This is a genomic window from Gammaproteobacteria bacterium (genome assembly GCA_016199745.1).
In the GTDB taxonomy this organism is placed as follows: Bacteria; Pseudomonadota; Gammaproteobacteria; order Acidiferrobacterales; family Sulfurifustaceae; genus JACQFZ01.
The window spans coordinates 1-45,489 of the sequence record JACQFZ010000060.1; the positions used below are offsets into that span (position 1 = coordinate 1).

Below are 45,489 nucleotides of genomic sequence, written 5' to 3' on the forward strand. Positions count from 1 at the left end.
CTTGGCCCGGCAGTAAATCCTTGATTCGTTCCCACTGGTCGTCTCGCAATCCGTATCGTCTGGCCATCTTCCGCTGTGCTTGCTCGCAGTTGGAGAGAACAGAAGTATGACAAAGGGGATTAATTGATGACAGGCCCTAGCGCGTCCCATGCGGTCACCAATTTGCGACGCAAATACGGCTGAACGCTCGTTATGCGAAAGCCGGCGCGCGTGAGTTCGAACACCCAGCGGTCGAGCGGCCACAAATTGCGGTGTTCGTAGTGGTGGTTGCGCCACTGGCGATATGCCGGAAGTGGCAGCGCCAACCAGTTGCTGAAGGCCTCGGTCGGTGCGGTAAAGATTAGGCGGCCGCCGGGGCGAAGGAGTCGATGGGCTGCAGTCAGCGTTAGCCCGACGTTTGGCAAGTGTTCCAACACGGAGTTACTCAGGATGGTGCCCACGCTTGCCGCCGGAATGGTGGCGTCTTCGAGTCGCTGCTGTTTCAGTCGATCATACATCGACAACGCCGTCGCGCACGTGATCGCATGCGCGCTCGGATCGACGCCGATATCAACGCGCGGCAACACGAATGAGGTGACGATGCCGTCACCACAACCAAGGTCGAGTATCGGCCGTTCGTAGGTCTGCAGCCGCCGCGCGGCGATCTCGGCGGCGCGCCACAGCGTCAGCGACGGTCCGAGACGTTCGAGCAGAATGTGGAAATCGCTAGCGGCTAATCGCAGCGTCGGCCGAGGCGGTTCCATAGGTTCATTTAAACGCGTTAAGCGACATGAATACAAAGCGGGTTTCATCGACTCACACTTCTACCATCGCGACACGCGTCACTGGACGTCGGTCGGTGACACGCGTGGTTAAGCAGCGCAACGTTCAGCGGCTGATTTTTTGCCGGACCGATTGAGCTTGGAATCGTTGCGCGCCGCCGCGGCGGGCTGCACTGGTTGTGATCTCTATCGCAACGCGACGCAAACGGTCTTCGGCGAAGGGCGATCCGGCGCATCATTTCGATCAGCTCTACCCAAGCAATCGGTTCGATTCGAACGGTACGCCATTGCGCATCACGTAATAGGCCGCGCGCGAGAGTTTGTGAGCAAACGCCTTCGTTACGCGCGCTTACGCTGATAGAACCGATGCGCTGCCTTATGATGGCGATCGATGAGCCGCGGTAACCGAAAGAACCGCACTGAGTAATCCATGCGGCAGGCCGAATGGGCCAGCGCACACGCCAGAAAACTTTTACCGACACCCGCAGTCCCGGTGATCAGGACAGCGTTCACCGATCCACCCGAGATCGCGCACTTGCACGAGCGTAGCCACAGACAGACCCCGCACAGCAGCCAGGTCGAGATCTTCAATGACCGCCCCCTGCGGCAAGCGTGCCCAACGCAATCGTTGCGCGAGCCGGGCAGTGGCGCGCTCGGTCGCCTCGTGTTGGATCAATAAACCTAAACGTTCTTCAAACGACAGCGCCACACGATCGACATTCGCGTGCTGCTGTTCGAGAGCGGACGAATACGCTAGAACAACAGACTGCCGCTGCGTCGACGATGCCAGCCCTCTGGCGCTGCTTCGTCGCCGACAAGGGCGGCCAGCAACTGCGCGTTTGTGAACGGATCGTCGATGCCAACGGCAAGTCGTTTACCGACACCTCCGCCTGGTACTGGGCGGAGGTAACCGGCCAGTCGCACGGGCCGTGGCAGTCGACTACGAAAGCCGTGGCGTTGTAAGCACGTCGGCGCGTGATCGCGCATATCTCAACACGCTGTTCGAGCGGCGTACGCCGAAGCCGCTATCTGCCGTAAAAATGGGAAAATCCAGCCGCCGATTTATTTGCTCCCGGCTGGCACGCCCGCGGGGTGGCCGCGAAAAGACAGGGTCTTTGCCTATACTAAGCTAAGAGCTCGGCCGCCCCGGGAACGGCGCCTGGCCGAATAAATCGTGTGAAAAAGTTCGAACCTTATCCAGCTCAGTTCCGATTACCGAGAGTACTGTGACCGAAGCAACGATCGACATCCAGATCCCTGGTTACCAGATTCTGCGCGAGCTCGGCCGCGGCGGGATGGCGAGCGTTTATCTGGCGATCCAGGAAAGCATGGAGCGCGAAGTTGCGCTGAAGATCATGTTGCCGTCGCTGGCGGCGACCGATCCGTCGTTCAGCGAGCGCTTCATCCGCGAGGCGAAGATCATCGCCAAGCTGTCGCATCCGAACGTCAACGCCGTGTTCGATGTCGGCGTCGCCGGGCCGTACCACTACTTCTCCATGGAATACATCACCGGCGGCGGTTTGCCGCCGCGCATCCGCAACGGCATGTCGCCGAAAGACGCGCTCGCTATCACCCGGCAAATCGCCAGCGCGTTGGCGTTTGCGCATGCCAAGGGTTACGTGCATCGCGATGTGAAATCCGAGAACGTTTTATTCCGCGAGAACGGCACGGCGGTACTCACTGACTTCGGCATCGCCAAAGTCAACGACGGTGCCAGCCAGATGACGACCACCGGCACGGTCATGGGCACGCCGCACTTCATGAGCCCGGAACAGGCGATGGGCCGCGCGATCGACGGCCGCTCCGATATCTACAGCCTCGGCATCATGGTGTTCCACATGCTGACCGGCCGCGTGCCATACACCGGCGATTCGGCGGTGTCGATCGCGCTGAAGCACGTCACCGATCCGCTGCCGCAGCTGCCGCCGTTGTTGCTCATCTACCAGCCGCTGCTGGAAAAATTTCTCGCCAAGGATCCGGCGCATCGGTTCCAAACCGGCGAGCAAGCGATGGAAGCGATCGACGCGTTCGTCACCGGTCCGCATACGACGGTAGTGACCAAGCCGGCGGCGACGCAACGGACCGTGGTTCTCGGCGCCGGCGCTATCCCTGCACCGACGGTTGTTGCGCCGGCAAAGCGTCGCTCCGGCGTGCTTTGGGTGGGGGCGGTGCTGGTGCCGTTGTTGGCGGGTGCCGTGTATTTTGCCTGGCGGGCGCCGGCGGTACCGGTGCCGACGGTGCGCGCGCCCGCGCCGGCACCGGTCGCGACCACCCCGGTCTCGTCCGAGGCCGAGCTGGCGGCGCTGGACGTACAGATTAAGAAGGCGCTGGTAGCGGCCGACCGCGCTGCCCGCGCCGGGCAATATTTTGCGCCCGCCGACACCGCCGCTGTCTATAAATACCGGCGAGTATTGGAGTTGGTGCCGGACAACACCCACGCGCGCCGTGCGCTGAATGACATCGCCGGCCAGTTCATCGCCCACGCCGAGCGCGCTATCGAGAAGGGTAAGTTCGATCAAGCCGAAACGCTGCTGAAGCAGGCGGAAGAAGCGGATCCGAGCCATCCGATGTTGTTCTCGCGCCAGCTCGCGCTCACCGACTTGCGGCAGAAGCAGATGGCCAGTGTCGCCACAGTTCGCGTTCAACCGAAAGCGGAAGCGGCGCCGAAACCGCTATCGGTCGAGTCGACACCGGCGGCGCCGGTGTTGCCAGTGGCGAAGGAAGCGCCGAAGCCGATGGTCGCGAGCGTCGAGGACCTGCAGGCCAAAGAACGGCGTGAGCGCGAGTATCGGCTGCAGGGGCTTGTATCCCGGTTTCACGATTTGCTGACACCGAGCTCGCTCAGTGCCACTCGCGCCGGTCTCGCCCAAGAGTTGCTCGGCGAAGCCATGCGCATGGCGCCGAACGACGAGCGCGTGCGTGTGTTGACCGGGCAACTGGCCGATGCTTATCTCAAGCTCGCTATCGGCAAAGTCGAGCAGCGCGAGTATCCGGACGCGGAAACGCTCATCGGTCGCGGTCTTGAGCTCAGTCCGGACCACCGAGCGCTGAGCAAGTTACAAAAGGAAGTTAGCGAGCAGAAAAAGAAGTCGGCGAAACGGCAGACGTTCGGTTCCTTCTAGCGATCGAGCCGATCAGAAGTAATTGGCGATGCCGATAAAGAAGTTCGTGTACTTTTCGATAATCCCGACCGGTTCGGTCATTTCGTACTCGGTAATCTTGAAGCCCACGCGATAACCGAGCGAGCCGGTCAGCGGCCCAGTCCAGGTCAGGCCGTAACTCAGACCCGTACTGTCACCGTTCGCCCGAAAAAAGGATCCGCTCGGACGCGTAAAAATTTCCAGATTACCTTCCAGTTGTGCATAGGCGATCGACAGCACGAGGTTGCCGGTATCGCTGAACATTTTAGTGTAGGTCATGCCGCCGAACGGCCCGGTTTCGGTGTACTCGGTGGTGGCGACGATAAAAACGGAATCGAATGTGGTCTCGGTAAATTTACTGGTGCCGTCGGTGTAGCCGAAAAAGAAATTGAAGGGCGATAGTCGATAGCCGACGGTAAACGTCGAATCGACGCGGGCAAATTCGGTTGTGTTCGCGAGCGTGCGGTCGCCGCTTTGCGCGGTGCTGCTGCCGGTGTCGGCCGTTATCGATTTGTCGTACGACAAGCTGGTGTAAAACGATTTGTAGCCGAGCACCAGCGTCGGGTTGATCGTCACGAACGACGGGCTGTACGAGCTGAGGTTGCGGTTAATTTCCAAGCTGAAATCTTTGAAGCCGACATCCACTCCGCCAACGACCGTCACGTCGCCGTCGTCGGCCTGAACGACGCCGTTACCGGCGGCCACGAGTAGGAATGCCAGCAGTAGTCGACGCATTTGCCCTCCTTTGCAGAAAAGATGGATGCCGGTAGTCGGTCGTCTGAAGTACGAGCTAAAAAAGTATAGTACCTACGTCAACTGGGTAAGGAAGCGGTAAAAGTGCGACCACGAGGGCACTTAAGCAACTCGATCCATAACACGAAGGGCCCCCTCGCCTTGTGGGAGAGGGGTTGTGTATCGTAGGATCACCCCTCTACCCGGCGGTCTCCCACAAGGGGAGGGGAGTATCTGCTGATACTTTTATTAAATTTATTTTCTTAAGAATTGCCGCGTAATCCAACCTTCGATTTCGCCGCGTACCTCCACCGGCTTTTCCGTCAACGGCCAATGATAAGCGTCGATCGTTGCGCGCTCGATATGTGGTAGATCGGCGAGCAAGCGATCGGTGACGGCGGGATCGGTGTAAGTAACGCTGCGCGACAACAACACCAACATCGGCGCGCGGATGTGTGCCGGTTTCGGTAGCGGGCGCATCATTTCGATCAGCTCTTGTAGATAGTGGCCGATCGGCAGGTATTTGAAGTCGTTGAACGGCGAGGAATAGTGACGCACGAATTCTTCCGCCTTGCCGGTGGCGAGGAACTCGGTACGTACTTTTTCGTCCCACAGGCGCAGGTCGCGGCGCGGGAAATGACGGCGGTGTAGGCCGAGCGCGTTCAATACGCGGATGATGGCGACGATGACGCACAACAGCGGCCGCAGTCGTCGCAGCCACGGCCAGCTGCCGCGCAACGCTTGCGGAAACGCCGGGTCGATCAGCACCAGACCGCGTATGCGATTTGGAAAACGATCGGCAAACTGAAGTGCCAGGTGCGCGCCGAGGCTGTGGCCGATGACGATGGCGCGTTCGCAATTCTCCGCGTCCAGCAACTCGATTAAATCGTCGCTCCAGATTCTAGCGCTGATTTTTCCATGCATGATCGATTCGCCGTGACCGCGTAAGTCCAAGCGTAAGATGTCCCACTCTTGCTTGAGCGCGGTGTGCTCGACGAATTCCGACCAGCGCGTCAGGTTGCTGGCCATGCCGTGGAGCAGCACGATCAGCCCGCGCGACGTTCGCCCCGTCTGCCACAGGCGATAATGCACCGCCGTCCCGTCCGGCATTATGTGGGATTTCGTCAGTTCCATTGGCAGGTCGGCGCGTCTCGGCGAAGCGAGATCGCTTGGCTCATGGGGCATAGTCGGTATCGCCGCGCGCGGGCGCATCCTTGAGGTAACGATCGAGTTCCTTTTCGGGACCAGCGGGGAGAGCCGATAAACAGAAGATCTGCATTGCAGCGGTCGGTGTAAGTCTGTTGCTTATTCATAGTAGCGGCTGTCATCGAGGCTGGCCAGTTTCTGCCGTAAACCCGATCGATTGCAGGGGAAGGTTAGAGCGACGATGGCGTTTCGATTACACTCGCCGCCCCTATGCAAAATCTTCCGGTCCACGAATGTTTACCGGCGCTGCAAGCAGCGCTGACGGCGAATGTTGCCGTTGTGTTGCAGGCACCGCCGGGCGCGGGCAAGACGACGGTGGTACCGCCGGCGTTGCTCGCCGCCGACTGGCTCGGCAATCAGCGCATTCTCATGCTTGAGCCACGCCGGTTAGCGGCGCGGGCGGCGGCAGCGCGCATGGCCGACGGCTTCGGTGAAGCTATCGGCGGTACGGTCGGTTATCGCATTCGCTTCGAATCTAAAGTTTCGGCGCGCACGCGCATCGAAGTCGTCACCGAGGGGATGTTGACCCGACGGTTGCAAACCGATCAAGCACTCGACGGCGTCGGTCTCGTCATCTTCGATGAATTTCACGAGCGGCATTTACAAACCGATCTGGCATTAGCATTAACGCGGGATTGTCAGCGTTTGTTACGGCCCGATCTCAAGATTCTTATTATGTCGGCGACGCTCGACGGCGCCGGCATTGCCCAGTTTCTAGAAGCGCCGCTGATCAAGAGCGAGGGTCGATTGTTTCCGGTCGACGTGCGTTATGTCGCGCGCGAATCGGACGCGCCGCTGGCGGCGCGCGTGGCCGCCAGTGTGCGCCAGGCGCTGACTGAACAGGCCGGCGATGTGCTCGCGTTTCTTCCCGGTGGTGGTGAGATCCGACGCGCGCAAGCGCTGTTGGCCGATAGCACGAACGACATCGATATCCGGCCGCTCTACGGCGATTTGCCGTGGGAGCAGCAAGATCGTGCGCTACGTCCCGGCGATCGACGTAAAGTCGTTTTGGCGACGCCGATTGCCGAGACCAGTCTCACCATCGAAGGTGTACGCAGTGTCGTCGATAGCGGTTACGCGCGCGTACCGCAATTCGATCCGGCGAGCGGCTTGACGCGTCTCGCCACCGTGCGGGTTGCGCGCGCTTCTGCCGATCAACGCGCCGGCCGTGCCGGTCGTTTAGGTCCCGGCGTGTGTTATCGGTTATGGACCGAAAGCACCCATCGCGGTCTGCTCGCGCAACCGTTGCCTGAAATCAAAACCGCGGATTTGGCCGGTTTAGCGCTCGAGCTGGCGTTGTGGGGCGCAAACGATGTCGGTGCTCTTACTTGGCTCGATCCACCACCGCCAGCGGCGCTGGCGCAGGCGCGCGATTTGCTAACCGAGCTTGGCGCCATCAATGGCGACGGGCGCATTACCTCGCTCGGCCGAGCGATGGCGGCATTGCCGCTGCATCCACGGCTGGCACATCTGGTGCGCGCCGCTGAGGAATTCGCTGCTGCCGGTATCGCTTGCGACATCGCCGCCTTGTTGAGCGAGCGCGATATCTATTCGAATAACGCGCGCAAGACGGTCGACCTGAGCGAGCGTCTCGAAGCGTTGGCGGCGTTTCGTGCGCGCGGTCGCGCCGGTGCGCAGGCATATGATGCCGATCCGGGAGCATGCGCGCGCATCGAGCAGGCAGCGCGCCAATGGCGCGGTCTGGTGCGCACATCGGCACCGTCGTCGTCGACGACGGTCGACATCGGTGCGCTGTTGGCGCTGGCTTATCCCGATCGAGTGGCGGCGCAACGTGAGCCGAACGGCACGCGCTATCTGCTGGCCAGCGGTCGTGGTGCGCGTCTGCCGAATTACGAAGCGCGGTTGCGCTCGCCGTATCTCGTGGTAGCGCATGTCGATGCCGGAGAGAGCGAGGGCGTAATTCATTTAGCGGCGCCGGTCGATGCGAACGCGTTGCGCCACGCGCTGAAAGATCGCATCGTTACCGAAGATGTGGTGCGTTGGGATGATGCCAGCGCGTCGGTGTTGGCGCGGCGCGAGGAACGTTTGGGTAAGTTGTTGTTGCGCACCGAAGCGGCCGCGCGCGTCTCGTCCGACAAATTGATCGACGCCATGCTCGCAGGAATTGCTCGTCTGGGTATTGCCGCGTTGCCGTGGACCGAGGACGCCCGTGGCTGGCAGGCGCGCGTGTTGTCGTTACGTCATTGGTTGCCTGACCAAGACTGGCCCGATGTTTCGGACGCGGCACTGGCGGCGACGCTAGCCGAGTGGTTGGCGCCTTACTTGGACGGCGTCACTCGCCGCGACCACTTAACGCGCTTGCAGTTACTCGACATCTTGAAGACGCGCCTCGATTGGGATCAGCAAAAGCGGCTCGACGAAGGCGCGCCGACGCACGTGACGGTGCCGAGTGGTTCGCACATTCGCTTGGCGTACACGCCGGGCGAGTCAGCGGTGCTGGCGGTCAAGCTGCAAGAAATGTTTGGCCTAGCGGATACTCCGCGCGTGGCGTGGGGCAGGGTGCCGGTGACGTTACATCTGTTGTCGCCGGCACGACGACCGATACAGGTCACGCAAGATCTACGGGGTTTTTGGGAACGGACCTACGCCGAAGTAAAAAAAGAGTTGAAAGGGCGCTATCCAAAGCACCCGTGGCCGGACGATCCGTGGAGTGCGCCACCGACGCGCCGCGTCAGCCGACCAAAGCGCGGTCCGTAGCCGTCGTCACTAAATTCTTCACCATTAGCACGGCGCTCGCCGGACAGAGACTAGAGAACTCCGTCGTATCACGGATACCCGCCGGTGCCGCTGCGCGCGCCGATGGTTGATAACCTCTTCGTCGAAAAAATTTTTCGGCGGTCGTTGTTAGCAGGTACAGCGATTCGATGCCATTGGCCCGCGCATACTGTTCGGCATGCACGACTAGCCGAGAGCCTACGCCGCGACCGCGCTGCACCGCGGTAACGGCGAGGGAACGTAGTAATGCGGTGTTGCCGTGTAACTCGAAGCCGATCACACCATCGGGTGCCGACTTATCGCCATAGCCAAAGAAATGGGCCAGGAGCGTGTCGGTGATATCGGCAGTCGGTAAATTTTCTGCGGCCAATAAGTTTTTGACAGCAGCCATCGACGGCCGTGAGTAAATGGTCGTCATCGTTCGATACCTCCCTGCGCTTTAACCGAAAATGACTCACGACGATTCCAATCGTCGCCGCGAGCACGAGCCGATAATTGCGCCGCCGACGATCAGTGCCATCGCCACACCGGAGCTCGCGGTAAACGTGCCGCTGCCGCTGGCGATCAAGACCAGGGTGGAAAGCATCGGCGTGAGATAAGCCAGTGAACCGATAATGCGCGGATCGCCGTTCTTCAAAGCAGCGTCCCACAGGAAAAATGCGGCGCCCATCGGCCCGAGGCCGAGCAACAGCAGAATCGGTACATCGTTGGCGGCGAAGCTATAACTGTCTTCAAAGATGACATGCATCAACAACGACAGCAGGCCGGCGCATAGACAGAACAGGCCGATGGCGGCGTTGGGAAATGGCCGCACGCGTTTGGTCATGAGCGAATAGCTCGACCAAATAAAAGCGGAGATGCCGGCGAATAGATAGCCGAGCATATATTCCGAACGAAAATTGAATTGGCCGCCGGTAACGATCAGTGCGGCGCCGCTCAAACCGATAAGTGCGGCGATGATGTGATGCGCTTGTAATCGATAGCTCGGTAAAAACAGCGGCGACAATACGACGATTAGCAGTGGCCACAGATAGTTGATCAAATTCGCTTCGACCGGCGGCGCGTGACGTAGCGCCATGAACAGGCAGAAGTGGAAGCCGAATAGTCCGTAGATGCCGAGCAGTAATATTTTGTACGGCACGCGCCACTGAGAAATTTTATGAACGCTGCAGACGGCGCCGATGACGAGTGCCGCACCCACCAGCAAAAACGGCGGCATCCGTGCCAGTTGCAGTCCGAGATAGGCGAGTATGCTCCAGAGCAAAACGGCCAGTAGCGATTGGGCGAAGGCTTTGGCGTACATGGTGCTTGTTAGAGATTTTTGAGAAAGTGGCGTGGCCTATATTACCCCCGCCCTAGCCCTTCCCCGCAAAAGCGGGGGAGGGAATAAAGGAGCGGAGAAATGCCGGCACTCGTTCTTCCAGCCAATAATGCGGGCGCCAGGGCCAGCGGCCGGCGACAAAGCCGACGTGGCCGCCGCTACGGTGGATGTCGAGTGTCACGCAGTCGGCTAGCTCGTGCTGTTTCGGGACGACGTCGGGCACCATGAACGGGTCATCGAGCGCGTGGATTAGTAGCGTCGGTACGGCGATATGCTTCAAGTATTGGCGTGCACTTGAGACGCTGTAGTAATGCGCAGCGTCGCGGAAGCCGTGCAGCGGTGCGGTCACGCGATCGTCGAAATCGCGGATCGAGCGGAAGCGCAGTGGGGTGGTCAAGGTCAATGGCAGCACGACTTGTCGGCGTTTTTGTTCCAGCGCATTGCGCAGCGCGAACATAAGATCCCATTGGTAGAGGCGCGAGAAGCCGCTGTCGAGTTTATCGGCCGCGCGACTGAGCTCGTAGGGTACCGAGATAGCGACGGCGGCAACCACCGGGGCTCGGTCGCCGGTTTCGCCCAGCCACTTGAGTAGCACGTTGCCGCCGAGCGATACGCCGATGACGGCGATGGCAGTGGACGGCTCGCGCTGGTGGAGTAATTGCACGATCTGGTCGAGATCGCCGGTCTCGCCGGAATGATAGGCGCGCGGCAATCGATTCGGCTCGCCGCTGCAGCCACGGAAGTGCAGCAGCGCGCCGCGCCAGCCGGCGCGATCGACCGCACCGAGCACCGAGCGTGCGTAGCGTGAATTCGATGAGCCCTGCAGACCGTGCAACATGAGCACGATCGGTCCACGAGAGTTCGATGTCCAATCGAGGTCGACAAAATCGCCGTCGGCTAATTCAATGCGCTCGCGACGTAACGCGAGCGGCGGCCGCGGCCTTAGTCGATTGGCCCATAGCGTTTGCAAATGGGCGCCGGGGCACCACCAAGCGGGTTTGAATGTCATGGGTAAAACGGGCGGGCAACGGCCCGCGAGCGGGTAAACGGGGAAAGCGCCATATTGGCGCTATTGTTTCACAAGGCCGAGCTTTTCTCGAAGTTGAGACAGGATGGCGGCAAGATCGAGATCGAGTTGTTGATCGCAAGCGTCGAGCAGCGGCATAACTTGGCTGGCGAGATCGGGTAAATAGGGGACCAACTTTCCGGCCTCGCCGTTTTGCAACATTTGCAGCGCCGCTTCGAGCGTGGGTTCTTCGATGATCGCTTCTTCCGGCGGTGTGACTTCGTCGGCGTAGTTCATGCCTAGCTGGTTGCCGCCGGCTGCCTTGGCGAGCGTCAAGCGTTGTTCGGCGCGCGCGAGTAAATCGTCGATGGTGTCGACACGATCATCGTTGAGCGTGGCCAATCCTAAGCTAATGGTCGCCGGTACGATGGTCTCGCCGTTGTTGAAGGGCTGTGCCGCGACCGCCGATCGTAGGCGTTCGCACAACACCGTTGCGGCTCGGCGATCGGAGTTTGGCGCGAGAATGGCGAACTCGCCGCCGCGAATACGCGCCGGTGTGTCCTCGGTGCGAGTATTGCTGCGGATTATGTTGGCGAGCCAGACGAATAATTTGTCGCAGGCGTCGTCGCCCAACTGTTTGTAGATCGCGCGGAAGTTGTCGAAATCGACGCGAACGACGGCGAGGTCTTGGCCATGACGTTTGGCGAAGGATACGTCTTGCGCCGCTCGTTGCAGAAAGTAGCGTCGGCTGTGGAGCTCGGTTACTGGATCGACCGCCGTCTGATCTTCGAGCGACTTGGTGGTTTCCGTCAGTTTACGGGTGGTCTCGTCGAGGCGGGCGTGGGCCCGCGTGCGCGCCAGCAGCTGCAGGCTGTCGAGCGGTTTGGTGACGAAATCGGTTGCGCCGCAGGCATAAGCGCGTTCGCGCGTTTGTTCGTCTTGGGCGCCGGTGATGACGATCACCGGGACGTCGCGTACCCGCTGCGGCTCGGCGGCGCGGATGCGACAGATGAGCGAGTAGCCGTCGAGCTTCGGCATCTCCATGTCGGTGATGATGACCTGTACGCGCTCGTCCTCGACCAGGCGCTGCCAAGCGGCTTCGCCGTCTTCGGCCTCGATGAGATTGAATTCACCGGTCAGCGCTTTGGTGATGGCCCGGCGAATAACGCGCGAGTCATCGACCACGAGTACCCAGGGTTTATCTAGGTTCGGGGCGACTGATTCCGTGGTCGTTGCCGACGGCTGTTCTGCGGCCTGTTCGTGCATAAATTAGGGGGACGTTCCTCCGCCTCTCCAAAGGTAGTCCACGCTTATCGTCAAATCCAAAGTTTGCGAATTTAGGCCGTTCCCGGCCCTTCGCCAAAGGAATTGCACATAATATGCCAAGGTCGAAATACGGACGGCGTGGCTGAATCAGCCGCTTTCGTCGTTTTTCGGGTGATCGGGGAGGGTTGCCGGCTACCCTGGAAAGGCAAGCCGGCGGACGCGATGCTGGGCGAACCGGTAAAAATTACGTCGCCGACCAATCAACGATGGCCCAATACCAGGTGGCGGTCACCAATAGCCCGAAGCCAATGCGGTACCAGGCGAAGGCAGTGAAGTCATGCGAACTGATGTAGCGCAATAAGCCCCGTACCGCCCAAAAGGCGCTAATGAAGGCGGCAACGGCACCGACGGCGAATAGGCCGGCGTCATCGACGGTGAGGGTATGGCGCTCCTTATAGAGTTGATAGGCCGATGCCAGGAGCAGCGTAGGGATCGCCAGGAAGAAGGAGAACTCGGTCGCGGCGCGGCGCGATAGCCCAATCAGCAGGCCGCCGATGATGGTAGCCCCGGAACGCGATGTGCCTGGGATTAAGGCAAACGCCTGGGCGATACCGAGCTTGAGCGCATCTACCGGCGTTAAATCATCCACCGACTCAACGCGAACCCGGTGCTCGCGCCGTTCCGCCCACAGAATGATCAGGCCACCGACGATGAACGTCGTTGCGACCGTGGCCCAATTAAATAAATGGGCCTTGATCGCTTTGCCGAACAGCAGGCCTAAGATCGCCAACGGTAAAAACGCGATGGCGACGTTAAGGGCGAAGCGCCGGGCCTTACGATCGGTCGTTAGTCCGCCGATAACGCTGGTGATCTTGCGCCGGTATTCCCAGCACACGGCCAAGATGGCACCGGATTGAATGACGATCTCGAACAGCTTGCCTTTGTCGTCGTTAAAGTTCAGCAGATCGCCGACCAAGATCAAATGACCGGTGCTGGATATCGGCAGGAATTCGGTGAGTCCTTCGACAATTCCGAGAATGACGGCTTTCAAAAAAAGAATCAGATCCATGGTTTCTTATATCTCGGAAGCGATGTCGGGCGGTTGAGTCCGGCCGACGTTAATTGAATTTAAGTGCCGTGCCGTACACACCATCGCGGATACGGCCATGGTCGAAAACGACGCGGCCGTTGACGATCGTGTAAACCGACCAACCGGTAAGTTCACGCCCGTCGAACGGCGACCAGTGGACTTTGGTGAACATCTCGTCGTTGCGTACCGGTTTGTAGGTCGTAAGGTCCACGAGCGTGAGGTCGGCGTCCCAGCCTTCGATGATTTTTCCCTTATTAGCGATGCCGTACGCTTCCATCGCCCGCCAGCACATCCATTTCTGAACGTCGGCCAATGTGCAACGCCCGGCCTTCATGGCGGTGAGCATCGTCGGCAACGAGGTTTCGACGCCGGGCATGCCGGACGGCGATTGCGGATAGCCCTGCGCTTTTTCTTCCAGCGTGTGCGGCGCGTGGTCGGTAGCGATGAAATCGAGCACGCCGTCGCGCAGGCCTTGCCACAAGACGTCGTTGTCGTGCGGCGTGCGAATCGGCGGATTCATTTGTACCAACGTGCCGTGGGTGGCGTAGTCGGCGGTGTTTAGCACCAAATGATTCGGAATCACTTCCGCCGTTACCCAGGTCGGTTTGTCCCGTCGCAGCAGCTCGACTTCATCGGCAGTCGACAGATGCAGAATATGCAACCGCCGCCGGTATTTCTTGGACAACGACAGCGCTTTCTCGGTCGCGAGTCGGGCGCATTCGTTGTCGCGGATCTCCGAGTGAACGGCGATATCGGTACGATGGCCGAGCTTGGCTTTGCGTTCGTCGATGCGTGCTTCGTTTTCGGCATGGACCGCGATTAGGCGCGTGCCGTTGGCAAAGATACGTTCGAGGTCCTCGTCGCGGTTGACCAACAGGCTGCCGGTGCTGGAGCCCATAAAAATCTTGATGCCGCAGGCAGGTTCAGCGCGATTCAGCTCGTCGAGGTTGTTCGGCGTCGCGCCGATGAAAAAGCCGTAGTTCACGACACAGCGGCCGGCGGCGCGCGCCAACTTGTCGTTTAACGCCGCCTGGTTAGTGGTCGGCGGGTCGGTGTTCGGCATTTCCAGAAAGCTGGTGACACCGCCTTTGGCAGCGGCACGCGAACCGCTGGCGAGGTCTTCTTTGTATTCCTTGCCCGGCTCGCGGAAGTGCACTTGCGGATCGATTGCGCCGGGTAACAGCATTAAGCCGTTGGCGTCGATCGATTCGTCGGCACGGGTGCTGATGGAGCGGTCGATTTTTTCGATGCGGCCGTTATTGCAGTACACATCGCCGTCGATGGTCGTGCCGTCGGGGCGCGCGATGCGGGCGTTTTGGATGAGTAGGGTGGTCACGGGAGGAAGGGTGTCTTTGGACCGCCGTGGAAGCGAGTCGATTTCGGGAAGTTTGTCTCTGCCGTCCCTGGCGCGACGGTGTGACTTCGTTGAACCCCGGCCCGCACGTCCGTGTGCGGACATTCGCGACTGCCCCGGCTCACCCCATTTGTTTTTCGCGAATCTCGTCCAGCGTCTTGCAGTCGATGCAGAGATCGGCAGTTGGCCGAGCATCGAGCCGTTCCAGGCCGATTTCGACGCCGCAGACTTCGCAAAAACCGTAGTCGCCGGTGTCGATGCGGGTGAGCGCCTCGTCGATTTTCTTGATGAGCTTGCGTTCGCGATCGCGGCTACGCAGCTCGAGCGACATGTCGGTCTCTTGGCTCGCACGATCGTTCGGATCCGGCGGGTTGTCCGGTTCGTCGCGCATCTGGTGCACCGTGCGGGTGAGCTCTTCAAGCAGGTCGGTACGCCACGCCAGCAGTTTGGTGCGGAAATGATCGTGTTGCTTTTTGTTCATGTACTTCTCGCCCTTCTTAGCCACGTACGGTTTAATCGGCTCGGGGGCTTCCTTACGTTTTTTAATAACGGGCATTTAATAACTCCTGAATATTAGGGCTTTGTTGAAGCCCGGGCCCGAAAAAAAATGAGCGCGAATCTATACCAGAAAGGGTCAGGGGTCGCAACCGCAAGCGACCGGATAATCGGCCACTAAGACACATTATTGTGATCCCCCATGTGACAGTTTTTTGGTTATTCAAAAGACGAACGATGTCGTTAAGCTGCTGCGGCAAGTCGCGAGGCTCAACGGCGCCAAGCTCTTTGTCCAGGCTGGCGCTGACGAGTGCAGCCGTCAACGGCGTCAGCACCTCGCGCAGGGTCCCAAGAACGAGCGCCACCGCGATTAGCGACTAAAATCCATGTGGTATTCATCGTAATTTGGCCTCAGAAAAGGGGAAGTACTCTGCTTGGACGCAGTACCGGGCGAGGGCGTTCCAAGCGAATTAACCCCTATCCGTGGCATGGTCCTTGCTCCCTTTAGGGGTAGGACCGGCGGACCGCCGCCGATCAGAAGCTAAGGCGGTGTACCATGAACTCAAATGCTTTAAGTGATCTGTCGAAAGAACTGATTAACGAGGCGGAGAGCGCCTGCGCCGAGTCCGACCCGGAAATGCGCGAATCAGCAGGGATGGTACTGGTAGGAGATATCTACGCTGTCCTAGCCTCGCACCCCGAAGAGCACCTCGAAAAAATTCACGACGTTCGACCGCCGGAAACTGATACCGACAGTCTTGAGCCGTTCATTCGATAGGCGTATCCGGCAGGCTGCCCCATTCCGACCATGAGCCGGGGTAAGCTCGGACCCGCGGGTACCCCAACGTTTTAAGGACGAAGTACGTATGTGCTGACCGATGATGCGTCTGGCAATACGTCACGATCTCTTTATCAGGCGTTATACCGAGCCCTTCCAACGTACGTTTAATGTCTGCCGCATTCTTCAGGCGCGTTTGGCGCATGGCGTCCATGGCATCGGTCCATTGGAAATTTACTGCGCCGGGGATGTGCCCGGCACGAGCCGACCGTTTCACCTTTCCGCTGTATTCATCCGGCGAGCGCGCATCCAACAGTACGACATTGGGATCGCGCAGGTGCGCGAGGATGTATTCCTTGTCGGCAATTGCATTACGGCTGATTTGCACCGGATAGCTGGTTGCCGACACTGGCTTAACGCCACTCTCCACCGGTCGTTGCTCCGCCAGCCAAGCACGGATACCGCCGTTCAAAATCGACAGGCGCGCGTGGCCAATGACTTCCAGGGTCCATAAGAATCGCGCCGCGCGGCCATTGCCTTCGTCGTCGTAGGCGACCACCTGTTTGTCCGGTGTCAGCCCAATGCTGCCTAAGGCTTCCGCCAGCTGCTGTGGTTCCGGCAGCACCGCCGCTGCTGGCGGGCGCGGTGCAATGATGCGTGCGTAATCGAGGTGCACGGCGCCCGGCACATGACTGCGGGCGTGGAGTGCAGGTTGGCTGAGGTCGATAATGGCGAGCGCGGGATCGCCAAGGCGGGCCGCCAACTCGGCGGGTTCAACCAACAACGGTAGTAACGGTTGCGTCATTTCAAAGCGTCTCCCTGAGCAAGTGTCGTATTCTAATCTGTGCCGCGGCGCGGCGATAAGTTCCGTCGATGAGGTAAACTGGCGCCCGTGGAAATATACAAAGTCTTCATGATCGAAGCGGCGCATCGGCTGCCCAATGTACCCGAAGGCCACAAATGTCGCCGGCTTCATGGCCACTCGTTCGCGATCGAGGTCCGCGTGCGCGGACCGGTCGGAGCGGATACCGGTTGGGTGCTTGATTTCGCCGACATCGGCCGGGCGTTTGAGCCGCTGTTTCGCCAGCTCGATCATAATTATCTAAACGAAATTCCTGGCTTGGAAAATCCGACCAGCGAACACCTGGCAAAATGGATCTGGCAGCGCTTGCAGCCGACGTTGCCGTTGTTGTGCGAGGTCGCCGTGCGCGAGACGTGTACCGCCGGTTGTGTCTATCGCGGCAAAGGATAACGGCAGTGAGTGTTCGAAACGATCCCCCTATTGAATTACAAACCGCCGCTACTGTCTCCGCTTCCATCATCTGGTTGCACGGACTGGGCGCTGACGGTCACGACTTCCCGGGTATTGTTCCGGAGTTGCGATTGCCACCGACCTTGGGCGTGCGCTTCGTGTTTCCGCACGCACCGTATCGGCCGGTGACCCTTAATAATGGCTACGTCATGCGTGCGTGGTACGACATGGCGATGGCCGAGCACGGTTATCAACAAAATATTGACCATCTGACCGAATCGGTCCGGAGCATCCATTCCCTCATCGAACGCGAGCAGGGTAGGGGCGTAGCGCCGAACCGTATCATCGTCGCCGGCTTTTCCCAGGGCGGGGTCGTCGCGTTGCATAGCGCGCTACGCTTCCGCCCGCGCCTGGCCGGCGGCATTGTTCTTTCGGCCCCTGTGTTCTATATAAATGAGTTGTTAGACGAGACCGCCCCGGTAACCGAGTTGCCGCTGTTTCTCGGCTATGGGACCGATGACGGGATCGTGCCCTTCGTTTATGGCGAGCAACTGCGGTCGCAATTGCAGGCGGCCGGCTGGCCAATCGAGTGGCACGTTTATGACATGGAGCACAGCGTCTGCCTGGACGAAATTCTGGATATCGGCCGATTTATTGCGCGCACCCTCGGTTAAATGGCGTAAGAGGCGACTAGAGTCTTTAATTAGGACATCCAAAACTCTAACGAGCCGTTGGCGCCTCTGCCCGAACCGGGCGGCCGGCGCAGGTACTAAGGGGAACTATGGTACTGCTGCGTGAATCGCCGCTTGATTGGGCGCTGGTCGGTGTAGTTGCTCTGCTGGTCATCGGTGCCAATTTGCCAACGCCGCTGATCGAAGTCGTTAACTTCGATCGGCGCTACTTCGTGATTGGGCTGGCCCTGGTCGTCTGTGTCGCCCTCGTTCGTTATCTCAAATTCGCGTTACTGCTGCTGGTGTTCCTGCTGGCTGTCGGCGCCAACCTCCCAGAGGAATTGGCGAAGACATTCAATATCGATCCGCAGATCATGTTGCTGGCGCTGTTGGCGATGGTGGTCGTGTCGCTCAGCAATAAGATCTGGAAGCTGCCGACCGGCAACGACAAGAAAAGCCGTTCGCCCAGCCTCCATGGCGCTGCTGCGCTTTTTGGCGCCGTCCTGAAGGGCCGCATCGCCATCGTCCAAACGTTGTTGAAACAGGGCGTCAACGTGAACACCCGCACCGTCACCGGCAAGACGCCGCTGATGGCCGCCGCTTATAAAGGCTACAGCGATATCGTCCAGCTGCTGCTCGACAACGGCGCCGAGGCCAATGCACGCGATACGCGCGGCGACTCGGCGTTGAAGATGGCGGAACGAGGGGGTTACAGCCGAATCGTGCAGACACTGCGGGCGTCAGGAGCCGCAGACTAGAAGAAGAGGCGGGTAAATGGCGCTCCCTAGGGGATTCGAACCCCTGTTACCGGCGTGAGAGGCCAGCGTCCTAGGCCACTAGACGAAGGGAGCGTTGTAATGACTGACGAATAATGCCAGTGCCGCGGAAAGCGGCTATTATACGTGGCGCTTTGACTTACACAACCGTATCACGCTGAGATCCAAGGTAAAAAAGATTAAAGAACCTCTCATCATTCCGCGCGCCGAGCACTCGATCTCGCGCGCACTCGTCAGCGAAAACGCGCTCAAGGTCCTCAATCGATTGAAGGAAGCCGGCTACGCCAGTCTGCTGGTCGGCGGCTGTGTGCGCGATTTGTTGCTGGGCCGCGAACCGAAGGACTTCGACGTCGTTACCGATGCGAGCCCGGAAGACGTCAAAAAGGTCTTCCACAGCGCGCGCCTGATCGGTCGGCGGTTTCGCTTGGCGCATGTGCGGTTCGGCCGCGAAATCATCGAAGTCGCGACCTTCCGTGCGGCACCGCCGGTCGGCGTTGATCTCGAAGTGCACGATCACAACGTCTTCGGCACGCAGGAAGAAGACGCGCGCCGCCGCGATTTCACCGTCAACGCGTTGTACTACAACATTCGCGATTTCACCGTCATGGACTACGTCGGTGGAGTCGAGGATTTGCAGCGCGGGCTGTTACGCATCATCGGCGATCCCGTGATCCGGTTTCGCGAAGATCCGGTGCGCATGCTGCGCGCCGTACGTTTTGCCGCCAAGCTCGGTTTCCGGATCGACGACGCGACCGCCGCGCCGATTCATGAGCTCGGCGCGCAGTTGTTGACTGTTCCACCGGCGCGCATGTTCGAGGAAATCCTGAAATTGTTTCAGGGCGGTTATGCGCTTGCCACCTTCGAATTGCTGCGCAACTACGGACTGTTCCGCTATTTGTTCCCGATGACGGATAAGGCGCTGGAACGCGAACAGAACAATTTCCCACTGACACTATTACCGCAAGCACTCACTAATACCGACGCGCGTATCGCCGAAGACAAACCGGTAACGCCGGCGTTCTTGTTCGCCGCATTGTTGTGGGAACCGGTGCGGCAACGTGCTGCTGCGCGTGAAGCACAAGGCATGCGGTCGTCAGAAGCCCTCGAACGCGCTGCCGAAGAAATTCTGCACGAGCAGTTGAAGCACATCATGATCCCGAAGCGCTTTAGCGTGCCGATGCGCGAGATCTGGTCGATGCAATCGCGGCTCGAGCGCCGTTCCGGTCAGCAAGCGTTTCGCATGCTCGAGCACAAACGTTTTCGCGCCGCCTATGACTTTTTAGTGTTGCGCGCGCGCAGCGGCGAAGCTGACGCTACGCTTGCCGAATGGTGGACGCGGTTTCAGGAAGTTGCCGAGCCCGAGCGTCGTTCGATGGTGGAGGCGGTCGTTTCGCCGGCGACGCCCGGTAAAAAACGCCGTCGCCGCCGTCGTCGTAGCGGCTCGTCGCCATCGCCCACCGCGCCGCAATGACAAAAGTAGTACGGGCCTATGTTGCCCTCGGCAGCAATCTGGCCGATCCGATGGTGCAGGTGCGCGCCGGCATCGACGCCCTCGCGGCATTGCCGGAGACGACGGTCGTGCGCAACTCGTCGTTGTACCGCACGGCACCCGTTGGCGTCACCGCGCAACCCGACTTCATCAACGCTGTCAGCGCGATCGATACCTCCCTGACGCCTGAACGGTTAATGCAAGCGCTGCTTGCCACCGAACAGGCGCACGGGCGCGTACGGTCGATGCCCGGCGGTCCGCGTACGCTTGATCTCGATCTGTTGCTTTACGCCGATCTGCAATTACAGTCGACGTTAGTTACTGTGCCGCATCCAAGACTGCACGAACGCGCGTTCGTCCTGTATCCTCTGGCCGAGATCGCGCCGAACCTGCAGGTGCCCGGTCGCGGCGATATTGCCGAGCTGGTGCGCCGCTGTGCCGATCAGACGATCGAACGTTTGCCGGCATAAATTGCCGGCACCACCACGAAGCAATCAGCATGGCGATAGGAAATCCCGGATACATTGTTGTCGAAGGCCCGGTCGGCGTCGGCAAGACCAGCCTGGCACGGCGTCTGGCCGACGAGTTCGGCGCGCAAGCGTTACTCGAACGCCCGGAAGAAAACCCGTTCCTCGAGCGCTTTTATCATTCGCGTAAATATTACGCGCTGCCGACTCAGCTATTTTTTCTGTTCCAGCGTGCGCGTCAGATTCAAGAGCTGAAGCAGGGCGATATGTTCAGCACCGGCTTCGTCGCCGATTTTCTGATCGATAAAGATCGATTGTTCGCGCGCGCCAATCTTGACGACGACGAGCTGCGTTTGTACGAGCAGGTGTACGAACAGACCAGTTTCGATCTGCCGCAACCGAACCTCGTCATTTATTTGCAGGCGCCGGTGGACGTGCTGCTCGATCGCATTCGTCGCCGTGGCATCGCCTACGAAGGTCTAATCGATCGCCCGTATTTGCAATCGCTTGTCAGTGCTTATACGCAGTTCTTTCATCATTACGCCGCGTCGCCGCTGCTGGCGGTCAACGCTGCCGAGATCAACTTCGTCGATCGCGACGAAGATTTCCGGACGCTGCTCGATTACATCTCCAACATCCGCAGCGGCCGCCACTTTTTCAACCCGTTGGTGACGCCATGAACACGGTTACGCTCACGACGCTGCGCGACATGAAAGGCAAAGACGAGAAGATCGCTTGCCTGACGGCGTACGACTATAGCTTTGCGGCGCTGCTCGACCGCGCCGGCATGGATTTGATCATGATCGGCGATTCGCTCGGCATGGTGATGCAGGGACACGATTCGACCATTCCGGTAACCATGACCGACATGATGTACCACACGCGCTGTGTCGCTCGTGGCGTCGAGCGAGCGCTGCTAGTGGCCGATATGCCGTTCTTGAGTTACCAGCAGAATCGCGAACAGGCATTTATCAATGCCGGTTTGTTGATGCAGGCGGGTGGCCACGTCGTGAAGTTGGAAGGCGGCGAGCCGATGGCGGAGACGGTACGCTTTCTGGTCGAGCGCGGCGTGCCGGTCTGTGGCCATCTCGGTTTGATGCCGCAATCGGTCCATCAGCTCGGCGGTTACCGCGTGCAGGGCAAGACAGTCGACGCGGCGCAGCGTTTGCGGCATGACGCTAAAGTACTCGAGCAAGCCGGCGCCAGTTTGGTTGTTTTAGAAGCGGTGCCGGCGGCGTTGGCGAAGCAAGTGACGCAAGACTTGACGATTCCGACCATCGGCATCGGCGCGGGTGTCGACACGGACGGGCAAATCCTCGTGCTGCAAGACATGCTCGGTTTGTATCCGCGGCCGAGTCCGAAGTTCTCCAAGAATTTTATGAGCGGCGTCGATTCTATCGAGGCGGCCATCAAGTCGTATGGCAGCGCCGTAAAATCGCGCCGCTTTCCGGGTGCAGAGCATTCGTATTAGATGAAAACGGTTTCGACCATTGCCGACTTGCAACACGAAGTCGCGGCCGCGCGCCGTAACGGCAAGCGTATTGCGTTTGTGCCGACGATGGGCAACTTACATGCCGGACATATCAAACTAATTGACGTTGCCCGGCGCAATGCCGACTTCATCGCTGTCAGCATCTACGTCAACCCGTTGCAGTTCGGACCGAAGGAAGACTTCGCTGCCTATCCGCGCACGCCGGCCGAAGATGCAACGCTGCTCAAAAACAGCGGTGCCGATTTGCTGTTTACGCCGACCCAAGCCGATATCTATCCGCGTGGTATGGCGGTGCATACGCAGGTGGAAGTGCCGAAGTTCAGCGACATTTTGTGCGGCGCGTTTCGTCCCGGTCACTTTCGCGGCGTTACGACGGTGGTCGCGCGCTTGTTTCATCTGGTAAAACCCGACGTTGCCGTATTCGGCAAAAAAGATTACCAGCAGTTGTTATTGATCCGCCTGATGGTCGTTGACTTGGGGCTGGCGATCGACATCATTGGCGTCGATACCATACGCGATGCCGATGGCCTCGCCATGAGCTCGCGCAATACCTATCTACGGCCGGAAGAACGACGGATCGCACCACGGCTGTTTTCCATTCTGTGCGATACGCGCGATGAGATTGTGCGTGCGAAGGAGATTCCTGCGGACGCCGAGCGCGTCGCCGCCGAACGGTTGCAGCGCATCGGTTTTCGACCGGAATACGTCCGGATCGTCCGCCAGCAGGATCTGGCGGATCCGGCGGAGGGCGATCGAAAACTAGCGATTTTGGCGGCTGCTTGGCTTGGTCGGACTCGACTAATAGATAATATTGAAGCGGAAATTCCCTAGGCCGTTCGGCCGATTTGAATCGCCCCGCAAAATCCGGATAATGCGCGCCCATGCGCCGCATCATGCTGAAATCCAAGATCCACCGTGCCCGCGTGACCCACGCCGAGCTCGACTACGAAGGCTCCGTTGCTGTCGACGAGCGTTTGCTCGAGGCTGCCGGGGTCCGCGAATACGAACGTGTCGAGATTTACAACGTGCGTAACGGCGAGCGTTTCGCCACTTATGCCATTCGCGCCGAAGCCGGTTCCGGCATTATCTCGATCAACGGCGCTGCCGCGCACAAGGCGCAGCCGGGCGACATCGTTATTATCTGCACCTACGCCGAGTATGAAGAGAAGGAGCTCGTGGCTTTCAAGCCCCATCTGGTTTACGTCGACGAAAAAAACCGTATCACCCACACCCGTAACGCCATCCCGGTGCAGGCCGCTTAATCGGCGTTTTGTTAGCGCGGCGCTTCGGGCGGCCGCGCCACTACCAGCAGTAGTTCGCCGAACTGATTGAGCAGCGGTATCCGCTGTGCCGCGCGCGATAGCGCGACTACCGGCAAGCGCAAACGGTTGGCGAGCGGAATACCGATCTGTATCGGTTGACACCAAATCGTCTGAAAGTAGCGTTTCGTTTCTTTCAAGATCTCGCGCCGCCGGAACAAGTAACGGTAAATGCCGCCTTCGCGATAATGCCCGGACTGCGGTTCGCGCCGTAGCCGGTTGCCGAGTCCGTAGTAGTGCGTGCTGAAGACGAACTTGCCATTCGGTTTGAGCGCCTTGGCGGCGACTTCCATCATAGCGGCGCGATGCTGCGCGGTCGGCAGGTTCGATACTAACGTCGACATGACAATGTCGAAGCTGTGCGGTTGCACAGCGAACTGCGTGCAGTCGGCGTGAACCAGGCCGACGTTCCAATCCGATTGCAGGCGCGTCGCCAATTGCTGCAGCGACGCGAACGAGAAATCCACGGCGATCACCTGTGCCTGCTGTTCAGCCAGGCGCACGGTGTACCGACCGGTACCGGCGCCGAGCTCGAGCATCGTCGAGCCTTTCAGCGGTTTCAGCGCCGCCAGCGTCGGTACGATTTCCATTTGTTGCCAGGCGGACAATTCACCGTCGGCGTTATAGCGGGGTGCTCCTTGCTCGCGTAGCGTGCGCTCGTTATTACTTTCGCCGTCGAGTGACGTCGGATCGAGAAATCGGACAATGCCTTCCTCAATCGGATAACTGCGTCGGCAAGTGCCGCATCGTAGCGCCGCCTGGCGTACATAGGCCGAGGGTGTCGACGATTGATCTCGTACATCGAGCGTTCCGCTGTCATGCGGGCAGCGCAGGATGGAGAGTAAATTTGCTGGAAAGCCGCGGTACATATGCCTGGTCCCTGAGAGCTTATTTATAAGTTAATGGCGATGCCGGTGCCTTTTTTCGTTTTCGATGGAGCTATTTCACCAGCGTGCTGGGCGGTGCGAGCTTAGCAAGGATCGGTACACGTGCGGGTATTTTTTAGTTTTTATACCGACCCGAGTTCTCGTTTAACGGCGGTAATATCGAGTAGCGGTCACTTACGAAACATTGGCGCGTCGCGATCGGTCAACTATAGTTGTCGGTAACGGAGTTTCGACCCCTGCTTGCTGATGCTTACCGAAGAGCTCAACCCCACAGGTTTGCCGCAACTGCTTTTAGCCGAGGATTCGGAGACGTCGGCAGCGCTCATCCTGCGTTATCTCAGCGATCAATACCAAGTCCTGCATGCCCGCGATGGGCAACATGCCTGGGAGCTGTTGGCCGTCCAGCCGGGCGTTGAGCTGATTCTGACGGACATTCAAATGCCGCGCATGAGCGGTCAGGAGTTGCTGACCAAGATTCGCGCCAGCGATATGACAGTTATTAGCAATTTGCCGGTGATCGTAATGACGTCGGCGGACGACAACGCCGATCGGCATCTGGCGTTCGAGAACGGTGCCAACGATTTCGTTAACAAGCCGGTCGATCCCGTAGAGCTCAAGGCGCGCCTCAACGTACATCGCAAGTTAGCGCGCACCATCCGTGAGCTGGAAGAAAGCCGCAAGTTGCTGCAGGAGCAAGCAACCACCGATGTGCTAACGCAGATGAAAAATCGTCGCGCCTTTGGCGAGATCAGCCTGCATCATTTTATGTTGGCGCTACGGCATAACGCCGATATGTCGCTGCTAACGCTGGATATCGATCACTTCAAAAAAATTAACGATACCTACGGCCATCCGGGTGGCGACGAGGCTTTGGTACAAGTCTCTAAGATCATCAAATCGATGGTTCGCGCTTCCGACGTGCCGGCGCGCATGGGCGGCGAAGAATTCACGGTGTTACTGCCGAATACTAACCGTGTCGGCGCGGGTGTGTTGGCCGAGCGGATTCGTGTGGCAATTGAAAGTCACAAGTTTGCCATTACTGGTGTGTCGGTTTCGATAACCGTCAGTGTTGGTGTTTCGTCGTTCGGAAACGACGGCAACGACAGCCTCGATCAACTGCTAGAGATTGCCGACCGGCGACTTTATATTGCCAAGGAAAATGGTCGCAATCGGGTAATACTCCGCGGGTAATTCCCCTATTCCACGCTCGCTGAGCGTCGGTGAGCCTTTGTTGGCCAATTCCCTTCATCAAAACAGGCTTGTGATCCACTGATAGTTGTGGCGTTTTTTCTCGGCAGTGGTTGTGCTCTCATAGCGAGCCAGTCGACGGAGGGCGCCTTTGTATCTGCGCCCCGTTGTTTTGACATTGAAAATTAATGTATAAGCATGCGTAACAACCACAACTGTCGGCCAATACCCACCCTTCGTTCAAACAGTGCCCGAATAACGACCGTGCGCGGCGCTCCGCCGTTACGCGGACGGCGCTAGGTCATGTGCGGTATTTGCGCCATCGCCGGCGGTCATAGCGAACGCACATCGGCGGTAATCGAGGCGATGACGCGGTCGCTGCGCCACCGTGGTCCCGATACGCAGACCTACCGACAGCTCCCCGGCGTCGATCTTGGCCATACGCGCTTGAGCATCATCGACCTCGCCGGCGGCGAGCAGCCGATGGCGGACGAAAGCGGCCGGTTCTGGATCGTATTCAACGGTGAAATTTACAACTACGTCGAACTGCGTGCGGAGCTCGCGCGGGAAGGTGCGCGCTTTCACACGCGCTCCGATACGGAAGTCATTTTGGCGGCGTTCGCGCACTGGGGCGCGGCGGGCCTGCAGCGATTGCGCGGCATGTACGCCTTTGTGATTTGGGATACGCAGGCGCGGCGTTTGTTTGCCGCGCGTGATCTGTTCGGCGAGAAGCCGCTTTATTATGCGACTGCCGCGGACGGTGCGCTCGTGCTGGGTTCCGAGATAAAGGCGATCGTCCGCTCCGGCCTGGTACAGCCGCGGCTCGATCGCACGACGATCGATGCTTATTTGTGTCTCGGCTATGTGCCGCCGGACCGTACCGTTTATGAAAATGTACATACGCTTACGCCGGGCCATTATTTGGAGTGGGACGCCGATCGCGGCGTTCGTCTGACGCGTTACTGGAAGCCGGTGGCGGCAAAGCAGTCGTGGACGGTCGAAGACGCCGGCGAGCAGCTGCGCGCGTTGTTGCAGCAAGCCGTCCGCCGACAGATGGTGGCCGACGTACCGGTCGGTGCCTTCCTAAGCGGAGGGCACGACTCGAGCACCATCGTCGCGCTCATGCAGAGCGAATCGACGCGCCCGGTGCAGACCTTCTCGGTCGGATTCGGCGAATACATCGACGAGCGGCCGTACGCGCGCGCCGTCGCCGAGCGCTATGGAACCGACCATCATGAGATCGATCTCGGTGCGCCGCCGGTAGCAGAATTACTTGCACGCATGGTCGAAGTGTACGACGAGCCGTTCATGGACCCGTCGCATATTCCGACGTATTTGATCTGCGAATACGCGCGCCGGCATGTGAAGGTCGCGCTCTCCGGCGATGGCGCCGATGAGCTGTTCGGCGGCTACGCCTGGTATCCGCTGTTGGCGCAATCGGTCAAAGCCTCGGGTGCGTGGCCGGTTTGGTTACTGAGCCGCAGCTTGAGCCGTTTGTTGCGCGATCGTGTCACCACGCTTACACGCTACTCGCAGGCGCAAGCATTAGCACGGCGCTGGAGCGATCCATGGGACCGCTACGTGCACCATCGTTTTGGTGTCACCCGCGCCGAGCGTAAGGCATTGTGGGGCACCGATGCGGCGACGTATTTTCCACCGTCGTACCACGCCCCCGATAGCGACACGCATGGCATGGATCGCGTGTTGCATTTCGATCTATCATGTTTTTTACCGGGCGATATTCTGGTCAAGGTCGATCGTGCGGCAATGGCGCACGGGCTCGAAACGCGGGCGCCGTTTCTCGATCGCGATGTCGTCGAGTTCGCACTGTCGTTGCCGGCGGAGCTGAAAGTGAAGTCGGCGCACACGAAAGTGTTGTTCAAGACGGCATTGCAGCGCTACTGGCCGCCGGCGTTGCACAATCGCAAGAAGCAAGGCTTCGCCGCGCCGTACCGCGAATGGCTCGGTCGACCGGATATGCAAGCGCTGCAGGCCCGCATATTTGCCCCGGGATCGGCGTTACGGCAATTGTTGCCGCATATCCCCACATCGATCGTGTCGCAGCGTAATTATCTTGCCTGGAATTTATTAACGCTCGGTCTTTGGTTGGAGCGACACGCGAGCGCCGTCGCGATAGACCCACCGCGCGGCATCGGTGTGGCAGCCTAAGGGCAATGAGAAATGCGCAGTTTTTAACAGAAATACATCGCCGAACCCGCTAACAGCAAGCAACGATGATGGGAGACGCAAACAAAATGGTTAACGTACCCGCACGGCGTCTGCGGATCGCTTATCTTGTCGGTACCTTTCCGGCTCCTTCGGAAACCTTCATCGTCAATCAAATCGTCGGTGTCGCCGCACGCGGGCACGATGTCGATATCTACACCACCTGCATGCCGACAGACGATCCGATACCGGTCGCGGTTGCGCGTTCAGGATTGTTGCAGCGTCGGCAACGTCTGTGCGCGTCACCGAATCGGCTGGTCGGCTTACTGGAGACCGTCGGATTGGCGCTTGTGGTTGGCATGCGTGCGCCGCGTTATCTATTGCGGGTCTTGCGCCTTGTCATGAAAACAGGGCGTGCTGGATCGTTGCGGCTGCTCTACGCTGCGTTGCGGTTGCATCGGTTGGGATCGAAGCGATATGACGTGATTCACGCGCAGTTCGGCGTTTATGGATCGTTCGCGTCGCGCTTGATCGAGGTCGGTGCCATTAGCGGGGCACTAGTCACCTCGTTCCGCGGTTATGACGTTGGCAAGCGCGCATGGCAAGAGCATGCGGGATACCGCGAATTGTTTAATGCCGGCGCGCTTTTTTTTCCGGTGAGTGCGGCACTGGCGACGAGGTTAGTGAAGGCCGGCTGCGATCCGGCCAAGGTGCAGGTGCATCACTCCGGCATTCGTGTGCGTGACTTGCCTTACGCCGAGCGACGTTCGACCGCTAACGTCGTGCATGCGGTCACGGTCGCGCGGCTGGTCGAGAAGAAGGGGTTACTCTATGCCATCGAGGCGGTGGCGTTGGTGCGCGCCTCTGGGCGCGCGATCTCATATACCATTATTGGCGACGGCCCGCTGCGCGACGAGCTGACGCAATTGACGCAACGCTACGGAATAAAGGCGCATGTCCAATTGCGCGGATGGTTGCCGCACGAGCAGGCGTTGCAATGCCTGCAAACGGCGCATGTTCTGTTGGCGCCGAGTGTTACCGCGATCGACGGCGACGAGGAAGGTATTCCTAACGCCGTGAAAGAGGCAATGGCTTTTGGCGTACCGGTGATTAGCACGGTCCATGGTGGTATCCCGGAGTTGGTCGAAGACGGGGTCTCGGGTTTTCTGGTGCCCGAGCGCGATGTGATCCAGTTGAGCGAACGGTTGATTACCTTGATCGACCATCCCCAGCTGGGTGTGGTGATGGGCCGCGCTGCGCGCGCTCGAGTCGAGCGCGAATACGATAGCGAGCGGCTCAACGAAGAGTTGATCGCGCTGTACAGTGCTGTCGCCGCGAATAGTAGTGCGCTCGTGCCGGTATCTGCACCAACGACGGTGGTGACGGCAGACATCGCTGGGGCGACATGAGTTGATATGATTGAATGACGCTTCGCGATTGCGGCGAAGCCCGAGACGCACAAAAGCAAAAGGGCTGCATTACCGCAGCCCTTTTGCTATCTACTTGCTGCGCTTGTGGTCGTGTTGCCCCTAATCTCAATCTTCAGAAAAACCCAGAACGTCCAAAGTCGCGTGCGACAAATTTGCCGCACGTCGGAATGTTTCGCTAAACGTCGTGCCGTTTATCAGGTCCAGTGAATACTCGAAGCTTTTCGGTGGCTGCAGCTCAAGCTTGTAGGACGCGAGGTCGATTATGGGCTTCTGCGGTGTCTCCGGTTGCCTTCCGACGGGAGTCGAGAAAGATTGATCCAGATCAAGTCGCCATCCAACTAATGAGTGTAAATCTAAGTGAGACTGAGCATACTATTACAACGGATATAACACGTCCTGGAGTTCGCTGGCTAAATAGATGACCGCGACAATAGGTCGGTTGCTGAAGGGTAAGGCGAGTAGTCTGACAGATTCATAAGAAGAACAAAGGCGGCACAAAGGAGCGCAGCGAAAAGGAGATTGACATTGAACCGTATGTCTTTAGCCCCAACGGCTTCTATCAGCGCCATTTTTGGTGTCGTCGTTGCTGTACTCGGAGCCAGCACCCTGCTGGGCTGGTCGTTCGGTATTCCTGAACTCGTGCGTATTCGTCCGCAATGGACGGTTATGGTGCTCAGTACCGCGCTATGCCTGATCGTTGGCGGCAGTGCATTGATAGCCAGCGCGAAAGCGCCTTTGGCTCGGCGTCCGTTGATCCGCACGCTCTGTGGTTGTCTGCTAGCGCTGACGGCTGTTGCGGTTCTCGTCGAACTAACATCCGGTCTGTCGCTCGGTATCGATTTTCCCGAGCTACATCGGCGCTTTGATACCGGCTATCCACATCCTGGACGAATGGCATCGAACACCGCTGTTGCGTTGCTTTGCTTCGCGCTGGCACTCATTGCGATCGATCGCCTGCATGGAAGGCACAAAACCATCGTCCTGCGAGTACTGACCAGCGTTGTGATTGTCATCGGCGGATTTTCATTGGCCGGTTATGCGCTTCGCTTGGATTTTCTTTACAGCTGGGCGGGTGCTGGCCGAATGGCGGCGCATACGGCAGTGGCGATAATCGCATTAGGTGCAGGACTGTGGAATCTTCGATACCCGGGGCAGCGATACCTTTTCGAGAACGATGAGGTAAAGCAAATTCAGTTAATAGCTTCCATCATATTGAGCGTCGTCGTAGTAATTGCCGGTCTTGTCTGTTTTGCGTTCTTACAGCATCGCTTCGAACAATCTATTGCCGAGCAACTGTCGCGGACGTTGCGCGATCGGCGAGAATTTTTCGACAGTATGATTCAGCTGCGCACGGAAAGAGCCGTGCTCGCGAGTACGAACGTTAGTATTTCCGAGCATCTGGCAGCGCTGACAGAGAACCGGGGCAATGCTGCCGCCAGAACCGCGTTGGATGCGATTGGCAACCAACTGCTCGGAAACGGATTCTCGGTAGTGGTGTTCGAGAGCAACGAACACGTGACAGTACGCGACGGTTCGTTTCGCGGTCCACCCACACTCGAGGTGGCAGTGCGCAGCGCCTATTCCTACCCGGTCAAACTCGCATGGCGCGACGGCTATTACTTAATCGTTGAAGTATCCGTACGCGATCGGGCAAACCGAACGGTCGGACGTGTACTGACTGAACAACAGTTGCCGCGTTTGACGGCATTGGTGAAAGACATCGACAGTTGGGGTAAGACCGGCGACATGGCGGTATGTGCGAGTGAAGGTAACGGCGCCGCCTGCTTCCCGCAGCGTTCACGGCGTGAGGTCTTTCGGATGCCGTTGTCGATAAATGGGCAACCGCTTCCCATTTTTTACGCGCTGAACAACCAGGTGAGCGTACGGCAGGCAATCGATTTTCGCGGCACACGCGTATTAGTGGCGCATGCACCGATAGGAAATACCGGATTGGGCATGCTCATCAAAATGGATATGACCGAGCTATTCGCACCGATTCGTGAGCAGTTTCAGTTAGCGCTGCCGTTTTTGGGCCTACTCGTTATGATCGGCGCTTGGTTCGTGCGGTCGCGCCTTCGTCCACTTGCCGAAGCGTTAGTCAGTGCGCGCCGGCAGGCGCAAGCGAACGAAGCGCGTTTTGTGGCGGCGACCGAAAGCAATCTAGATGCGTTTTTCATCCTAGAAACTGTACGCAGTGCCGCTGGATCGGTGGTTGATTTTCGCCTGGCTTATCTAAACGGGCAGAGCGAAAGACTTTTGACCCGCGAGCGCGGGCAACTGTTAGGAAGAGGAATTAAGAGATTGGTCGGCGCGGAATTGCTGTCGCGTAATTTTGCTGAATATGTCCGGGTGATGAGTGCCGGTGCTCCGTTAGTGAACGAATTTTTCGTGACGATCGTCAACAAAGGCACTGTTTGGTATGCCCATCAAGTGGTGCACTTCGGTGATAATCTTGCGGTCACGATGCGCGATATTACCGACCGCCGACTTGCACAAGAACGTCTGCAACGGCTCGCCCAGTTCGATCCGTTAACAGAGCTACCCAATCGCGCGCTATTTTTCGATCGACTCAATAGCGCCATTAAATTAGCGGCACGCAACCGTACCGACGTCGCTCTCATGTATATCGACATCGATCGGTTCAAAAGTGTCAATGATAACTACGGCCACGCCGCCGGCGACATCCTTCTTCGCGAATTCGCCAAGCGCCTTCAGGTTTGCCTGCGTGCATCAGACACGGTTGGACGTCTGGCAGGCGACGAATTCGCTATCCTTCTCGGCACGGTGTACCAACGAAGCGATGCCGAAGTGATTGCACTGAAAATAACGTATGCCTTGCGTGATCCCATTGACATCGGCTCGACGTCGATCGTAATCAGCGCAAGCATTGGCATTGCCTATATGGAAGCGATGTTTGCGGTAACGGCGGAACGGTTATTGGGGTTGGCCGATAGCGCGCTCTACAGCGTCAAACGTCAAGGCCGCGGTAGCTACCGCTTAGTTGATAGCAGTCCTGGCCGGAGAATTTCCGGCGATCCTACCACCGACCGCTCTGATGAGCCCGCCGATATGTCGTCCAAAAATTTTTTTTCGTAAACCGGAACACCATCAAGGATTTTTGCGTCATGTACTGCGAATGTGAGCCGCTTACATGAGGCGAGCATGTGGGGTGGTAAATAGATGACGCCAAGCGGTTCTATAGCGGACACTTGTCACGAAGGCGGGCAGGCTACTTTGGCCTGCCCTGTTGTTACCCCTGCACCGCAACTGCTTACTGCAACGACGCCGGCGCGTCAGTTGAGAGTGTCGCGATCACGGCCTGATCATGCGCTAGCCAGAACTCAAGGTGCCACGTACACCAAGTAATGCAGCTTGTTCTCCCAGACCGCGTCGCTCCCGAGACTCTGCGACATCGTTCCGCACAAGGGGAACCATGCAAAGCTGTCTTTCGCCACCGGACTTCCATCCGGGAACAGCGCGGTGTTGTTCATCTGCACGTTAATGTCGAACGGATCGAATTCCGCAGGGATCGGCGCGCGATTGATGTTGGTGATGTTGGTACAGACCTGCTGCCGGTTGAAGTCTTGGACATGTGTCACTGTGTCGCCCTTATGCGTTTCTTTCCAGTGCACTTCAAAAAGATTACAGCCGATTTCGCGCGCTTGGTAATCGACTTGTTCGCCGAAGGCCGGCCCGTGGAAATACATGGCGGGGTAGGGATCGGTCTTCACGTACGGTAGCTCCGGATTGTTTTGGCGCGGATAGGAAAAGGTCAACTGACCTTTGGTGATCCGCCCGAAAAAACCATCCGCCGCGACCGGTTCGAAACTGTCGTACTTGAGCCGAAACCTGAACGGCGACGACTCGCCGCCCGTTAGCGCGGTAAAGTCGACGATGTTGATTTTGCCCCCTCCCATCCAGGCTTTGAAACTCTTGCACGATTGCGCGTGACCTTGATCACGGCGTGAGTGCTCAGCGGTCGAGGTTTCTGTCGTCTGTGCCAGTGCTTGAGTGGGTACCAGGGCGATGGTGGACGCGATGGCAATGGCGGTGCTGAAGGCAACGCCGAGGCGTTGCCAGGTTACGTTCATCGTGGACCTCGTTGTGATTTGCATGGTCTTCTCCTTTCCTTTTAGTTTCGGGTCGAGTCGATCCGGGAGCTGCTATTCGCCGAATCGACGCGTGAACGTACCCGTCGCGCTATTTGCGATAAATAGGGCTTTACGAAAATGTTTGTCCCGGTGTCAGGGACAATGAGATTCGTAAGGAAGGATGAAGCTCGGAGTGGAATCGAAGCGAGTTATACTAACTGATCCCAGTCGGACGAGACGCGATCTGGCGGGCGAGATACCACACCGTCGCGGCTAACAACGCGACGATGACGGCGAGTGTGATGTTGAGCGGGTGGAGTTTGGTTTTCATAAGTTATGCCTCCTCGGTCGATTCCTCGGTTGCCCTTATCGGCTCACGCATCGCGGTGCTCTTTGCCGCGACCGATCCCCGACGCCGTTGCCGCAGTAACTTGTACGCCGCTGGAATTACCAACATCGACAACAGCGGCGCGGTTACCATGCCGCCGACCATCGGCGCGGCAATGCGACTCATGACCTCCGAACCGGTGCCGCTGCCCCACAAGATCGGCAACAGGCCCGCGAGGATCACCGCGACCGTCATCGCCTTCGGGCGCACGCGCAGCACCGCGCCTTCGCGAATGGCGTCGTCGAGCACATCGGCGGTGAGGTCGAGACCGCGTTCCTGTCGATCGGCCGCCGCCTGTTTCAGATAAAGCAGCATGACCACGCCGAACTCCGCGGCGACGCCGGCGAGCGCGATGAAGCCGACGCCGGTTGCGATCGAGAGATTGAAATTTTGTAGATACAAAAACCAAATGCCGCCGGTGAGTGCAAACGGCAGCGTCGCCATCAACAGGAACGCCTCATCGAAATGCCGGAACGTGAGATACAGCAGCACGAAGATAATGACGAGCGTCGCCGGCACCACCAGCTTCAGGCGCGCGTTGGCGCGCTCCAGAAACTCGAACTGGCCGGAGTAGGCGAGGCTCATGCCCGGATCGAGCTTGACGTCGCGCGTCACGGCGGCGCGCAGATCGGCGGCAACCGACGCCAGATCGCGTCCGCGCACGTCGACGTATACCCAACCTGATGGACGCGCATTCTCGCTCTTCAGCATCGGTGGACCTTCCGAGACGTCGATCGCCGCGACCGTGCCGAGCGTGATCTGCTGTCCCATCTCGGTGAGGATCGGCAGCGCCTTCAGGCTGTCGAGCGAATCGCGCAGCTCGCGCGGGTAGCGAGTGTTGATCGGGAAACGCGCGAGACCCTCGACGGTCTCGCCGATGGTTTCGCCGCCGACGGCCGACGCGACCACCGATTGTACGTCGGCGATGTTGAGCCCGTAACGCGCGGCCGCTTGACGATCGATCTTGACGTCGATGTAGCGCCCGCCGGTTAACCGTTCGGCGAGCGCCGAGCTGACGCCGGGTACATTTTTCGCGACACGTTCCACTTGCTGCGTCACTCGATCGATCGCCGCGAGATCGGTGCCCGCGACTTTGACGCCGATCGGACTCTTGATGCCGGTCGCCAGCATATCGATGCGATTGCGAATCGGCGGGATCCAGATGTTGGTGAGCCCCGGTACCTTGACCACGCGATCAAGCTCATCGACCAACTTCTCCGGCGTCATGCCGGCGCGCCATTGATCGCGCGGCTTGAACTGGATCGTGGTCTCGAACATCTCGAGCGGCGCCGGATCGGTCGCGGTCTCGGCGCGGCCGGCCTTGCCGAAGACGCTCGCGACTTCGGGCACGGTCTTGATCGCGCGATCGGTGAGCTGTAACAGCTCGGATGCTTTCTGCGCCGACAGGCCCGGCAGAGCAGAAGGCATATACAGCAGGTCGCCTTCATCGAGCGGCGGCATGAACTCGCCGCCCAAGCGCGCGAGCGGCCAGACGACGGTGGCGAACAGCACGGCGGCGATCGCGAGTGTGAGCTTCGGCCGGCGCAACACAGCTTCCAGCACCGGGCGATACGCGGCGATCAACCAACGATTCAACGGATTTTTCGTTTCATCCGGAATCTTCCCACGTATCCAGTAGCCCATGAGCACCGGAATCAATGTGATCGATAACACCGCCGCACCGGCCATCGCATACGTCTTGGTGAACGCGAGCGGGCCGAACAAACGGCCCTCTTGCGCTTCCAGCGTGAACACCGGAATGAACGACAACGTGATGATGAGCAGACTGAAGAACAGCGCCGGACCGACTTCGACGGCGGCGTCGGTCAGCACGTGCCAGCGCGTCTCGCCTTTGAGCTCTTGCCCAGGATGGGCGTGCGCCCAGGCCTCGAGCTTTTTGTGCGCATTCTCGATCATTACCACGGCGGCATCGACCATGGCGCCGATGGCGATGGCGATACCGCCGAGCGACATGATGTTGGCGTTGATGCCCTGATAGCGCATGACCATGAACGCGATCAGCACGCCGAGCGGCAGCGAGATGATCGCCACCAGCGCCGAGCGCAAATGCCAGAGAAACAACGCACACACGACGGCGACGACGATGAACTCTTCGATCAGCTTGTGTTTCAAGTTATCGACGGCGCGATCGATGAGTTGCGAGCGGTCGTAGGTGGGGACGATCTCGACGCCTTGCGGCAGACTCTTTTGCAGATCGGCGAGCTTGACCTTTACCGCGGCGATGGTCGAACGCGCGTTTTTGCCGGAGCGCAGAATCACCACGCCGCCCGCCACCTCGCCCTCGCCGTTGAGCTCGGTAATGCCGCGGCGCATCTCCGGTCCCACCTGAATCGTCGCTACGTCACCGAGCTTCACCGGCACGCCGCCAGCGGCGACGCCGAGCGGAATCGCGCGAAAATCATCGAGCGAGGTCAGGTAGCCCGTGGCCCGCACCATGTATTCCGCCTCCGCGAACTCCAGCACCGAGCCGCCGGTTTCCTGGTTGGCCATGCGGATCGCCTGAATTACCTTAGAGTGCGGGATGCGATACGCCACCAACTTTGCCGGATCGAGCAACACCTGGTATTGCTTCACCATTCCGCCGACCGACGCGACTTCCGCCACGTTCGCTAGACCCTTCAGCTCAAAACGCAGAAACCAATCCTGTAGCGCGCGTAGTTGCGCGAGATCGTGCTGACCGGTGCGATCGATCAGCGCGTACTCGAAGATCCAACCGACGCCGGTCGCGTCCGGACCGAGCGACGCCTTCGCACTCGCCGGCAAACGTCCCTGGACTTGATTCAAATATTCGAGCACGCGCGAGCGCGCCCAATAGAGATCGGTGCCGTCTTCGAACAGCACGTACACGAATGAATCGCCGAAGAACGAAAAGCCGCGCACGGTCTTCGCGCCCGGCACCGACAGCATGGTGTTGGCGAGCGGGTAGGTGATTTGGTTCTCGACGATCTGCGGCGCTTGCCCCGGATAGCTCGTGCGGATGATGACCTGCACGTCCGACAGGTCGGGCAGGGCATCGAGCGGCGTCGTGCTCACCGCCCAAAGGCCGGCGGCCGCGACGAACAGCGTTGCGAGCAACACCAAAAAGCGATTGGCGACCGACCACTGAATGAGCCGTTCGATCATGACGCGTCTCCGACTCGCTCCAAGCGCTCGACCACGAAGACATCGCCGTTTTGGCGGAACGCGAACTTCACGCGGTCACCGGCCTTAAGCTCCTTGGCGATCGTCGGATCGCGCAGCTTGAAGGGCATGGTCATCGCGCCCCAATTCATGGTTGGCACCGGGCCGTGCGCCAGCGTGATCTCGTCCGCGCTGAACGACACCACCTTGCCTTCGGCTTCGTGCAACGGCGCGTCGGCCGCTGGCGCGGCATCCGGCTGCATGCGCCCGAGCACCCCTTTGAGGCTTGCCTCCGAGTCGATCAGGAATTGGCCCGAGACCACGATCTTCTGTCCAGCGGTGAGGCCCTTCAGCACCACGGTCTTGCCGCCGGCATCCGCGCCGGCTTCTATCTCCACCGACTGAAATCGATGGTTGTCATCGGCCACGATCGCAAGCGTGCGCTTGCCCGTGCGAATGACGGCTTCGCTCGGGATCAAGAGCACGTCCGCCGCGGCGTTTGTCACGATCCGCATCTGCGCAAACAGACCCGGCCGCAAGCGGTCTTGCGGATTCGGAATTTCCGCGCGCACGCGCAACGTGCGCGTGTCGGTGTTGGCTTGCGGCAAGATCGCTGCGACCTTGCCCTTGAACACTTCACCCGATAGCGCCGGCAGTCGCGCCTCCACGGCGGCGCCGGGCGCAAGCCCGCCGGCTTGCGCTTCCGGTACCGCGGCTTCGAGCCACACCGTCGACAACCCGTTCACACGCGCGAGCGTCATGCCGGTCGATACGGTCATGCCGGCGCGCACGTCGAGGGTTTGGATCACGCCGGCGATCGGCGTGGTGATCGTGATTACCGGACTCGGTTTGTGCGTGCGCTCGACGCGCTCGATCAAGTCGCTCGGCATGCCGAGCAGCTTCAAGCGCTCGCGCGTAGCGGCCACCAGCGTCTTCTCGCCGGCCGCGCGCAGTGCCAGGTATTCGCTTTGTGCCGACGCCCATTCCGGAACAAGCACGTCGGCGAGCGCCGCGCCGGTGGCGACCACGTCGCCCGGAGCACGCGCATAAACACGTTCGACGAAGCCGGCCGTGCGTGCCTGGATGATGGCGACGTCGCGTTCGTTGAAGCCGACGCTCGCTACCGCTTCGATCGTCGGATCGAGGCGACCGCTTTCGACGGTGGCATAACGCACGCCGAGGTTCTGCGCCAATACCGGATCAATCTTGATGCCAGCACCGCCGCCGTCATCGTCGGCGTACTTCGGCACCAGCGCCATATCCATGAACGGCGATTTGCCGGGCTTATCGAAATGTTGTTGCGGATACATCGGATCGTACCAATAGAGCGTGTTGCGTTCGCCCGCCGGCGCTTTGCCGGTTTCGGCGGCAGCGGCCACCGGTGCCGCCGCGTCGCCGGGTTGCAGGTTGGATTTTCCGATCCAGTATCCGCCGCTAGCGACGGCGGCGAGCGCCGTCGCGAGCAATACGCCTCGAAACGTTTTCTGGCTCATTGGCGGTTTTCTCCGTAGAAGTAGATGAGCTTGGCCGACGCCGTGGCGAGCTCGGCCTCAAGCGCGATGGCTTTGAGCTGGGTCTCGACCGATTCCCGGCGGGCCGTCAGCGTCTGCGTCAAATTGGTTTTGCCGGCGCGATAGCTAGCGAGCATCAGCTCGACCTTCTCGTGCGCCAGCGGCAACAGCGTCTCGCGCGTGCGCGCGAGTTTTTGCGACAGTGCGGTGTAGTCGGCGAGCAAGCCGTCGAGCTCTTCGATGTGTTTGCGCTGCATCGCCTCGCGTTCGGACGCGATCCGCTGTTCTTCTTGAAGTTTCGCGGCGATGCGTGGGTCTTGGCGGCTGCCGCTAAACAGCGGCAGATCGAAACTGAATTGCAGCGACACCATGTTGCTGAACTCCGGGCCGCGCTGTTGATAGGCGAGCTCGACACCCCAGTCCGGTCGCCGCGATGCCTCGGCCTCGCGCGTGTCGGCCGCCGCCTGCTCCGCCATCGGTTGGTAAACCGCCAGCTCCGGGTGGTTATGCAGGTGCGCGCGCAGATTCGCCGCGTCGACGCTCAGCGCCGGCGGCGCACCGACGAGTGCATCGTTGGCGCGCTCGCCGATAAAGCGCACGAGCGCGGCCTTGGCGCGCGCGACGTCACGGGTGAGATCGTCGCGTCGGTCGGCCAACAGCGCTACTTCCTGCCGCGCCATCGTGCTGTCGGCCGGCATGCCTTGACCACTGGAGATTTGCGCGCGCGCGGTCGAGGTTAATAAATTGTTTTCGCGCTCGAGCTCATCGAACAGCGCCAACTGACGCTCGAGGTAGTAACGCGTGATCCATGCAAGTGCGACGTCACGGCGCACCATGACGCGCTCGACCGCGAGTTCCGCGCGCGTGCGATCGGCTGTGGCCGTGGCCACGTCGGCGCGCGCCTGGCGTTTTGCCGAGTTCGGCACGTCCTGCATGAAGCCGATGCGGCGCATCGTCATGAAATCGTTATCGAGGCTGCCGCGATCGGGACCGTCGACCGGAACGTTATCGAGGCCGAGAACGAGTCGTGGGTCTGGCAGGCTATCGGCCGCGCGGCGCGCGCTCTCGGCGCCGACGATGGCGTGCCTGCGCCCGGCGAGCTCCGGTGCATTCGCTTCGGCGGCAGTGAGCGCCTCGCTGAACGACAGCCCGGCAAATGCGGGGGTTATATTTAAGCTGAATCCCAGCAGGGCGGACGACAGCATCACCCGCAGGGGTGCGCTTTGAAACGAAAAAAATTTGGGCACGAAATCGCTCTCCGAATTAGATCAACGCAAAACTACCAGGAACGCCCGGGAAGGGCGCGGCGTGCGTACGATCTAAATCCGAAGAACCTGCAGGAACAAGGGCGGTGAGCCGTCGGGTTCGAGGCGGGTGAGACGATATGAATCTAAATGCGCGTTCGCTTCATTCGAGACGTCGATCAGCGATGGCAGTAGGTAAATCGCCACCATCGCGAAGCTGGCGAGCGGCGGCAACGGCGATTGTTGATCGTTGAGTTGCGCTCGCGTGTCGTGATGCGCTTTGCAGAGATTCGGTTGACCTTTATCCGGCAGATTGCCGCAATCGGCCATCATCCCCGCGTCGGGAGAGACCGTGGTCGGCGTTATGTTAGGACAAGCATACGACGCCATCGCGAGCTGTGTGAACAGCAACGCGAGGAAGGTACCCCAGAGGGAGAACCGGTGAACGGCGCGACGCAACTTCATATATGGATTCTAGCAATCCTTTCGATCAAACAGCCACCCGCCCGGTAAAAAATCCGTGAGGGTGACCCTAATATATATGGATTGCGCGCAGATTTGCCGGCTGGCAAGCGGGTATATGGCGCGTGACAGCGAGTTGGCGAGGGTCATTTGTGAGGTGTGCGCGCAAGTTTGCGAAATGTGCGGCGAGGAGTGCCCCAAGTACTCGATGGAGCATTGCCAACAGTGCGCCGCCGCCTGCCGCCGTTGCGCCGAGGAATGCCGGCGCATGGTAGCGGCGACGCCTAAGCCCCGCGCTGGCCAGAGCGCACAGATACCAGCCCACTGAACGTCTTGATTAGCGCGGCCGGCGATTCCGCATGCCGGCCGCGAGTGGTGGCGTTTGGAGATTACTACACGAGCCTGAACGCCTACTGTACTGAAAAGCGAATCGGCTGCCTCAAGTCGATCTTACCATCGCGCGCAGGGCGAGCAGTGCGCCGACCACGAACACCAGCGTGGCGACATAGATGGGACCCAAGTGCGCTACCCAATTGAATGCGAAGGTCCCGGTGTAATGATAGGGCAGGGCTATCGTCAGACCCACGACCGGCGACGCCACAGCAGCAATCCACGCCCACCATGTCCCACGGCGGACACCGAACCAAGACAGCGCGGCGACGGCAATGCCGGTGGCAGCGATGAATCCCGCCGTCGCCACATGCAGGTGTCCGATGTAATGCACGATCGCCGGATTAAGGGCGTTCAGTTGGTCCCGGGTGACGCCGTTGAGCGTGTCCACGCCCAGCTCGAAACCGCTGCTGGTAAAGTTACGGAACAAAAACGCGAGTGCGTAGCCGATGAACGCAAGACTTGCGATCAGCATCAGCAACGCGCCTTGGTTTAAACCAGAGGGTTGTCGGTTCATGCGATTCTCCTTTCAGAATCGTCCGGTTGTTTGATTTGTTCGGAAGAGCGATGTGGCGATGGAGGATGGTAACAACCTGCCGCTACCGACGAAAGCTAATTAAACCGGAGAATTACCTGCGGAGCCGCAACGTACTCTGATGCGGCGTCAGCATATTCGGTCGGCCGACGTGCTTTCGCGTCGAACCTGACCCTGTGGACGCTCTATAAAATACGTCGCCGCGACGCGCTAATTTGCGACCAGCCGCTTTTTGATACTTTAATAATATTGCAAATATCTCGTTAACGTCCTGCGCCATCGGCGCGATTGGCTGTATGAAGACAAGCATGTAGAGATGCTGGCACGGGCGCTACATAGCGGCCTCTTCGATGATGTCCCGCTGCTGTGCCAGGAAATACTCGTTTCGTTGCGCCTCTTTAACGAACAGCTGATTGCCATTCGCGAGAGTCCGTCGATACGGACTATGGCAGAGTAGTATGAGCAACGGCGTTCGCATTTCACCACCATGCTCGATCGAGCGCTGCAAGCTGCCCTCACGGCTCTGCAGCTATTGAATACCCAGGACGTGCGGGACGCTTTCGCGCGCTTCTCGGAGCAGAATCCAAGCGCCGGTCTTTCTCATGCATCGCTGCGTCGCGGGCTTAATTTGGTGTATCAAGCGACGGAGAGTCTTCACCGCAATTGGGCACGGTTCCTCCACGATCTGCAGCGCAGCAAACGACAACCGCTGGGCGTCGCACGTTTCGACGAGGTTCGGTCAGCGTTCCTTGAGCGACCACCCAGCGCGGAAGCCATGACGGCGCTGTTGGCGGGATGCGGCGGTTGGTTGCCCCAGAGCCAGTTACTAAGCGTTTCGAGCTTCATCGGAACGCTGCCAGCGATCGACGCGCCTGCGGCGCCGGCCCCTGTTGTGTTCGATGACGATCCAGCACTGGCATCTGGTCACGACGCCTTTAGCTCATGGTTGAAGCGGCATGCGCATGTCGTCATCGCTGAGCTACGTAAGGACCCGGTCAAGTTGAGCGCATCGCTGGCAACGGGAGCAGTCGCGGATCTGCCGCTTGAAAACGGCAGTGATCTCGGAGGTCTCGTCGGCGTCTATGTGGTGCCGGAACCGCTGAAGGGCGTCCAACTGGTCGAACGGCGCGCGTTGTATACCTTATCGCCCGGACGTCTCTTACTTTACCGCTCGCCTCGCGCTATTCCCAATTCTCTAGAACCAGCGGCGCATCGATCTGGGCATAATGCTGATGGTTGTTGGTGACGAGCACGGCATTGGCCGCCAGTGCGTGCGCCGCGATCATCATATCGAGTTCGCCAATCGGGCGACCCTTCGTGACCAGTTGATGGCGGATATCGGCGTAGTAGTCCGCCGCTTCCGCATTCCACGGGAGCACCCGAACGATGTCCAAAAAAGTACGTACCGCGATTTGCAATCGATGATCAGCGGCCAGACGCTTCAAACCGTACATCAATTCGGCACGCGTCATCACCGATACCGACACCATCGACGGCATAATCGAGGTGAGTTTGGCCTCGATCGCTGGCGAGCGTCCTTTGATGAGGTAGCTCGAGATGTCGGTGTCCAACATGTAGAGCGTGCTCATCAATCTGCTTCGCTAAACAAGTTGCGTTCCGCCGGGACAACATTCATCGGGCGCTCGGCCATGAAGTCATCCGGCACATCGATCGAATGAACCAGCGCGAAGAAGTCCGCCCAGGTTTTTGTGCCCGGGTGCGCCGACAGCACGACGTCACCGGTCACCTCGTCACGAGTGGCGTATACCTCGTCACCGTCGAAGCGAAATTCCGCCGGAAGACGAACCGCCTGGCTCGCCCCATTTTTAAATAATTTGGCAATGCGCGTTTTGGACATGATGGCCCTCCAAGAATTACTTAATATATACTATAGTATATATTATAAAAATTGCATATTTAGGCCGCTATTACGCCAGTTTCTTCGCCAAATTCTGCGCCGGTAAATGCGTATAGTCCTTCAGCTGCTGTAGCGTCTTATGCCCGGTAATGGCCGCCACTTCCGTCACATCGAGCCCCCGTTCAAAGAGCCTTGAGGTTCCTTCATGCCGCAGGTCATGGAAATGCAGGTCAGTCAGGAATTTGGTATCTGGTTTGATGCCGTGTTTATCGCAGTTTCGCTCGTAGTCCGAACGTGCCGCTAGCACCGCGGCGTGAAACGTCTGCGATACGTTGGTTGGATCGCGCGCGCCGAAGACACTCCCGTCCAGTTGTCGCGGGAGCGATTTCAGTATCGCCACGGCGCTCGTCGAGAGTGGCACGGTGCGGGGTTCGCCGTTCTTAGTGTCCGGTAAGTGCGCCGTGCGCTGCTGTATGTCGATGTGCTCCCAGCGAAGCATTAGTAGCTCCGAGCGGCGCATCGCGGTCTCCAACGCGAGCTTGACGATTTCCTCCAAGTATTTCGCGCGCGAAGCGCGAAGCCGCAGGAGTAGGTAATCCTCCTCGCCGGGTCGCAGCCGCCGCTTGCGCTTGTCTAGCTTGACCGACGGTCTGCGGATTTCGGCGACGGGATTCGTGAGCGGCATGCTCCATTCCGTGCGGGCGATGGTGAAGAGATGGGAGAGTAGCACCAGCTCCAGGCGTACGGTATTGCGACGGCATCGCTCTTTGAGGCGCTTGTTACGGTAGCTCGCGACATCGGCGCCACGCACACGCGCCAGCGACAGCTTGCTGATGGGATACCGTTTGATGACTTCGGCCTTGCTCGTCTCGTTGGCGCAGCCTTTGCCTTTCTTGGTGGGACTGACTTCTTGAACGTATTTATCGAGCGCCTTCCTCACGGTAGTGCGCTCCGCCTCCGTGCGGTCACGCCACTCGCCGCGATCGATCTCGGTCTCGGTGCGCCGCGCCCACGCGGTTGCGTCTGCGTGCGTGTTGAAGCTCCGGCAAATGGTTGGATAGCCACGCACACGCACACGAACGCGCACGTGGTAGTACTGCCCCCGCTTCTTGATTGTCGCCACGACCCCCGCCTCGTTGGAGCAAAAATGGAGCAATTCCATTTTCTCAGCGAGGAGGGGTAGGCGTTAACCTCGAACAGGTTGACAACCTGTTGTTTCTGTTGGTACCGAAGGTCGGAATCGAACCGACACGGTGTCACCACCACCAGATTTTGAGTCTGGCGCGTCTACCAGTTCCGCCACTTCGGCGCGGGTTGCAAGTATAACGATGGTGCCGGCATCATTCAAAAATAATTACGTGTGAGGTGGACGTGCGCGTATTGGCCGGCGACATCGGTGGGACCAAAGTGTTGCTGCAGCTTGCAGAGATCGAGCGCAGCGGTTATCGGCCGATCGCTGAGCAACGCTTCGAAAGTGCGGCGTACGACGGTTTATTGCCGATTGTCCGTGAATTCCTGCAGTCGCCGGCAGCGGCGACAGCGCCTGCCGCCGCCTGTTTTGGCATCGCTGGACCGATTCTTTCGACCCCGAACGGCCAAGTCGCACGCGTGACCAATTTGCCGTGGAGCGTCGAGGCGGCGCAGCTGGCGCAGGCGTTGACAATCCCGCAGGTACGACTAATCAACGATTTCCAGGCGGTCGGGTACGGTATCGAGGCGTTGACGCCCGATGACTTAATGGTGTTGCATCCCGGCGAGCGCCGGCCGCAGGCGCCGTGCGCCGTCATCGGCGCCGGTACCGGCCTTGGCCAGGGTTTGTTGGTGTGGCACGGCGACCATTACGAATCATTGCCGACGGAAGGCGGGCACGTCGATTTCGCGCCGACTGACGAAGTGCAGGTCGAGTTGCTGTGTTTTCTGCGCGAGCGCTATGGCCGCGTGTCGTATGAACGGGTGCTGTCCGGACCGGGGCTCGCCAACCTGTATGCTTTTTTCCGCGCACGAAATCGAGCGACGGGCAATGATTTATTGCGCGCCGACGATCCGCCGGCGGCGATCGCCACCGCGGCGTTGCATAGCAACGACGCCACCGCCGCGGCAGCGCTGCAGTTGTTCGTTAAAATTTATGGTGCGCAGGCGGGTAACGTCGCGCTCAGTTGTCTTGCTGCCGGCGGCGTTTATTTGGCCGGCGGCATCGGCCCGAAAATTCTGCCGGCGTTCGCCGACGGCAGCTTCAATCGCTCGTTTACCGACAAAGGTCGAATGAGCGCGCTGTTGGTGAGCCTACCGGTTTATCTAATAATGAATCAGCGCGTTGGCCTAATCGGCGCTGCCTTAGCCGCAAGTCGCCTGAGCTAGGCCCGTGTAATCACCGCATTGCTCTCCGGAAAAATCGGGTGCCAGAATAGCTGACGGCCGCAAAATGGCGTCAAGCAGTAATCCACAGGAGATGGAAATGTCGTTACGAAGTCAGCAGTTGCCGAAGGTACGGAGGAGGCGCTGAGGTTTCCTTTTCATAGAGGGATCAGTTGTAACGACAACAGTAACTGCAACGGCAACCACAACCACCCCCACCCTAAACATTCCCGCCCAGTGCGCGCAAACCTCAGCGCGCCCGTTCGGCGGCGCGAGTGTCCACTGGACACTCACGAAAACTCCGCCTTACCCCCCCGCTACGCAGGGGAGGGGATAAAAAAGAAAACCTAACAATGTATCTATGGACTCCACCCGATTTGCAAGAAGAAGATTAACCGCTTACCCCGAGGTTGAAATTGCACGTATCTATTCGGCCTGTTTGTTGAGCGGTTCTCTCGCTCGGGCCAGGATGCAAAGCGCGCACCGGGATCC

At 59.3% G+C, this 45,489-nt stretch carries 42 protein-coding genes and 2 tRNA genes; 20 read left to right on the forward strand and 24 right to left on the reverse strand.

Going from position 1 to position 45,489, the window contains the following annotated elements; all coding sequences use genetic code 11:
* Window positions 1-119 precede the first annotated feature (119 nt).
* Together HY308_16350 and HY308_16355 are read right to left on the reverse strand one after the other, a co-directional pair.
* Window positions 120-743: a class I SAM-dependent methyltransferase gene (locus HY308_16350; protein MBI3899848.1), complete on the reverse strand. Its 624-nt coding sequence runs from the start codon at window positions 741-743 to the stop codon at window positions 120-122.
* Window positions 744-1,100: 357 nt separating this feature from the next.
* On the reverse strand, window positions 1,101-1,406 hold the full coding sequence (locus tag HY308_16355) for an ATP-binding protein (GenBank protein ID MBI3899849.1): 306 nt from the start codon (window positions 1,404-1,406) through the stop codon (window positions 1,101-1,103).
* A 138-nt stretch (window positions 1,407-1,544) separates the two neighbouring features.
* Here HY308_16355 and HY308_16360 point away from each other — a divergent pair, with 138 nt between their 5' ends.
* Window positions 1,545-1,724: a hypothetical protein gene (locus HY308_16360; GenBank protein MBI3899850.1), complete on the forward strand. Its 180-nt coding sequence runs from the start codon at window positions 1,545-1,547 to the stop codon at window positions 1,722-1,724.
* Window positions 1,725-1,987: 263 nt separating this feature from the next.
* Complete coding sequence (locus tag HY308_16365; GenBank protein MBI3899851.1) at window positions 1,988-3,883, forward strand: protein kinase; 1,896 nt, start codon at window positions 1,988-1,990, stop codon at window positions 3,881-3,883.
* Window positions 3,884-3,895: 12 nt separating this feature from the next.
* Here HY308_16365 and HY308_16370 read toward each other — a convergent pair whose 3' ends face one another.
* The gene (locus tag HY308_16370) at window positions 3,896-4,636 is read right to left on the reverse strand and encodes a hypothetical protein (protein MBI3899852.1); all 741 of its coding nucleotides are present in this window, start codon (window positions 4,634-4,636) and stop codon (window positions 3,896-3,898) included.
* A 252-nt stretch (window positions 4,637-4,888) separates the two neighbouring features.
* Window positions 4,889-5,743 (reverse strand): alpha/beta hydrolase, encoded by an 855-nt coding sequence (locus HY308_16375; protein ID MBI3899853.1) that lies wholly within the window; start codon window positions 5,741-5,743, stop codon window positions 4,889-4,891.
* A 306-nt stretch (window positions 5,744-6,049) separates the two neighbouring features.
* Here HY308_16375 and hrpB point away from each other — a divergent pair, with 306 nt between their 5' ends.
* Window positions 6,050-8,557 (forward strand): ATP-dependent helicase HrpB, encoded by a 2,508-nt coding sequence (gene hrpB, locus HY308_16380; protein MBI3899854.1) that lies wholly within the window; start codon window positions 6,050-6,052, stop codon window positions 8,555-8,557.
* On the opposite strand, the gene HY308_16385 is transcribed toward hrpB, so the two are convergent.
* From HY308_16385 to dksA, 7 genes are all read right to left on the reverse strand, one after another.
* The gene (locus HY308_16385; GenBank protein MBI3899855.1) at window positions 8,532-8,993 is read right to left on the reverse strand and encodes a GNAT family N-acetyltransferase; all 462 of its coding nucleotides are present in this window, start codon (window positions 8,991-8,993) and stop codon (window positions 8,532-8,534) included. The genes hrpB and HY308_16385 overlap by 26 nt on opposite strands.
* Before the next feature lie 36 nt (window positions 8,994-9,029).
* Window positions 9,030-9,878: an EamA family transporter gene (locus tag HY308_16390; GenBank protein MBI3899856.1), complete on the reverse strand. Its 849-nt coding sequence runs from the start codon at window positions 9,876-9,878 to the stop codon at window positions 9,030-9,032.
* A 52-nt stretch (window positions 9,879-9,930) separates the two neighbouring features.
* A complete protein-coding gene (locus HY308_16395; protein MBI3899857.1) occupies window positions 9,931-10,905 on the reverse strand; it encodes a hydrolase in 975 nt (324 codons plus the stop codon).
* 60 nt (window positions 10,906-10,965) lie between these two features.
* Entirely contained in the window at window positions 10,966-12,168 is a 1,203-nt protein-coding gene (locus tag HY308_16400) for a diguanylate cyclase (protein ID MBI3899858.1), read from the reverse strand.
* A gap of 244 nt (window positions 12,169-12,412) precedes the next feature.
* On the reverse strand, window positions 12,413-13,237 hold the full coding sequence (locus HY308_16405) for an undecaprenyl-diphosphate phosphatase (GenBank protein ID MBI3899859.1): 825 nt from the start codon (window positions 13,235-13,237) through the stop codon (window positions 12,413-12,415).
* A gap of 49 nt (window positions 13,238-13,286) precedes the next feature.
* On the reverse strand, window positions 13,287-14,717 hold the full coding sequence (locus HY308_16410) for a dihydroorotase (protein MBI3899860.1): 1,431 nt from the start codon (window positions 14,715-14,717) through the stop codon (window positions 13,287-13,289).
* Window positions 14,718-14,733: 16 nt separating this feature from the next.
* A complete protein-coding gene (gene dksA, locus HY308_16415) occupies window positions 14,734-15,168 on the reverse strand; it encodes an RNA polymerase-binding protein DksA (protein ID MBI3899861.1) in 435 nt (144 codons plus the stop codon).
* Window positions 15,169-15,663: 495 nt separating this feature from the next.
* On the opposite strand from dksA, the gene HY308_16420 reads away from it, so the two are divergent.
* The gene (locus tag HY308_16420) at window positions 15,664-15,885 is read left to right on the forward strand and encodes a hypothetical protein (protein ID MBI3899862.1); all 222 of its coding nucleotides are present in this window, start codon (window positions 15,664-15,666) and stop codon (window positions 15,883-15,885) included.
* Here the strand turns inward: HY308_16420 and HY308_16425 are convergent.
* Window positions 15,875-16,690: a sulfurtransferase gene (locus HY308_16425; GenBank protein ID MBI3899863.1), complete on the reverse strand. Its 816-nt coding sequence runs from the start codon at window positions 16,688-16,690 to the stop codon at window positions 15,875-15,877. The genes HY308_16420 and HY308_16425 overlap by 11 nt on opposite strands.
* Window positions 16,691-16,777: 87 nt before the next feature.
* On the opposite strand from HY308_16425, the gene queD reads away from it, so the two are divergent.
* The 3 genes from queD to HY308_16440 all read left to right on the forward strand — a co-directional run bounded on the left by queD (window position 16,778) and on the right by HY308_16440 (window position 18,566).
* Complete coding sequence (queD, locus tag HY308_16430; GenBank protein ID MBI3899864.1) at window positions 16,778-17,137, forward strand: 6-carboxytetrahydropterin synthase QueD; 360 nt, start codon at window positions 16,778-16,780, stop codon at window positions 17,135-17,137.
* Entirely contained in the window at window positions 17,038-17,811 is a 774-nt protein-coding gene (locus tag HY308_16435; GenBank protein ID MBI3899865.1) for an alpha/beta hydrolase, read from the forward strand. Before queD ends, HY308_16435 begins: the two co-directional genes overlap by 100 nt.
* Window positions 17,812-17,918: 107 nt before the next feature.
* Window positions 17,919-18,566, forward strand: a complete 648-nt coding sequence (locus HY308_16440; protein MBI3899866.1) for an ankyrin repeat domain-containing protein — start codon at window positions 17,919-17,921, stop codon at window positions 18,564-18,566.
* Window positions 18,567-18,583: 17 nt separating this feature from the next.
* Here HY308_16440 and HY308_16445 read toward each other — a convergent pair.
* Window positions 18,584-18,659: transfer RNA gene (locus HY308_16445), tRNA-Glu, on the reverse strand.
* Window positions 18,660-18,735: 76 nt separating this feature from the next.
* On the opposite strand from HY308_16445, the gene pcnB reads away from it, so the two are divergent.
* From pcnB to HY308_16475, 6 genes are read left to right on the forward strand one after another with little or no spacing between them, the layout of a single operon-like run.
* The gene (gene pcnB, locus HY308_16450) at window positions 18,736-20,055 is read left to right on the forward strand and encodes a polynucleotide adenylyltransferase PcnB (protein MBI3899867.1); all 1,320 of its coding nucleotides are present in this window, start codon (window positions 18,736-18,738) and stop codon (window positions 20,053-20,055) included.
* Window positions 20,052-20,543 carry a 2-amino-4-hydroxy-6-hydroxymethyldihydropteridine diphosphokinase gene (gene folK, locus HY308_16455; GenBank protein ID MBI3899868.1) on the forward strand — a complete coding sequence of 164 codons (492 nt, stop codon included), beginning with the start codon at window positions 20,052-20,054 and terminating at the stop codon, window positions 20,541-20,543. Before pcnB ends, folK begins: the two co-directional genes overlap by 4 nt.
* Before the next feature lie 29 nt (window positions 20,544-20,572).
* Window positions 20,573-21,220: a deoxynucleoside kinase gene (locus tag HY308_16460; protein ID MBI3899869.1), complete on the forward strand. Its 648-nt coding sequence runs from the start codon at window positions 20,573-20,575 to the stop codon at window positions 21,218-21,220.
* Window positions 21,217-22,011: a 3-methyl-2-oxobutanoate hydroxymethyltransferase gene (panB, locus tag HY308_16465; protein ID MBI3899870.1), complete on the forward strand. Its 795-nt coding sequence runs from the start codon at window positions 21,217-21,219 to the stop codon at window positions 22,009-22,011. The genes HY308_16460 and panB overlap by 4 nt, the downstream gene beginning before the upstream one ends.
* Entirely contained in the window at window positions 22,012-22,863 is an 852-nt protein-coding gene (locus tag HY308_16470) for a pantoate--beta-alanine ligase (GenBank protein ID MBI3899871.1), read from the forward strand.
* A 50-nt stretch (window positions 22,864-22,913) separates the two neighbouring features.
* Window positions 22,914-23,294 carry an aspartate 1-decarboxylase gene (locus HY308_16475; GenBank protein MBI3899872.1) on the forward strand — a complete coding sequence of 127 codons (381 nt, stop codon included), beginning with the start codon at window positions 22,914-22,916 and terminating at the stop codon, window positions 23,292-23,294.
* A gap of 11 nt (window positions 23,295-23,305) precedes the next feature.
* Here the strand turns inward: HY308_16475 and HY308_16480 are convergent, their stop codons facing one another.
* On the reverse strand, window positions 23,306-24,220 hold the full coding sequence (locus tag HY308_16480) for a methyltransferase domain-containing protein (GenBank protein ID MBI3899873.1): 915 nt from the start codon (window positions 24,218-24,220) through the stop codon (window positions 23,306-23,308).
* Window positions 24,221-24,478: 258 nt separating this feature from the next.
* On the opposite strand from HY308_16480, the gene HY308_16485 reads away from it, so the two are divergent.
* The 4 genes from HY308_16485 to HY308_16500 all read left to right on the forward strand — a co-directional run bounded on the left by HY308_16485 (window position 24,479) and on the right by HY308_16500 (window position 32,118).
* Window positions 24,479-25,429, forward strand: coding sequence for a diguanylate cyclase (locus HY308_16485; protein ID MBI3899874.1), 951 nt, complete (start codon window positions 24,479-24,481; stop codon window positions 25,427-25,429).
* Window positions 25,430-25,729: 300 nt separating this feature from the next.
* Window positions 25,730-27,595 (forward strand): asparagine synthase (glutamine-hydrolyzing), encoded by a 1,866-nt coding sequence (gene asnB / locus HY308_16490; protein MBI3899875.1) that lies wholly within the window; start codon window positions 25,730-25,732, stop codon window positions 27,593-27,595.
* 86 nt (window positions 27,596-27,681) lie between these two features.
* Window positions 27,682-29,001 carry a glycosyltransferase gene (locus HY308_16495; GenBank protein MBI3899876.1) on the forward strand — a complete coding sequence of 440 codons (1,320 nt, stop codon included), beginning with the start codon at window positions 27,682-27,684 and terminating at the stop codon, window positions 28,999-29,001.
* A 546-nt stretch (window positions 29,002-29,547) separates the two neighbouring features.
* Window positions 29,548-32,118 (forward strand): diguanylate cyclase, encoded by a 2,571-nt coding sequence (locus HY308_16500; GenBank protein MBI3899877.1) that lies wholly within the window; start codon window positions 29,548-29,550, stop codon window positions 32,116-32,118.
* Window positions 32,119-32,363: 245 nt separating this feature from the next.
* Here the strand turns inward: HY308_16500 and HY308_16505 are convergent, their stop codons facing one another.
* The 5 genes from HY308_16505 to HY308_16525 all read right to left on the reverse strand — a co-directional run bounded on the left by HY308_16505 (window position 32,364) and on the right by HY308_16525 (window position 39,862).
* Complete coding sequence (locus tag HY308_16505) at window positions 32,364-33,113, reverse strand: hypothetical protein (GenBank protein ID MBI3899878.1); 750 nt, start codon at window positions 33,111-33,113, stop codon at window positions 32,364-32,366.
* Between the two features lie 334 nt (window positions 33,114-33,447).
* Window positions 33,448-36,645 carry an efflux RND transporter permease subunit gene (locus tag HY308_16510; protein ID MBI3899879.1) on the reverse strand — a complete coding sequence of 1,066 codons (3,198 nt, stop codon included), beginning with the start codon at window positions 36,643-36,645 and terminating at the stop codon, window positions 33,448-33,450.
* Complete coding sequence (locus HY308_16515; protein ID MBI3899880.1) at window positions 36,642-38,135, reverse strand: efflux RND transporter periplasmic adaptor subunit; 1,494 nt, start codon at window positions 38,133-38,135, stop codon at window positions 36,642-36,644. The genes HY308_16510 and HY308_16515 overlap by 4 nt, the downstream gene beginning before the upstream one ends.
* Window positions 38,132-39,358 (reverse strand): TolC family protein, encoded by a 1,227-nt coding sequence (locus tag HY308_16520; GenBank protein MBI3899881.1) that lies wholly within the window; start codon window positions 39,356-39,358, stop codon window positions 38,132-38,134. Before HY308_16520 ends, HY308_16515 begins: the two co-directional genes overlap by 4 nt.
* Window positions 39,359-39,472: 114 nt before the next feature.
* Window positions 39,473-39,862, reverse strand: coding sequence for a hypothetical protein (locus tag HY308_16525; GenBank protein ID MBI3899882.1), 390 nt, complete (start codon window positions 39,860-39,862; stop codon window positions 39,473-39,475).
* 76 nt (window positions 39,863-39,938) lie between these two features.
* Between HY308_16525 and HY308_16530 the strand changes: the two genes are divergently transcribed.
* On the forward strand, window positions 39,939-40,187 hold the full coding sequence (locus HY308_16530) for a four-helix bundle copper-binding protein (protein MBI3899883.1): 249 nt from the start codon (window positions 39,939-39,941) through the stop codon (window positions 40,185-40,187).
* A 111-nt stretch (window positions 40,188-40,298) separates the two neighbouring features.
* Here HY308_16530 and HY308_16535 read toward each other — a convergent pair whose 3' ends face one another.
* Window positions 40,299-40,766 carry a hypothetical protein gene (locus HY308_16535; GenBank protein MBI3899884.1) on the reverse strand — a complete coding sequence of 156 codons (468 nt, stop codon included), beginning with the start codon at window positions 40,764-40,766 and terminating at the stop codon, window positions 40,299-40,301.
* A 550-nt stretch (window positions 40,767-41,316) separates the two neighbouring features.
* Here HY308_16535 and HY308_16540 point away from each other — a divergent pair.
* Window positions 41,317-42,030 (forward strand): hypothetical protein, encoded by a 714-nt coding sequence (locus tag HY308_16540; protein MBI3899885.1) that lies wholly within the window; start codon window positions 41,317-41,319, stop codon window positions 42,028-42,030.
* On the opposite strand, the gene HY308_16545 is transcribed toward HY308_16540, so the two are convergent.
* The 4 genes from HY308_16545 to HY308_16560 form a co-directional block, all read right to left on the reverse strand.
* Window positions 41,966-42,373, reverse strand: a complete 408-nt coding sequence (locus HY308_16545; protein ID MBI3899886.1) for a type II toxin-antitoxin system VapC family toxin — start codon at window positions 42,371-42,373, stop codon at window positions 41,966-41,968. The genes HY308_16540 and HY308_16545 overlap by 65 nt on opposite strands.
* A complete protein-coding gene (locus HY308_16550) occupies window positions 42,373-42,642 on the reverse strand; it encodes an AbrB/MazE/SpoVT family DNA-binding domain-containing protein (protein MBI3899887.1) in 270 nt (89 codons plus the stop codon). Before HY308_16550 ends, HY308_16545 begins: the two co-directional genes overlap by 1 nt.
* 70 nt (window positions 42,643-42,712) lie before the next feature.
* Window positions 42,713-43,765, reverse strand: coding sequence for a site-specific integrase (locus tag HY308_16555; protein MBI3899888.1), 1,053 nt, complete (start codon window positions 43,763-43,765; stop codon window positions 42,713-42,715).
* A 99-nt stretch (window positions 43,766-43,864) separates the two neighbouring features.
* Window positions 43,865-43,951, reverse strand: a tRNA-Leu gene (locus tag HY308_16560).
* 62 nt (window positions 43,952-44,013) lie between these two features.
* Between HY308_16560 and HY308_16565 the strand changes: the two genes are divergently transcribed.
* On the forward strand, window positions 44,014-45,000 hold the full coding sequence (locus tag HY308_16565) for a glucokinase (GenBank protein MBI3899889.1): 987 nt from the start codon (window positions 44,014-44,016) through the stop codon (window positions 44,998-45,000).
* Window positions 45,001-45,489 lie beyond the last annotated feature (489 nt).

Bases quoted from the DNA above. Each gene is read 5' to 3' on its own strand.
- panB (MBI3899870.1), top strand. From the start codon at position 21,217: ATGAACACGGTTACGCTCACGACGCTGCGCGACATGAAAGGCAAAGAC.
- HY308_16480 (MBI3899873.1), bottom strand. From the start codon at position 24,220: ATGTACCGCGGCTTTCCAGCAAATTTACTCTCCATCCTGCGCTGCCCG.
- HY308_16440 (MBI3899866.1), top strand. From the start codon at position 17,919: ATGGTACTGCTGCGTGAATCGCCGCTTGATTGGGCGCTGGTCGGTGTA.
- HY308_16495 (MBI3899876.1), top strand. From the start codon at position 27,682: ATGGTTAACGTACCCGCACGGCGTCTGCGGATCGCTTATCTTGTCGGT.
- HY308_16505 (MBI3899878.1), bottom strand. From the start codon at position 33,113: ATGAACGTAACCTGGCAACGCCTCGGCGTTGCCTTCAGCACCGCCATT.
- hrpB (MBI3899854.1), top strand. From the start codon at position 6,050: ATGCAAAATCTTCCGGTCCACGAATGTTTACCGGCGCTGCAAGCAGCG.
- HY308_16460 (MBI3899869.1), top strand. From the start codon at position 20,573: ATGGCGATAGGAAATCCCGGATACATTGTTGTCGAAGGCCCGGTCGGC.
- HY308_16420 (MBI3899862.1), top strand. From the start codon at position 15,664: ATGAACTCAAATGCTTTAAGTGATCTGTCGAAAGAACTGATTAACGAG.
- HY308_16410 (MBI3899860.1), bottom strand. From the start codon at position 14,717: ATGTCCGCACACGGACGTGCGGGCCGGGGTTCAACGAAGTCACACCGT.
- HY308_16545 (MBI3899886.1), bottom strand. From the start codon at position 42,373: ATGAGCACGCTCTACATGTTGGACACCGACATCTCGAGCTACCTCATC.
- HY308_16470 (MBI3899871.1), top strand. From the start codon at position 22,012: ATGAAAACGGTTTCGACCATTGCCGACTTGCAACACGAAGTCGCGGCC.
- HY308_16360 (MBI3899850.1), top strand. From the start codon at position 1,545: ATGCCAGCCCTCTGGCGCTGCTTCGTCGCCGACAAGGGCGGCCAGCAA.
- HY308_16390 (MBI3899856.1), bottom strand. From the start codon at position 9,878: ATGTACGCCAAAGCCTTCGCCCAATCGCTACTGGCCGTTTTGCTCTGG.
- HY308_16370 (MBI3899852.1), bottom strand. From the start codon at position 4,636: ATGCGTCGACTACTGCTGGCATTCCTACTCGTGGCCGCCGGTAACGGC.
- HY308_16405 (MBI3899859.1), bottom strand. From the start codon at position 13,237: ATGGATCTGATTCTTTTTTTGAAAGCCGTCATTCTCGGAATTGTCGAA.
- dksA (MBI3899861.1), bottom strand. From the start codon at position 15,168: ATGCCCGTTATTAAAAAACGTAAGGAAGCCCCCGAGCCGATTAAACCG.
- HY308_16510 (MBI3899879.1), bottom strand. From the start codon at position 36,645: ATGATCGAACGGCTCATTCAGTGGTCGGTCGCCAATCGCTTTTTGGTG.
- HY308_16475 (MBI3899872.1), top strand. From the start codon at position 22,914: ATGCGCCGCATCATGCTGAAATCCAAGATCCACCGTGCCCGCGTGACC.
- asnB (MBI3899875.1), top strand. From the start codon at position 25,730: ATGTGCGGTATTTGCGCCATCGCCGGCGGTCATAGCGAACGCACATCG.
- HY308_16395 (MBI3899857.1), bottom strand. From the start codon at position 10,905: ATGACATTCAAACCCGCTTGGTGGTGCCCCGGCGCCCATTTGCAAACG.
- HY308_16550 (MBI3899887.1), bottom strand. From the start codon at position 42,642: ATGTCCAAAACGCGCATTGCCAAATTATTTAAAAATGGGGCGAGCCAG.
- HY308_16515 (MBI3899880.1), bottom strand. From the start codon at position 38,135: ATGAGCCAGAAAACGTTTCGAGGCGTATTGCTCGCGACGGCGCTCGCC.
- HY308_16435 (MBI3899865.1), top strand. From the start codon at position 17,038: ATGGATCTGGCAGCGCTTGCAGCCGACGTTGCCGTTGTTGTGCGAGGT.
- HY308_16520 (MBI3899881.1), bottom strand. From the start codon at position 39,358: ATGCTGTCGTCCGCCCTGCTGGGATTCAGCTTAAATATAACCCCCGCA.
- folK (MBI3899868.1), top strand. From the start codon at position 20,052: ATGACAAAAGTAGTACGGGCCTATGTTGCCCTCGGCAGCAATCTGGCC.
- HY308_16350 (MBI3899848.1), bottom strand. From the start codon at position 743: ATGGAACCGCCTCGGCCGACGCTGCGATTAGCCGCTAGCGATTTCCAC.
- HY308_16400 (MBI3899858.1), bottom strand. From the start codon at position 12,168: ATGCACGAACAGGCCGCAGAACAGCCGTCGGCAACGACCACGGAATCA.
- HY308_16530 (MBI3899883.1), top strand. From the start codon at position 39,939: ATGGATTGCGCGCAGATTTGCCGGCTGGCAAGCGGGTATATGGCGCGT.
- HY308_16535 (MBI3899884.1), bottom strand. From the start codon at position 40,766: ATGAACCGACAACCCTCTGGTTTAAACCAAGGCGCGTTGCTGATGCTG.
- HY308_16375 (MBI3899853.1), bottom strand. From the start codon at position 5,743: ATGCCGGACGGGACGGCGGTGCATTATCGCCTGTGGCAGACGGGGCGA.
- HY308_16385 (MBI3899855.1), bottom strand. From the start codon at position 8,993: ATGACGACCATTTACTCACGGCCGTCGATGGCTGCTGTCAAAAACTTA.
- HY308_16425 (MBI3899863.1), bottom strand. From the start codon at position 16,690: ATGACGCAACCGTTACTACCGTTGTTGGTTGAACCCGCCGAGTTGGCG.
- HY308_16525 (MBI3899882.1), bottom strand. From the start codon at position 39,862: ATGAAGTTGCGTCGCGCCGTTCACCGGTTCTCCCTCTGGGGTACCTTC.